56 protein-coding genes and 1 riboswitch (2 of these 57 cut by a window edge) are annotated in these 57062 nt (G+C 59.8%); of the genes, 26 read left to right on the forward strand and 30 right to left on the reverse strand.

The genetic code is table 11. The features are described from left to right. The 3 genes in view from nusA to infB are tightly spaced (at most 23 nt apart) and all read left to right on the forward strand, a layout consistent with a single transcriptional unit that may run on beyond the window. A protein-coding gene (gene nusA, locus VOY09_RS04700; protein WP_322893231.1) for a transcription termination factor NusA crosses the window boundary here: on the forward strand, positions 1-167 show its 3' end. 1435 nt of this gene lie to the left of the window's left edge; the window shows 167 of its 1602 coding nt (coding positions 1436-1602); its start codon lies off the left edge, out of view; it ends in the stop codon at positions 165-167. A gap of 23 nt (positions 168-190) precedes the next feature. Then, positions 191-823 carry an RNA-binding protein gene (locus VOY09_RS04705; protein ID WP_322893232.1) on the forward strand — a complete coding sequence of 211 codons (633 nt, stop codon included), beginning with the start codon at positions 191-193 and terminating at the stop codon, positions 821-823. Beyond that, positions 820-3315, forward strand: a complete 2496-nt coding sequence (gene infB, locus VOY09_RS04710) for a translation initiation factor IF-2 (protein ID WP_322893233.1) — start codon at positions 820-822, stop codon at positions 3313-3315. The genes VOY09_RS04705 and infB overlap by 4 nt, the downstream gene beginning before the upstream one ends. A 50-nt stretch (positions 3316-3365) precedes the next feature. Here the strand turns inward: infB and mutT are convergent, their stop codons facing one another. Genes mutT through VOY09_RS04725 form a run of 3 tightly spaced genes read right to left on the reverse strand, consistent with a single transcriptional unit; the run spans position 3366 to position 5841 of the window. Further along, positions 3366-3764, reverse strand: a complete 399-nt coding sequence (mutT, locus tag VOY09_RS04715; protein ID WP_322893234.1) for an 8-oxo-dGTP diphosphatase MutT — start codon at positions 3762-3764, stop codon at positions 3366-3368. Beyond that, positions 3761-4975: a bifunctional glutamate N-acetyltransferase/amino-acid acetyltransferase ArgJ gene (gene argJ, locus VOY09_RS04720; protein ID WP_322893235.1), complete on the reverse strand. Its 1215-nt coding sequence runs from the start codon at positions 4973-4975 to the stop codon at positions 3761-3763. Before argJ ends, mutT begins: the two co-directional genes overlap by 4 nt. A 2-nt stretch (positions 4976-4977) precedes the next feature. Then, positions 4978-5841 (reverse strand): peptidylprolyl isomerase, encoded by an 864-nt coding sequence (locus VOY09_RS04725; protein WP_322893236.1) that lies wholly within the window; start codon positions 5839-5841, stop codon positions 4978-4980. A 194-nt stretch (positions 5842-6035) separates the two neighbouring features. Between VOY09_RS04725 and secA the strand changes: the two genes are divergently transcribed. The 11 genes from secA to cysG all read left to right on the forward strand — a co-directional run bounded on the left by secA (position 6036) and on the right by cysG (position 21694). Continuing rightward, on the forward strand, positions 6036-8732 hold the full coding sequence (gene secA / locus VOY09_RS04730; protein ID WP_322893237.1) for a preprotein translocase subunit SecA: 2697 nt from the start codon (positions 6036-6038) through the stop codon (positions 8730-8732). Between the two features lie 200 nt (positions 8733-8932). Beyond that, entirely contained in the window at positions 8933-9514 is a 582-nt protein-coding gene (locus tag VOY09_RS04735) for an ANTAR domain-containing response regulator (protein WP_322893238.1), read from the forward strand. Continuing rightward, positions 9511-10686 carry a CmpA/NrtA family ABC transporter substrate-binding protein gene (locus VOY09_RS04740; protein ID WP_322893239.1) on the forward strand — a complete coding sequence of 392 codons (1176 nt, stop codon included), beginning with the start codon at positions 9511-9513 and terminating at the stop codon, positions 10684-10686. The genes VOY09_RS04735 and VOY09_RS04740 overlap by 4 nt, the downstream gene beginning before the upstream one ends. 281 nt (positions 10687-10967) lie before the next feature. Further along, positions 10968-12260, forward strand: coding sequence for a CmpA/NrtA family ABC transporter substrate-binding protein (locus tag VOY09_RS04745; protein ID WP_322893240.1), 1293 nt, complete (start codon positions 10968-10970; stop codon positions 12258-12260). A 12-nt stretch (positions 12261-12272) separates the two neighbouring features. Beyond that, positions 12273-13166, forward strand: coding sequence for a nitrate ABC transporter permease (gene ntrB / locus VOY09_RS04750; protein ID WP_322893241.1), 894 nt, complete (start codon positions 12273-12275; stop codon positions 13164-13166). A gap of 12 nt (positions 13167-13178) precedes the next feature. Further along, positions 13179-13976, forward strand: a complete 798-nt coding sequence (locus tag VOY09_RS04755; protein WP_322893242.1) for an ABC transporter ATP-binding protein — start codon at positions 13179-13181, stop codon at positions 13974-13976. Between the two features lie 5 nt (positions 13977-13981). Continuing rightward, positions 13982-16408 carry a nitrite reductase large subunit NirB gene (gene nirB, locus VOY09_RS04760; protein WP_322893243.1) on the forward strand — a complete coding sequence of 809 codons (2427 nt, stop codon included), beginning with the start codon at positions 13982-13984 and terminating at the stop codon, positions 16406-16408. Beyond that, the gene (gene nirD, locus VOY09_RS04765; protein ID WP_322893244.1) at positions 16405-16740 is read left to right on the forward strand and encodes a nitrite reductase small subunit NirD; all 336 of its coding nucleotides are present in this window, start codon (positions 16405-16407) and stop codon (positions 16738-16740) included. The genes nirB and nirD overlap by 4 nt, the downstream gene beginning before the upstream one ends. After that, on the forward strand, positions 16737-19340 hold the full coding sequence (locus VOY09_RS04770) for a molybdopterin-dependent oxidoreductase (protein ID WP_322893245.1): 2604 nt from the start codon (positions 16737-16739) through the stop codon (positions 19338-19340). Before nirD ends, VOY09_RS04770 begins: the two co-directional genes overlap by 4 nt. Next, on the forward strand, positions 19337-20308 hold the full coding sequence (locus tag VOY09_RS04775) for a glycosyl transferase family protein (RefSeq protein ID WP_322893246.1): 972 nt from the start codon (positions 19337-19339) through the stop codon (positions 20306-20308). The genes VOY09_RS04770 and VOY09_RS04775 overlap by 4 nt, the downstream gene beginning before the upstream one ends. A gap of 12 nt (positions 20309-20320) precedes the next feature. Continuing rightward, complete coding sequence (gene cysG, locus VOY09_RS04780; RefSeq protein ID WP_322893247.1) at positions 20321-21694, forward strand: siroheme synthase CysG; 1374 nt, start codon at positions 20321-20323, stop codon at positions 21692-21694. Between the two features lie 9 nt (positions 21695-21703). On the opposite strand, the gene VOY09_RS04785 is transcribed toward cysG, so the two are convergent. The 14 genes from VOY09_RS04785 to VOY09_RS04850 form a co-directional block, all read right to left on the reverse strand. Then, positions 21704-22441, reverse strand: coding sequence for an ABC transporter permease (locus VOY09_RS04785; protein WP_322893248.1), 738 nt, complete (start codon positions 22439-22441; stop codon positions 21704-21706). Then, the gene (locus VOY09_RS04790; RefSeq protein ID WP_322893249.1) at positions 22429-23163 is read right to left on the reverse strand and encodes an ABC transporter ATP-binding protein; all 735 of its coding nucleotides are present in this window, start codon (positions 23161-23163) and stop codon (positions 22429-22431) included. The genes VOY09_RS04785 and VOY09_RS04790 overlap by 13 nt, the downstream gene beginning before the upstream one ends. Next, positions 23160-23834, reverse strand: a complete 675-nt coding sequence (locus VOY09_RS04795) for a TenA family protein (RefSeq protein WP_322893250.1) — start codon at positions 23832-23834, stop codon at positions 23160-23162. Before VOY09_RS04795 ends, VOY09_RS04790 begins: the two co-directional genes overlap by 4 nt. Continuing rightward, complete coding sequence (locus tag VOY09_RS04800) at positions 23831-24781, reverse strand: ABC transporter substrate-binding protein (protein ID WP_322893251.1); 951 nt, start codon at positions 24779-24781, stop codon at positions 23831-23833. The genes VOY09_RS04795 and VOY09_RS04800 overlap by 4 nt, the downstream gene beginning before the upstream one ends. Positions 24782-24791: 10 nt before the next feature. Then, the gene (locus VOY09_RS04805) at positions 24792-25745 is read right to left on the reverse strand and encodes a HesA/MoeB/ThiF family protein (protein ID WP_322893252.1); all 954 of its coding nucleotides are present in this window, start codon (positions 25743-25745) and stop codon (positions 24792-24794) included. Next, positions 25742-26338, reverse strand: coding sequence for a thiamine phosphate synthase (locus VOY09_RS04810; RefSeq protein WP_322893253.1), 597 nt, complete (start codon positions 26336-26338; stop codon positions 25742-25744). Before VOY09_RS04810 ends, VOY09_RS04805 begins: the two co-directional genes overlap by 4 nt. Next, a complete protein-coding gene (locus tag VOY09_RS04815) occupies positions 26335-27096 on the reverse strand; it encodes a thiazole synthase (protein WP_322893254.1) in 762 nt (253 codons plus the stop codon). Before VOY09_RS04815 ends, VOY09_RS04810 begins: the two co-directional genes overlap by 4 nt. A 4-nt stretch (positions 27097-27100) precedes the next feature. Then, entirely contained in the window at positions 27101-27298 is a 198-nt protein-coding gene (gene thiS / locus VOY09_RS04820) for a sulfur carrier protein ThiS (protein WP_322893255.1), read from the reverse strand. Next, on the reverse strand, positions 27288-28292 hold the full coding sequence (locus VOY09_RS04825; protein WP_322893256.1) for an FAD-dependent oxidoreductase: 1005 nt from the start codon (positions 28290-28292) through the stop codon (positions 27288-27290). The genes thiS and VOY09_RS04825 overlap by 11 nt, the downstream gene beginning before the upstream one ends. Positions 28293-28344: 52 nt before the next feature. Beyond that, positions 28345-28445: riboswitch (TPP riboswitch) on the reverse strand. Between the two features lie 353 nt (positions 28446-28798). Then, positions 28799-28930, reverse strand: coding sequence for a hypothetical protein (locus tag VOY09_RS04830; RefSeq protein WP_322893257.1), 132 nt, complete (start codon positions 28928-28930; stop codon positions 28799-28801). After that, complete coding sequence (gene radC, locus VOY09_RS04835) at positions 28930-29673, reverse strand: RadC family protein (protein WP_322893258.1); 744 nt, start codon at positions 29671-29673, stop codon at positions 28930-28932. The genes VOY09_RS04830 and radC overlap by 1 nt, the downstream gene beginning before the upstream one ends. A gap of 34 nt (positions 29674-29707) precedes the next feature. Beyond that, positions 29708-30856 (reverse strand): molecular chaperone DnaJ, encoded by a 1149-nt coding sequence (dnaJ, locus tag VOY09_RS04840; protein ID WP_322893259.1) that lies wholly within the window; start codon positions 30854-30856, stop codon positions 29708-29710. A 72-nt stretch (positions 30857-30928) separates the two neighbouring features. Further along, complete coding sequence (gene dnaK, locus VOY09_RS04845) at positions 30929-32833, reverse strand: molecular chaperone DnaK (protein WP_322893260.1); 1905 nt, start codon at positions 32831-32833, stop codon at positions 30929-30931. A 234-nt stretch (positions 32834-33067) separates the two neighbouring features. Then, positions 33068-33889 (reverse strand): ABC transporter permease, encoded by an 822-nt coding sequence (locus VOY09_RS04850; protein ID WP_322893261.1) that lies wholly within the window; start codon positions 33887-33889, stop codon positions 33068-33070. A gap of 114 nt (positions 33890-34003) precedes the next feature. Between VOY09_RS04850 and cysQ the strand changes: the two genes are divergently transcribed. From cysQ to VOY09_RS04885, 7 genes are all read left to right on the forward strand, one after another. After that, entirely contained in the window at positions 34004-34801 is a 798-nt protein-coding gene (cysQ, locus tag VOY09_RS04855) for a 3'(2'),5'-bisphosphate nucleotidase CysQ (protein WP_322893262.1), read from the forward strand. Further along, positions 34801-35601, forward strand: a complete 801-nt coding sequence (locus VOY09_RS04860; RefSeq protein ID WP_322893263.1) for a manno-octulosonate cytidylyltransferase — start codon at positions 34801-34803, stop codon at positions 35599-35601. The genes cysQ and VOY09_RS04860 overlap by 1 nt, the downstream gene beginning before the upstream one ends. A 98-nt stretch (positions 35602-35699) precedes the next feature. Further along, entirely contained in the window at positions 35700-36593 is an 894-nt protein-coding gene (gene galU, locus VOY09_RS04865; protein WP_322893264.1) for a UTP--glucose-1-phosphate uridylyltransferase GalU, read from the forward strand. Positions 36594-36616: 23 nt separating this feature from the next. Continuing rightward, a complete protein-coding gene (locus tag VOY09_RS04870) occupies positions 36617-37636 on the forward strand; it encodes a glycosyltransferase family 2 protein (RefSeq protein WP_322893265.1) in 1020 nt (339 codons plus the stop codon). Between the two features lie 39 nt (positions 37637-37675). Then, entirely contained in the window at positions 37676-38686 is a 1011-nt protein-coding gene (locus tag VOY09_RS04875; RefSeq protein WP_322893266.1) for a glycosyltransferase family 2 protein, read from the forward strand. Continuing rightward, positions 38683-40386 (forward strand): beta-1,6-N-acetylglucosaminyltransferase, encoded by a 1704-nt coding sequence (locus VOY09_RS04880; RefSeq protein WP_322893267.1) that lies wholly within the window; start codon positions 38683-38685, stop codon positions 40384-40386. Before VOY09_RS04875 ends, VOY09_RS04880 begins: the two co-directional genes overlap by 4 nt. Beyond that, positions 40383-41807 carry a nodulation protein NodH gene (locus tag VOY09_RS04885; RefSeq protein ID WP_322893268.1) on the forward strand — a complete coding sequence of 475 codons (1425 nt, stop codon included), beginning with the start codon at positions 40383-40385 and terminating at the stop codon, positions 41805-41807. Before VOY09_RS04880 ends, VOY09_RS04885 begins: the two co-directional genes overlap by 4 nt. Here VOY09_RS04885 and VOY09_RS04890 read toward each other — a convergent pair. The 9 genes from VOY09_RS04890 to VOY09_RS04930 form a co-directional block, all read right to left on the reverse strand. After that, a complete protein-coding gene (locus tag VOY09_RS04890; RefSeq protein WP_322893376.1) occupies positions 41804-42268 on the reverse strand; it encodes a PTS sugar transporter subunit IIA in 465 nt (154 codons plus the stop codon). The two genes, VOY09_RS04885 and VOY09_RS04890, sit on opposite strands and share 4 nt — an antisense overlap. Positions 42269-42295: 27 nt before the next feature. Beyond that, a complete protein-coding gene (gene hpf, locus VOY09_RS04895; RefSeq protein WP_322893269.1) occupies positions 42296-42871 on the reverse strand; it encodes a ribosome hibernation-promoting factor, HPF/YfiA family in 576 nt (191 codons plus the stop codon). A 237-nt stretch (positions 42872-43108) separates the two neighbouring features. Continuing rightward, complete coding sequence (lptB, locus tag VOY09_RS04900; protein ID WP_322893270.1) at positions 43109-43867, reverse strand: LPS export ABC transporter ATP-binding protein; 759 nt, start codon at positions 43865-43867, stop codon at positions 43109-43111. Next, entirely contained in the window at positions 43867-44352 is a 486-nt protein-coding gene (gene lptA / locus VOY09_RS04905; protein WP_322893271.1) for a lipopolysaccharide transport periplasmic protein LptA, read from the reverse strand. Before lptA ends, lptB begins: the two co-directional genes overlap by 1 nt. 28 nt (positions 44353-44380) lie before the next feature. Next, on the reverse strand, positions 44381-44980 hold the full coding sequence (lptC, locus tag VOY09_RS04910) for an LPS export ABC transporter periplasmic protein LptC (RefSeq protein WP_322893272.1): 600 nt from the start codon (positions 44978-44980) through the stop codon (positions 44381-44383). A 2-nt stretch (positions 44981-44982) separates the two neighbouring features. Continuing rightward, positions 44983-45951 (reverse strand): KpsF/GutQ family sugar-phosphate isomerase, encoded by a 969-nt coding sequence (locus VOY09_RS04915; protein WP_322893273.1) that lies wholly within the window; start codon positions 45949-45951, stop codon positions 44983-44985. Next, the gene (locus VOY09_RS04920) at positions 45951-46562 is read right to left on the reverse strand and encodes a ribonuclease D (protein WP_322893274.1); all 612 of its coding nucleotides are present in this window, start codon (positions 46560-46562) and stop codon (positions 45951-45953) included. Before VOY09_RS04920 ends, VOY09_RS04915 begins: the two co-directional genes overlap by 1 nt. Before the next feature lie 55 nt (positions 46563-46617). Beyond that, the gene (locus VOY09_RS04925) at positions 46618-48306 is read right to left on the reverse strand and encodes a bifunctional diguanylate cyclase/phosphodiesterase (RefSeq protein WP_322893275.1); all 1689 of its coding nucleotides are present in this window, start codon (positions 48304-48306) and stop codon (positions 46618-46620) included. A gap of 81 nt (positions 48307-48387) precedes the next feature. Then, positions 48388-48978: an HD family hydrolase gene (locus VOY09_RS04930; protein ID WP_322893276.1), complete on the reverse strand. Its 591-nt coding sequence runs from the start codon at positions 48976-48978 to the stop codon at positions 48388-48390. 115 nt (positions 48979-49093) lie between these two features. Between VOY09_RS04930 and ahcY the strand changes: the two genes are divergently transcribed. Then, complete coding sequence (gene ahcY, locus VOY09_RS04935; RefSeq protein ID WP_322893277.1) at positions 49094-50482, forward strand: adenosylhomocysteinase; 1389 nt, start codon at positions 49094-49096, stop codon at positions 50480-50482. A 144-nt stretch (positions 50483-50626) separates the two neighbouring features. Next, positions 50627-50968, forward strand: a complete 342-nt coding sequence (locus VOY09_RS04940) for a DUF2853 family protein (protein WP_322893278.1) — start codon at positions 50627-50629, stop codon at positions 50966-50968. 272 nt (positions 50969-51240) lie between these two features. On the opposite strand, the gene VOY09_RS04945 is transcribed toward VOY09_RS04940, so the two are convergent. From VOY09_RS04945 to tsaD, 4 genes are read right to left on the reverse strand one after another with little or no spacing between them, the layout of a single operon-like run. Beyond that, positions 51241-51660: an EVE domain-containing protein gene (locus tag VOY09_RS04945; protein WP_322893279.1), complete on the reverse strand. Its 420-nt coding sequence runs from the start codon at positions 51658-51660 to the stop codon at positions 51241-51243. Continuing rightward, entirely contained in the window at positions 51660-51932 is a 273-nt protein-coding gene (locus VOY09_RS04950) for a YciI family protein (protein ID WP_322893280.1), read from the reverse strand. The genes VOY09_RS04945 and VOY09_RS04950 overlap by 1 nt, the downstream gene beginning before the upstream one ends. Next, positions 51933-52895 carry an NAD(P)H-dependent glycerol-3-phosphate dehydrogenase gene (locus VOY09_RS04955; RefSeq protein ID WP_322893281.1) on the reverse strand — a complete coding sequence of 321 codons (963 nt, stop codon included), beginning with the start codon at positions 52893-52895 and terminating at the stop codon, positions 51933-51935. It lies immediately after the preceding gene. Beyond that, a complete protein-coding gene (gene tsaD, locus VOY09_RS04960) occupies positions 52892-53974 on the reverse strand; it encodes a tRNA (adenosine(37)-N6)-threonylcarbamoyltransferase complex transferase subunit TsaD (protein ID WP_322893282.1) in 1083 nt (360 codons plus the stop codon). The genes VOY09_RS04955 and tsaD overlap by 4 nt, the downstream gene beginning before the upstream one ends. 69 nt (positions 53975-54043) lie before the next feature. Here tsaD and VOY09_RS04965 point away from each other — a divergent pair, with 69 nt between their 5' ends. The 3 genes from VOY09_RS04965 to VOY09_RS04975 form a co-directional block, all read left to right on the forward strand. Continuing rightward, complete coding sequence (locus VOY09_RS04965; RefSeq protein ID WP_322893283.1) at positions 54044-54760, forward strand: uroporphyrinogen-III synthase; 717 nt, start codon at positions 54044-54046, stop codon at positions 54758-54760. 150 nt (positions 54761-54910) lie between these two features. Continuing rightward, positions 54911-56050: a hypothetical protein gene (locus tag VOY09_RS04970; RefSeq protein ID WP_322893284.1), complete on the forward strand. Its 1140-nt coding sequence runs from the start codon at positions 54911-54913 to the stop codon at positions 56048-56050. 11 nt (positions 56051-56061) lie between these two features. Beyond that, positions 56062-57062: the 5' portion of a heme biosynthesis protein HemY gene (locus VOY09_RS04975; protein WP_322893285.1), read on the forward strand. It continues 442 nt past the right edge of the window; 1001 of the gene's 1443 nt are visible here — the first part of the coding sequence; its start codon is at positions 56062-56064; its stop codon lies off the right edge, out of view.

Consider the following 57062-nt stretch of genomic DNA (forward strand, 5'->3'; position numbering starts at 1 on the left):
CCACAGTGAACGGCGAACGCGTCAAGGACGAAGGTGTCCTCGAACCGTTTGATGTATCGCTGGAAGAAGCCCAGAACATGGTCATGACCGCGCGGGTCATGCTGGGTTGGGTTGATCCTGACGATCTGAAAAGCGACGACGACGAAACAGAGGAAGAAGAGGCCTGATTTCAGGCCTTCGGAGAGAGTATATGACGCGTGGCGGGCATAAAGACGAACAGACAGATGCTGAACGCAAATGCATCGTGACAGGTGAGGTCCAGCCAAAAGCTGGGCTGATCCGCTTTGTTCTGGGACCTGACAACCAGGTCGTGCCTGACATTCTGGGCAAATTGCCCGGACGCGGCATGTATGTGACCGCTGACCGCGCCATTCTGGAACAGGCCCGCAAGGGCCAGTTTTCCAGATCGGCGAAACAGCCGGTGACAGTGCCTGACGGATTGATTGACGAGGTGGAACGCCAGGTGGCGCGCCGCACGGTTGATCTGATCGCATTGACCCGCAAGGCGGGTCGCGCGGTCTGCGGTTTTGAAAAGGTCAAAGGTTGGCTGGCTGGTGGCGAACGTGTCCGCGTGCTGGTGCAAGCCGCTGACGGATCGGAACGTGGAAAGACCAAACTTTGGACACCGGAAGGCGCCAGATACTTTGGTTGCCTGACGTCAGCCGAATTGGGTTTGGCTTTTGGGCGGCAAAGTGTGATACATGGCGCGCTTGCGACTGGCGGACTCAGCGATCGTGTTGTAGAGGAAGCCACAAAGCTACGCGGATTACGCGAAGGGAACGGCGGCGATATGGCCTCCGGGAAGGATAAAGAAGCTAGATGAGCGATAACGACGGAAAAAAACCACTCGGCCTTGGTGGGTCACGTCCAAGCAACGTGAAGCAAAGTTTCAGCCATGGGCGGACCAAAAACGTCGTGGTGGAAACCAAACGTAAACGCGTTGTGGTCCCCAAACCCGGTGCAGCGAAACCTGCCGGGTCGACTGGTGTGCAAATGGGCGGTGATCCGACCAAACGGCCTGCGGGTATTTCGGACGTCGAACTCGAACGCCGGATGAAGGCGCTGGCGATGGCCCGCGCGCGCGAAAGCGAAGAAGCCGCCAAGCGCGAAGCCGAAGAAAAAGAACGTGCCGCCGAACGCGAGGCGCGCCGCGCCGAGATGGAAGCCAAAGAAGCTGAAGACCGCGAACGCGAAGAACGCGCCAAGGCAAAGGCTGACGAAGAAAAGCGCAAGGCGGAACGCGCAGCCGCCAAGGTCAAGGCCGAAGCCGCACCCGTGGGTGCCGACGCCAGTGCCTTGCCCGGCGAAAATGCTGTTGATCGTCCTTCCGCCGCTGGTCCCCGCAAGGTGGACCGCGAACGTGACGCCCGCGAAAAAGCCGCCAAGGCTAAGCCAACCCGTGGTGAAGATGACGGTCGCCGCGCTGGCAAGCTGACATTGAACGATGCCCTGACCGGCCGCGAAGGTGGCCGCCAACGATCAATGGCTGCGATGAAACGAAAACAGGACCGTGCCCGCGCCAAGGCCATGGGTGGTTCGGCTGAGCGTGAAAAAGTGTTCCGGGACGTGGCCCTGCCCCCTGCGATCACGGTTTCCGAACTGGCGAACCGTATGGCCGAACGTGTTGCAGACGTAGTCAAGGCTTTGATGAACAACGGCATCATGGCGACGCAGAACCAGTCGATTGATGCTGACACGGCTGAACTGATTATCGAAGAATTCGGTCACACCGTTGTCCGCGTTTCTGATGCTGACGTTGAAGACGTCATCAAAATGGCACCCGACGACGCCAAGGATTTGATCACACGCCCACCGATTGTCACCATCATGGGTCACGTTGACCACGGTAAAACCTCGCTGCTGGATGCGATCCGCAACGCCAAGGTTGTCGCCGGTGAGGCTGGCGGGATCACCCAGCATATCGGTGCCTATCAGGTGAAAACCGACTCTGGCTCGCTGTTGACCTTCCTTGATACCCCCGGCCACGCGGCCTTCACCTCCATGCGGTCACGTGGCGCACAGGTGACGGATATCGTCGTGCTGGTGGTTGCCGCCGATGACGCCGTGATGCCCCAAACGATCGAGGCGATTGCCCATGCGAAAGCGGCGAAAGTGCCGATGATCGTGGCGATTAACAAGATCGACAAGCCATCTGCCAACCCTGACAAGGTCCGGACTGATCTGCTGATGCATGAAGTCGTGGTCGAAAAGATGTCCGGCGACGTGCAGGATGTCGAAGTCTCTGCCATCACAGGCAAAGGTCTGGATAACCTCTTGGAAGCCATCGCGCTGCAAGCGGAAATTCTTGAATTGAAAGCCAACCCTGATCGCGCTGCCGTCGGTGCCGTGATCGAGGCGCAGCTTGATATTGGACGTGGCCCTGTGGCGACGGTTCTGATCCAGAACGGTACCTTGCGCACTGGCGATATCTTTGTTGTCGGCGAACAATACGGCAAGGTCCGCGCGCTGATCAACGACAAGGGCGAACGCGTGACCGAAGCAGGTCCCGCTGTCCCGGTCGAGGTTCTGGGCCTGAACGGTACGCCAGAAGCAGGCGATGTGCTGAACGTGGTGTCCACTGATGCGCAAGCCCGTGAAATCGCAGAATATCGCGAGAAAGCATCCAAGGAAAAACGTGCGGCGGCTGGCATGGCCACCACGCTGGAACAGCTGATGGCGAATGCCAAGGCGAACGAAAACGTCAGCGAATTGCCCATCGTGGTCAAGGCCGACGTGCAGGGTTCTGCCGAAGCGATTGTTCAGGCGATGGAAAAGATCGGGAATGACGAAGTCCGCGTGCGCGTGCTGCATTCGGGCGTTGGTGCGATCACGGAAACCGATATCGGTCTGGCCGAAGCCTCCGGTGCGCCAGTGTTCGGCTTCAACGTCCGCGCCAATGCAACCGCCCGCGCCTCTGCCAACCAAAAAGGTGTGGAGATCCGGTATTATTCGGTGATCTATGATCTTGTGGATGACGTGAAGAAAGCGGCCTCTGGTCTGCTGTCTGCCGAGATTCGCGAAAAGTTCATCGGCTATGCCAATATCAAGGACGTGTTTAAAGTGTCCAATGTCGGCAAGGTCGCGGGCTGTCTGGTCACCGAAGGTGTGGCACGGCGTTCCGCTGGTGTCCGTCTGCTGCGTGACGATGTCGTGATCCACGAAGGCACGCTGAAGACCCTCAAACGCTTCAAGGATGAAGTGGCAGAGGTGCAGTCAGGTCAGGAATGTGGCATGGCGTTTGAGAACTACGAAGACGTGCGCCCCGGCGACGTGATCGAGATTTTCGAGCGGGAATCGGTCGAACGGAACCTGTGATCGTTGAGATCAGAATGACAAAAGGGCGGCCCATCGGGCCGCCCTTTTTGTTATAGCCAATCCCGCAGGATCGGGATCAGCGGCACATCCGCGGCAGGCATCGGATAATCGCGCAGATCATTGGGCCGCACCCATTTCAGCGCCTGACCTTCGCGCGATTGCGGTGTGCCTTCCCATTTGCGGCAGGCAAAAAGCGGCATCAGCAGATGAAAATCATCATAAGCGTGGCTGGCAAAGGTCAGCGGTGCTAGACATGACGCCCAAGTGCCGATGCCCAATTCCTCGTGCAATTCACGGATCAACGCTGCCTCTGGTGTCTCGCCCGCCTCAACTTTGCCGCCGGGAAATTCCCACAGGCCTGCCATGGATTTGCCTTCCGGGCGCTGCGCCAGCAGCACCCGCCCATCGGCGTCAATCAAGGCAACAGCCGAAACAAGAACCAGTTTCACGACCGGTAATCAGCGTTGATGTCGATATAGCCATGCGTCAGATCGCAGGTCCAGACCGTGCTTTCCCCCGATCCCAGCCCCAAATCGACGCCGATCAGCAGTTCGGCGTTTTTCATATAGGCGCTGGTCGCATCCTCGGAATAATTCGGGGCGCGCCAGCCGTTTTCGGCCACGGTGATATCGCCAAAGCGGATCGACAGTATGTCGCGGTCCGCCTGCGCGCCCGATTTGCCGACTGCCATGACGATCCGGCCCCAATTTGCGTCTTGCCCGGCAATCGCGGTCTTGACGAGCGGGCTGTTGGCAATCGCCATCGCGACCTTGCGCGCATCCGCATCATCAGCGGCACCTGTCACCGCGACTGTGACAAATTTGGTGGCACCTTCGCCATCGCGCACCACCTGATGCGCGAGATCAAGCATCACGCCATGCAGCGCGGCAGAGAAATCATCATTGCCAGTGACATCCACACCCGACGCACCCGTCGCCACAGCGACCAGAGAATCCGAGGTCGATGTATCGCTGTCCACGGTGATGCAGTTGAAGGTCTGGTCACTATGTTGGGAAATCAGCGCTTGCAGCGCCTCCTGCCCGATCTTGGCATCGGTGAAGAGATAGACCAGCATCGTCGCCATATCGGGCGCGATCATGCCGGAACCTTTGGCGATACCTGCGATCTGCACCTGTTTGCCATCCACGGTCACTGTGGCACTGGCCCCTTTAGGGAAGGTGTCTGTCGTCATGATCGCGCGGGCTGCATCCTTTATCGCGGCCTCGGTCTGGCCGTCATGCAGTTCGGCCAGTTTCGCGATGATGCGGTCATGCGGCAATGGTTCACCAATCACCCCCGTTGAGGCGGTGAAGATGCGGTCGACCGGCACACCGGTCTGATCGGCCACGGCTTGCGTCAGCGCGGCGACACTGGCCACGCCATTTTTACCAGTGAACGCATTGGAATTGCCCGAATTCACCAGAATAGCAGCAGGCCCCGACGGATCACCGCCCAGTTTCGCCTGACAATCCAGCACTGGCGCGGATCGTGTCGCTGACCGGGTAAAGACCCCGGCCACCGAAGACCCAGCCGATGCGATGGCGAGCATCACATCGGTCCGGTCCTTGTATTTGACACCCGCCGCTGCGCTGGCAAAGGTCACGCCCGCAATCACGGGCAGGTCGGGAAATTGCGCAGGCGCAAGCGGCGAGGTTTTCATGTTTACTCTTCCAACAATTCGATTTGGTTGATCACGCTTGGATCGAAGGCGCCTTCTTCAGGACGTTCAATCGTGGCAGCCGCGGTCAATTCATCCAGATAAGCGACGACAGCCGCTTCCTGCAATTCACCCGTCAGTTGCGGGGCGACCTCCTCGAATTCCGGGACCGGCTGCATACGTTCATCAACCAAGGTCACGATATGCCAGCCAAATTGTGTCTCGAACGGGTCAGACACATCGCCGACCTCCAGGGCCATCACAGCGGTTTCAAATTCCGGCACCATCGCGCCTTCACCGAACCACCCCAGATCACCGCCATTGGCGCTGGTCGCATCGGTGGAAACTGCCTGCGCGACAGTGGCAAATTCGTCGCCCGCATCAAGCTGCGCTTTGGCGGCATTGGCCTCTTCCTCGGTTTCGACCAGCAGATGCGAGGCGCGGTATTCCGGAATCTCTGGCGCATCGGCGTAGCGGTCATCATAGGCCTGCTGCAGCGCTTCTGGCGTCACAGCGGTCTCGGAGAGTTCATTGACCACGGCGGCGGCCAAAAGCCCGCGACGTTCGTTGGTCAAAGTATATTCGATGCTGGCAGGCACATCTTCCAACTCATCGGCCAGCAATTGCTGCTGGACCAATTGATCGACGAGCCCGCTGAACAGGATCTCGTCGGGGAATTGCGCATATTGTTGCGGCAGCATGGTGCGGGCGATGATGATTTCGCCCAGGGTGATCTCGGTCTCGCCGACTTTGGCGATCACGGTATCGGCGGTGACATCAGTTTCAGCCGCTGCATCCTGCGCGAAAGCGCCGGTCGAGACGGAGACGGACAGCGCAGCCGCCCCCAAAAATGTAACATGTTTCAGCATTAAACGTTCCCTTTATTGGCCGCGCAGCCGCGCGACGTTGACACTCTATACCCGGGACCTTACATCCCTGAGAAGCCTCGAGGAGGCCTGACGTAGAGCAATTTCGGCCCTTTGTATGTGGGCAGCCTCATGCCTACAAGCAACCTCCTCTCAATTAGATGTCAGACAGGCGCGACCGCGCTGGTGGAGTGAATATGCTGGGTATCGGATCGATTGCCAAAAAAGTGTTTGGCTCTGCCAATGATCGCAAGGTCAAAGCGGCCCGGCCTTTGGTCGCCAGGATCAATGCGCTGGAACCTGAATTTCAGGCGCAGAGCGATGAGGGTCTGAAAGCCAAGACTGAGGAATTCAAGGCGCGTGCCAGCAAAGGCGAAAGCCTCGACGATCTGCTGCCCGAAGCCTTTGCCAATTGCCGCGAGGCGGCGCGTCGTGCGCTGGGTCTGCGCGCCTTTGACACGCAGTTGAAAGGCGGGATTTTCCTGCATCAGGGCAATATCGCCGAAATGAAAACCGGTGAGGGCAAGACGCTTGTCGCCACCTTCCCTGCCTATCTTAATGCGCTGACCGGCAAGGGCGTGCATATCGTTACCGTCAACGACTACCTCGCCCGCCGCGACGCGGAATGGATGAGCAAGGTTTATGGCGCGCTGGGTATGACCACCGGAATCGTGGTGCCGCAACAGCCAGAGGCGGAAAAGAAAGACGCCTACGCCTGTGACGTGACCTATGCCACGAACAACGAGTTGGGTTTCGACTATCTGCGCGACAATATGAAATCCGAACTGGGTCAGATGTATCAGCGTTACCACAATTTCGCGATTGTGGATGAGGTGGACTCCATCCTGATTGATGAGGCGCGGACACCGCTGATCATTTCCGGCCCGGCGCAAGACCGCAGCGAAATGTACGCCACAATCGACAAGGTGATCCCCGAAATCACCAAAGACCATTACACCTTGGACGAAAAGACCCGGCAGGCGACTTTTACCGATGAAGGCAACGATTTCCTTGAGGAAAAGCTGACATCACTCGGTCTGATCCCCGAAGGTCAGACGCTTTATGACCCTGAAAGTGCAACCTTGGTGCACCATGTCGGGCAGGCTTTGCGCGCGCATGTGCTGTTCACCAAGGAAAAGGATTACATCGTCCGCGATAATGAGGTCGTATTGATCGACGAATTCACCGGCCGGATGATGACCGGTCGCCGTCTGTCCGACGGTCTGCATCAGGCGATCGAGGCGAAAGAAGGCGTGACGATCAAGCCCGAAAACGTCACCCTCGCCTCTGTCACCTTCCAGAATTACTTCCGCCTTTACGACAAGCTGGGCGGCATGACCGGCACCGCCGCGACCGAGGCCGAGGAATTTCGTGAGATCTATAATCTTGGCGTGGTCGAAGTTCCGACGAACCGGCCCATCGCGCGTGTCGATGAACATGATCAGGTCTATCGCACCGCTAAAGAAAAATTCGATGGCGTTGTGGGCGAAATCAAGACAGCCCATGCCAAGGGTCAGCCGATCCTTGTCGGTACCACGTCGATTGAGAAATCCGAATTTCTGGCCAATCTGCTGCGCGCGGAAGGCATCACTTTCAACGTCCTGAACGCCCGCCAACACGAACAAGAGGCGCAGATTGTCGCTGATGCGGGCAAGCTGAATGCGGTAACCATCGCGACCAACATGGCAGGGCGCGGGACCGATATTCAGCTTGGCGGCAATGTCGAAATGCGCGTCTTTCAGGAACTGGCTACCAATCCTGATGCTGATCCAGAGGCATTGCGCGCCCGGATCGAGGCGGAAGTCGCCGATGAAAAGGAAAAGGTCAAAGCCGCAGGTGGTCTGTTCGTGCTGGCCACCGAACGGCATGAAAGCCGCCGCATCGACAACCAGCTGCGTGGCCGGTCTGGCCGTCAGGGTGATCCGGGGCGGTCGACGTTCTTTTTGTCGCTCGAAGATGATCTGATGCGGATTTTCGGCTCCGAAAGGCTCGAAAAGGTCCTGTCCGGTCTGGGCATGAAAGAAGGCGAAGCCATTGTTCACCCTTGGGTCAACAAATCGCTGGAACGCGCACAGGCCAAGGTCGAGGCGCGCAACTTTGATATCCGCAAGCAATTGCTGAAATTCGACGATGTGATGAATGAACAGCGCAAGGTGGTATTTTCCCAGCGACGCGACATCATGGAAGCAACCGAACTGGCCGATGTGGTCAAGGATATGCGTGATCAGGTCATCGATGATCTGGTGACAACCCACATTCCGCCCCGATCCTATGCTGATCAATGGGATGCTGAAGGTTTGCAAGCTGCGGTCAAGGACCATCTGGGTCTTGATCTGCCTGTTACCGCATGGGCCGAAGAAGAAGGCGTCGATGATGATGTCCTGCGCGAAAGGCTGGAAGAAGCCGCCGACAAATACATGCTGGAAAAGGCCGACGCCTTCGGCACAGAGACGATGCGCAACGTTGAAAAGCAGATCCTGCTAAAGACTATTGATGAAAAATGGCGCGAACATCTGCTGACGCTGGAACATCTGCGATCTGTCGTGGGGATGCGTGGCTATGCCCAGCGTGATCCGCTGAACGAGTATAAAACCGAAGGGTTTCAGCTGTTTGAACGTCTGCTGGACAGTTTGCGCACCGATGTGACCAAGAAATTGTCGCAGATCCGACCGATGTCCAAAGAAGAACAGGAACGGATGATCGCGCAATTCCGCGCCCAGCAAGCCGCTGCCGCAGGGGCCATCGCTGCACCTGCCGCTGCCGCCGCAGAAGGCGCCGCCCGCGACGGATTTGACGAAACAGACCCTGCAACCTGGGGCAATCCGGGCCGCAATGATCTGTGCCCCTGCGGATCGGGTGCGAAGTTCAAACATTGTCATGGACGGCTTGCTTAGACCCCAAGTATTGGATCAAAAGCGACAGGACCCGGGCAAAGGCCCGGGTTCTTTCGTTTTCACTTCGTCTGTTTTGTAGGCGCTTTGCCTCAATATGCCTATTTTTGGGCGTTTGAGGTATTTTCCAGCGACCGATGACACTTGCCGGTTTCCACGCCGCTGATTTGCTGGATGCCTTGCCACAGCAGCAAGGACTTTCCATGACCCGCCTCTCCATTATCGTGGTCGAGCAGGACCGTGATCGCGCATTGAAGATTGTTGATGGTCTGATGGCCTCGGGCGAACATAATGTGGTGGTCATCGCAGAATCTGCCGGGTTGGCCCGCCGGATAGCCGATCATCAGCCTGATATCGTCCTGATTGACGTCGCCAATCCGTCGCGCGACGTATTGGAAGAACTGGCGCTGGCCTCGGGCCCGCTGGACCGTCCCGTGGCGATGTTCGTTGACCGGTCCGATGTGCAGCTGACGCGTGCGGCGATTGAAGCAGGCGTTTCCGCTTATGTGGTGGATGGTTTGCAATCCGACCGGATCAAGCCGATTCTGGATGCCGCCATCGCCCGCTTTCATATGTTCCAAAAGATGCGCGCGGAACTGGCTGCCACCAAGGCGGCGCTGGAGGATCGCAAGATCATCGACCGTGCAAAGGCGATTCTGATGAAGGCGCGCGGCATGGATGAGGAAGCGGCCTATGCCTTGCTACGCAAAACGGCGATGGATCAGAACCGTCGCGTCGCGGATATCGCGCAGCAATTGGTCATGGCGGCGGGGCTGCTGACATGAGTCTGTCCACCTTGCGCCTTGGCTATGTGCCGTTGATTGATGCCGCCCCGTTGATCGTGGCGAAAGAACTGGGCTTCGCCGCCGAAGAAGGGCTGACACTTGACCTGATCCGCCTGCAAAGCTGGGCGCAAAGCCGCGATATGTTGGGCATGGGTCAGGTCGATGCCGCTCATATGCTGGTGCCGATGCCGGTGGCGCAGGCGCTGGGGTTGGGTCCGGCCACGCCACGTTTCGATCTGGCGATGGTGCTGGCGGTCGGCGGGCAGGCGATTGCGATCAGCGCCACTTTGGCTGCGGCGATGCGGGCCAATGGGCATGGATTTGGCTTTGACGATCCGGTCACTGCGCGTGATGCGCTGGCCGCCGTGGTGCAGCACGGGCTGCGGGTCGGCGTGCCGTTTCCATTTTCGACGCAGGCCGAACTGGTCCGGCGCTGGCTGGCCAATACCACGCTGGCGGAAAAGGTCACAATCCACACTGTCCCGCCGCCGCAGATGGCCGATGCGCTGGCCTCGGGCGAGGTGGATGCCTTTTGTGTGGGCGAGCCCTGGGCGTCTTATGCTGTCGAACGCGGTGTCGGCACATTGTTGCTGGCGGGCCGGTCAATCTGGGCAGCACCGCCGGAAAAGGGGCTGGTGCTGACCCATGATTTCACTGTCGCCCATCCCGAAGAAACCGGGCGGCTGATGCGCGCGATCTGGCGCGCCGGACGCTGGCTGGATCAGCCGGGCAACCGGAGCACGGCGGCAGAGATCATGTCGCGCCCCGATTATCTGAACCTGCCGCCTGAATTGTCGGAACGCGGGCTGCTGGGCCGGTTGCATATCTCTGCTGCGGGCGAGGTGCGGCACTTCCCCGATTTCATCCGGTTTCACGACGGGGCCGCCAATTTCCCTTGGCGCAGCCTTGCCGCCTTGTTCGCGCGCCGGATCGCGCTGTTGCACGGGCTGGACCCGGACGCGGCCATTGCTGCCGCGACCGCCTGTTTCCGCACCGATCTTTATCGCCAGCACCTGCGCAGCGCCGGTGCTGATCTGCCCGGAGCATCGGCCCGGATCGAAGGGGCGATGGCGCATCCGACGGCGGTCGCTTCGGAAAAAGGCCAGATGATTTTGGGCCCGGATGCGTTTTTCGACGGTGATATCTTTGATCCATCGTTCGCCGGGCGCTGAAATCATAGGCAAAGACCGCCTTCTCTGCGCAAATGAAATGCTGCACCTGCGAAAAGCCCGGGAATCATTTGACCGGTGCGGCAATACAGCGTCTGGTTGAGACATAGCGAACTGCAACGATGCAGATTGCCGTGAAATTTTCCGCAATGATGCGGCCCCCCACCCGACAGGCAACGTCGCCACCCAATATGTCGTACCGACATGATTGTGGTGGCTTTTTGTCGTTTTGTTCCCAATTGGCCTGCGTCTTTTGGCGTGGCCGCTGTCAAAGGACGATTTTCATGACCCTGATCCACCCGACACGCCGCAAGCTACTGCAATCCTTTTCCGGCATTGCCGCGACAGCTGCCGCGGCGCGCACATTATTGCCCGGCGGGGCCTGGGCCGCGACCGGCACGCCCGAAGTGACAGGTGCCACGCTTGGCTTTATCGCGCTGACCGACAGCGCGCCGCTGATCATCGCGCAGGAAAAAGGGTTCTATGCCAAACATGGCATGACCGAGATGCGGATCGAAAAGCAGGCCAGCTGGGGCGCGACACGCGACAACATGAACCTTGGGTCTAGCGGTGGCGGCATTGATGGCGGTCATATCCTGCGGCCCAAGACCCATCTATATACCACTGGTTCTGTCATGCAGAACAATAACCCGCTGCCGATCTACACGCTGATGGGGCTGAATGAGCAATGTCAGGGTATTTCTGTCACGCAGGATTATGCGGAGAGTGGCGTTGGGCTGGATTCCTCCCCGCTGAAAGACATCTTCGCCGCCAAACGCGCCGCGGGCGAGGAAATTCCCGTCGCCATGACCTTCCCCGGCGGCACCCATGATCTGTGGATCCGCTATTGGCTGGCTGCTGGCGGGATTGACCCGACGACCGAGGTCGATCTGATCGTCGTCCCTCCGGCCCAGATGGTTGCCAATATGAAGGTCGGCAATATGGAAGCCTTTTGCGTCGGCGAGCCATGGAATGAACAATTGGTCAATCAGCGCATCGGCTTTACCGCCTGCACCACTGGAGAGCTTTGGCAGAACCATCCCGAAAAGGTGCTGGGGATGCGCGCTGATTGGGTGGACAGCCACCCAATCGCGACGAAAGCGATCCTGATGGCCGTCATGGAAGCGCAGATGTGGTGCGAAGAGGCCGCGAACAAGGATGAGATGTCCGAAATCCTGTCCAAACGGCAATGGTATAACGTCCCCGTCGCCGATATCGCCGCCCGTATCAAAGGCGAGATCAATTACGGCAATGGCCGCGAAGAAAACCGGCCTGATCTGGCAATGCGGTTCTGGGGTGAAAACGGCTCTGCCTCTTTCCCGTGGAAATCGCTCGACACCTGGTTCGTGACTGAGAATAAGCGCTGGGGCTATCTGCCCGGCGATCTGGATACCGCCGCTTTGGTGAATGAAACCAACCGATCTGACCTGTGGATCGAAGCGGCCACTGACCTAGGCCTTGACACATCCGCGATGGGTGACAGCCGCGGGGTCGAGACTTTCTTTGACGGGGTAAGTTTCGATCCGGCGGACCCGGATGGGTATCTCGACAGCCTTGCCATCAAGACCATGGTTTGAGGGGGCGGCATCATGAATGTGACAGCATTGAAATCCAAAACCGCCCCGGCGACGCAACCGAAACAGGCAGAGACCAAGGTTCTGCCGGTCAATGCAAAAAAGCCGGACAGCCAATGGCCGGGCCGCGTGAAAACTATCTTTCTCGCCAATATCCTGCCGCCGGTGATTGTCGTCGCCAGCCTGCTGGCGCTGTGGCAATTGGTTTTATCAGGCGGCGGGGCATCACTGCCCTCGCCCCTGGAAATCTGGCAGCAAAGCGGCGATCTGATCCTTGAACCTTTCTATGTCGCAGGCACGCAGGATATTGGCCTGGGCTGGCGGGTGCTTACCTCGCTCGAACGGGTCGCTGTCGGCTTTGGCCTTGCGGCCTTCGTCGGGGTCGCGGTTGGTGCGGTGATCGGGCAATCGCAATGGCTGATGCGCGGGGTGGACCCGTTGTTCCAGATCCTGCGCACCGTGCCGCCGTTGGCATGGTTGCCAATCTCTCTGGCCGCTTTCATGGACAGCCGCCCGAGCGCGATTTTCGTGATCTTCATCACGGCGATCTGGCCGATCATCATCAACACCACCGCCGGTGTGCGCGCGATCCCGCAGGATTACCGCAATATTGCCGCCGTGCTGCGGCTGAACCAGTTCGAGTTTTTTACCAAGATCATGGTCCCCTCTGCCGCGCCCTACATCTTTTCCGGCCTGCGCATCGGCGTCGGGCTCGCATGGCTCGCCATTGTCGCGGCGGAAATGCTGACAGGTGGTGTGGGCATCGGGTTCTTCATCTGGGACGCGTGGAATTCATCGAAACTGACCGATATTTTTGTGGCGCTGCTTTACATCGGCGTGACCGGTTTCGTGCTGGACCGTCTGGTGGCTTACATTGGTCAGGTCGTCAGCCGTGGCACCATTACCTGAAAGGTTGCAATCATGAGCTATCTCAAAATCGACCACGTCTCAAAATCCTTTCCGTTGGCCGGTGGGCGCGAAGCCTTGGTGCTGGATGACATCCGCCTGAACATCGACAAGGGTGAATTCATTTCCGTCATCGGCCATTCCGGCTGCGGCAAATCCACCTTGCTGAACCTGATCGGGGGCCTGACCGAGGTCACCAAAGGCGGCATCATCCTGGAAGGACGCGAGGTGAACGCCCCCGGCCCGGACCGCGCCATCGTGTTCCAGAACCATAGCCTGCTGCCGTGGCTGTCGGTCTATGACAACGTCAAGATGGGCGTGCAAAAGGTCTTCGGCAAAACCAAGAACCGCGCCGAACGCCATGACTGGATCATGGAAAACCTTGATCTGGTGCAGATGGCCCATGCCGCCGACAAACGCCCCGGCGAAATATCCGGCGGGATGAAACAGCGCGTCGGCATTGCCCGCGCGCTGGCGATGGAGCCGAAGATTTTGCTGCTGGATGAACCCTTTGGCGCGCTGGATGCGCTGACCCGGGCGCATTTGCAGGATGCGGTGATGGATATTCACGCCCGGCTGAAAAACACCATGATCATGATCACCCATGATGTGGATGAGGCTGTCCTGCTCGCCGACCGCATTGTGATGATGACCAACGGCCCCGCCGCCACGATTGGCGAGGTGTTGGAAATCAACCTCGACCGCCCGCGTGACCGGATCGCGCTGGCCAGCCACCCCGAATATGTCCGCAACCGCGAAGCCTTGCTGCGGTTCCTGTACGAACGTCACCGCTTTGTCGAAGCGGCGGAGTAGATGATATGAAACAAAGACTTGTGATTATCGGGGCCGGTATGGCCTCTGGCCGGATGCTGGAACTGCTGTTTGAGGCGGGGGGCGATTTCGACGTCACCCTGTTCAATGCTGAACCGCGTGGCAATTATAACCGGCTGATGCTGTCGCCTGTTTTGTCGGGTGAAAAGACCTATGAACAAATCGTCACCCATGATGCGGATTGGTATGCAGCCCAAGGCGTCGATTGCCGCTTTGGTGAACCCGTGGTCAGGATCGACCGTGAAAACCGTGTGGTTTATTCCGCCGAAGGCGGCGTGCCCTATGATGCGTTGGTGGTTGCGACCGGGTCTGCGCCATTCATCGTGCCGGTGCCGGGCAAGGACCTGCCCGGTGTCGTGGCCTACCGCGATCTGGAAGACGCCAATGCGATGATCGCCGCCAGCGCGCCGGGGGCCAAGGCCGTGGTCATCGGTGGCGGGTTGCTGGGGCTGGAGGCGGCGGCAGGCATGGCCGCGCGCGGGGCCGAGGTGACAGTGATCCACTTGATGGGTCATCTGATGGAACGGCAGCTGGACCCTGCGGCAGGCTATCTGCTGCAAAAGGACCTCGAAAGCCGGGGCCTGCGCATCCATTGCAACGGCGCGACCAAGGCAATCCTTGGCGATGACAAGGTTGAAGCTGTCCTTCTCGAAGACGGCACTGTCTATCCTGCCGATCTGGTCTGCATGGCTGTCGGTATCCGGCCAGAGGTGCGGCTGGCCAATGACGCGCATCTGACGGTCGGGCGCGGAATCACTGTGGATGACCAGTTGCGTACATCCGATCCCGCGATTTTCGCCCTCGGTGAGTGCGTGGAACATAACCAGCAATTGTTCGGCCTTGTCGCGCCGCTCTATGATCAGGCGCGAGTGCTGGCCGAAACCTTGCTGGGGCAACAGGGGGCGTTCAAACCCGTGCAGACCGCGACCAAGCTGAAGGTCACCGGCGTCGATCTGTTCAGCGCCGGTGATTTTGCCGAGGCACCTGGGCGAGAAGATATCGTGTTCCGCGACCCCGGGCGTGGCGTCTATAAACGGCTGATCATCGAAGGCGACCGCCTGATCGGTGCCGTCATGTATGGGGATACCGCTGATGGCGCGTGGTTCTTTGACAAGATCAAGACCGGCGCACCAATCAGCGACCAGCGCGATACGCTGATCTTTGGTCCCGCCTATCAGGGAGGATCCGGCGCGGACCCGTTGGCAGCCGTTGCAGCATTGCCGCTTGAAGCGGAAATTTGCGGCTGCAACGGCATATGCAAAGGCAAGATCATCACGGCCATCGCGGGTGGCGCAAATACGCTGGATGCGATCCGCACGGTGACCAAGGCGTCTGCCTCTTGCGGGACCTGCACCGGGCTGGTCGAACAGGTCATGGCGCTGACCCTTGGCGATGGATTCACCGCCAATGCCAACCCGCCGATGTGCAAATGCACCGATCACACGCATGAAGACGTGCGCCGGTTGATCAAGTCCATGGCGCTGAAATCCATCCCTGCCGTGATGCAGGAACTGGGATGGCAAACGGTTGGCGGCTGCGCAAGCTGTCGTCCGGCGCTGAATTACTATCTGATTGCCGACTGGCCGCTGGATTATGCCGATGACCGCCAATCGCGCTTCGTCAACGAACGCAACCACGCCAATATCCAGAAAGACGGCACTTATTCGGTGGTGCCGCGCATGTGGGGCGGTGTCACCACCTCTGCCGAATTGCGCGCCATAGCCGATGCCGCCGATAAATACGCTGTGCCGATGATCAAGGTCACGGGCGGTCAGCGCATTGACCTGCTGGGCGTGCAGAAACAGGATTTGCCGGCGATCTGGTCGGATTTCAACGCTGCCGGGATGGTATCAGGCCATGCCTATGCCAAGGGGCTGCGGACGGTGAAAACCTGTGTCGGCAAGGACTTCTGCCGTTTTGGCACGCAGGATTCTACCGGTCTGGGGATCAAGCTGGAAAAGCTGCTTTGGGGGTCGTGGACACCTGCAAAGGTGAAACTGGGTGTCTCCGGCTGCCCGCGCAATTGTGCCGAGGCGACCTGCAAGGATATCGGCGTGATCTGCGTCGACAGCGGTTATCAGATCAGCGTGGCGGGTGCTGCGGGGATGGATGTGAAAGAAACCGAAGCCTTGATCACCGTCGCGACAGAGGAAGAGGTGCTGGAAGTCACCGCCGCCTTTGTCCAGCTGTACCGCGAGAACGCGCGCTATCTGCACCGGATATATAAATGGGTCGCCGCTGTCGGGCTGGACTGGTGCCATGACCAGATCAGCGATCCGGTGATCCGGCGCGCGCTTTATGACCGGTTCATGCTCAGCCAGTCGGTTTATCAGGTTGATCCTTGGGCCGAACTTGCCGCGCGCCCTGCTGATTGGGCGCCGGTGGCTGATTTGACGATAAGGGCGGCAGAATGAGCAATTTCATCGATATCGCCGCCCTTGCAGACATCCCGCGCCAAGGCGCGCGGCTGGTCAAAACCGCGCAAGGCTGCGTCGCGCTGTTCCGCACGGCGGATGATCAGGTCTTCGCGCTGGATGACCGCTGCCCGCACAAAGGCGGCCCTTTGTCCGAAGGGATCGTGCATGGCGCGGCTGTGACCTGCCCGCTGCATGGCTGGGTGTTCGACATGACCACGGGGCAGGCGCAGGGCGCGGATGACGGACAGGTCCAGACCTTCGCCGTGCGGGTTGAGGGCGGTCGAGTGCTGCTGGATGCGGCCAGCCTCGCGCGGCGGTCGGCGGCATGACAGCGCCATTGCGCACGACCTGCCCCTATTGCGGCGTGGGCTGCGGCGTGCTGGTCACGCCGGATGGCAAGGGCGGTGCATCGGTCAAAGGCGACCCTGACCATCCGGCGAATTTCGGGCGGCTTTGTTCCAAGGGCACGGCCTTGGGCGAAACCTTGGGGCTGGATCAGCGTATCCTGACGCCGCTGATCGGGGGACAGCCCGCCAGTTGGGATACCACGCTTGATCTGGTCGCCAGTCGTTTCGCGGATACCATCCGCGACCACGGGCCGGACAGCGTGGCGTTTTACCTCTCCGGCCAGATGCTGACCGAGGATTATTACGCCGCCAACAAGCTGATCAAAGGCTATATCGGCACCGCCAATGTCGATACCAATTCGCGGCTTTGCATGGCGTCATCTGTCGCGGGTCACAAACGTGCCTTTGGCAGCGATACCGTGCCGGGGACTTACGAAGATATTGAAGAGGCCGATCTGGTCGTCCTTGTCGGGTCCAACCTCGCCTGGTGTCATCCGGTGCTGTATCAGCGGCTGGTCGCGGCAAAACACGCGCGCGGCACGAAGGTCATCGTGATTGACCCGCGCCGCACCGCGACCTGCGATGGCGCCGATCTGCACCTGGCATTGGCACCGGGCAGCGATGCGGCGCTGTTCAACGCGGTGCTGGTGGCGCTGGCGGATCGCGGCGCGGTAGATCACAGCTATATCGCGCAGCATGTCAGCGGGTTTGACGATGCTGTGGCTGCCGCCCGCATCTCTGACCCCGCGATCACCGGGCTGGCTGCGGATGATCTGGCCTTGTTTCTGGATTGGTTCGTCACAACCGAACGTGTTGTGACAATCTATTCGCAAGGGATCAACCAATCCTCCAGCGGCACGGACAAGGTCAATGCCATCCTCAATTGCCATCTGGCAACAGGCCGGATCGGCCGTCCCGGCATGGGTCCGTTTTCCGTCACCGGCCAGCCCAATGCCATGGGCGGGCGCGAGGTCGGAGGGATGGCCAATACACTTGCCTGCCATCTGGAGATTGAAAACCCCGCCCATCGGCGCGGCGTGCAGGCGTTCTGGCACAGCCCCGCGATGCCCGAGACAAGCGGCCTGAAAGCCGTCGATCTGTTTCAGGCGGCAGGCGATGGCCGGATCAAGGCGCTGTGGATCATCCACACCAACCCCGCCGTATCAATGCCCGATGCCGATGCCGTGGCCCGCGCGATCAAAGCCTGTGATTTCGTCGTGGTCAGCGATGTCACGCAGACGGATACGACAAGGCTGGCCGATGCGATCCTGCCCGCCACCGTCTGGGGTGAAAAATCCGGCACGGTCACCAATTCCGACCGCACGATCAGCCGCCAGCGCGCGTTTCTGCCCGCGCCGGGGCAGGCGCGCGACGATTGGCGCATGATTGCTGAGGTTGCTGGGCGGATGGGCTGGGGCGAGGCCTTTGACTGGGCCGATCCCGCTGCGGTCTTTGCTGAATATGCGCAACTCTCCGGTGTGGCGGGCGATCTGGGCGGGGATTTCGACATCTCGGGGCTGGCGCAGGTGGATTATGACACGTTGCCGCCGACACGCTGGCCGGTCAACGCGCGCAAGACGGGTGGCAGGTTCTTTGCCAATGGCGGGTTCTATACCCCGGATGCGCGCGCACATATGTTGCCGATCACCCCGCGCCCGCCAGCGACGCGCACCGGGGCGCGCTATCCGTTCCGGCTCAATACCGGCCGGGTGCGTGATCATTGGCATACGATGACCCGCACCGCCCTTGCGCCAAGGCTGAACCAGCATATCGCCGAACCCTATCTGGAAATTCACCCCGTTGATGCCGCCAGCCTCGACCTTGCACCCGCCACGCTCGCCCATGTTAGCAGCCCGACGGGGCAGGCGATCCTGCGGGTTGCAATCACCGACCGGGTGCAGCGCGGCCAGGTCTTCGCCCCGATGCATTGGACCAGCGACACCGCGCCGACCGGGCGCATTGATGCGGTCGTGGCGGCTGTGACCGATCCGGTCTCGGGCCAGCCCGAAAGCAAGGCGGCGGTCGTGGCGATTAAGGCGTTGAACCCTGCATGGTATGGTTTCGCCGTATCAGCCGGGCCGATCACCCCGGATGCCACCTATTGGGCGCGTGCCCGCCATGCTGGTGGCTGGCGCTGCGAACTGGCGGGGCAGACACCGCCCGCAGATTGGGAAAGCTATGCCCGCGCCCTGTTCAACCTGCCCGATGCGACATGCCTGAGCGTCATTGACGCCAAGCGCGGCACCTATCGTCTGGCGCTGATGGCCGAGGGGCGGACCTTGGCGGCTTTGTTCGTTGCGCCCGACCCGGTACAATTGGCGCGCGGCCATGTGGCGGATCAGGTTGGGCAGGCGGGGGCGGCCTTGCTTGCCGGGCGTCCCGGTGCAGGTATGGCCGATCCCGGCCCGACGCTTTGCGCCTGTTTTAACATCGGGTTGCATACGATCACCACAGAGATTGCGGCGCAGAACCTGACGTCAGTTGCGCAGATCGGGACGGCCTTGCAGGCGGGGACCAATTGCGGATCGTGCCGCCCGGAACTGGCCGCCCTGCTGACCAAGCGGTTGGAGGCAGCGGAATGACCCTTGCCCCCTATATCCACGCCATGGGCCGGGGACCGGGCCGCGTGCGCAATCTGACCGGGCCCGAGGCAGAAGACGCCATGCGCCTGATCCTGTCAGAACAGGCCGACCCGCATGCGACCGGTGCCTTGCTGATGCTGATGCGCTACCGGGGTGAGACGCCAGAGGAGATTGCAGGGTTCACCCGTGGCATCCGCGCCACTTTGCCAGCCATGCCGCAGGTCGATCTGGATTGGCCGAGCTATGCCGCCGGTCGGTCGCGCGGGTTACCGTGGTTCCTGCTTTCCGCCCGGCTGGTCGCGCAAAGCGGCGTGCGGGTCCTGCTGCATGGCTGGAATGCCTGGCAATCCGACGGTGCGGATGTGCGGTCAGCTTTGCTGCTTGCCGGGATTACACCGGCAAGCGGTCCGGGCGATGCCGCGCGCCTGCTGGACCGGGATGGCATCACCTATCTGCCGGTCGAATCCTTCGCGCCCCGCGTGTTGGCCCTGTTGCGCCTGCGCGAGGTGTTGGGGCTGAGGTCCTGCATCAACACGGTTTGCCGCGTGATGAACCCGGCGCAGGCTGATGCGGCAGTGCAGGGCGTGTTCCACCCGCCTTATCGCGATCTGCAACAGGCGGCGGGCGCATTGTTGGGTCAGCCCAACCTCTGCATCCTCAAAGGTGGCGGCGGCGAATTTGAACGGCACCCGACCAAGGATGTGACCTTGTTCCGGCTGCAAAGCGGTCAACCCCTTACGACAATCCTGCCCGAAATCTTGCCCGAAACAAGGCGGCTGGCAGATGATCCGCACCCGCCAGAGGCGCTGGCCGCACTCTGGTCTGGTCAGTTGCAGGACCATTTCGCGCAATCTGTCGTCACCGGCACTGCCGCTGCGGCGCTGATCGCACTGGGTCATCCGCCCACCACAGCGCAGAACGCGGCAGAGACGCTTTGGTCCACACGCCCCCATCTTTTGCCCGACTGAAGGAGCCTTGCCATGAAAACTTTCCCGATGTTTCTACAAATGGCTGGTCGCCATGTCGTGATCGTCGGCGGCGGTGAACAAGCTGCGCAAAAGGCGCGGTTGATGCTCAAGACTGAGGCAAGGCTGGTGCTCATCGCCCCGGACCTCGACCCCGAACTGGCCGATCTGGTTGCGCAAGGGCGCGCCGAACAGGTGACGACGCTCAACATTAACCTATTCCGCAACGCCGCCTTGGTCTTTGTTGCAACGGGCTGTGTTGGGTTGGATTATGCCGTGCATGCGCTGGCCAAAGAAGCAGGCGCTTTGGTCAATGTCGTGGACCGGCCCGCGCTTTGCGATGCAGTCACGCCGTCACTGGTGGACCGCGATCCGGTCGTCGTGGCGATTTCCACCGAAGGCACCGCCCCCGTGCTGGCCCGCCAGATCAAATCACAAATGGAAACACTGCTCGAACCCGCCTTGGGCGATCTGGCCGCTTTGGCTGGTCGGCTGCGCCCAGCGGTCGCCCGCGCGATCCCCCGGTCCGAGCGGCGGTTCTTCTGGGATTGGGTGTTCAGCGGCCCACCCCGGCAAGCCATGGCGCGCGGTGCCGCGCGCGAAGCGGCCAATCTGGTGAAGCAAGCGCTGAGCAATGATGGTCCCGCCCCGGTGCAAGGCGCGATCGCGCTGGTGGGTGCCGGGCCGGGTGCGGCAGATCTGTTGACGCTGCGCGCGCTGCGCCTGCTGCAAGAGGCGGATGTGATCTATTACGACCGGCTGGTCGACCACGCTGTGCTAGAACTGGCCCGGCGTGATGCCGAACGGGTGTTTGTCGGCAAAGAGGTCGGCGCTTGCGCCTGGCCGCAGGACAGGATCAACGCTGTGATCGTCGCGGCGGCGAAACAAGGGCGCAAGGTTGTGCGCCTGAAATCCGGCGATCCGGGGATCTTTGGCCGGCTGGAGGAAGAATGCGCCGCCGCCCGCGCCGCTGGCATTCCGGTCGAGATCGTGCCGGGCGTCACCGCTGCCAGCGCTGCGGCGGCAAGCCTTGGGCGCGGGCTGACCGAACGCGGCGCGACCGACCGGGTGATGCTGGCCACCGCGACTTGCAAGCCGGGCGATCCGGACCCCGATTGGGCCGCCATGCTGCAACCCGGTACGACATTGGCGGTCTATATGGGCGTTCAAAAGGCCGCTGCCATGACAGACAGTTTGCGCCGCGCCGGTGTGCCGATGGCGCTGGAAGTCGACATCGTCAGCCATGCCAGCACCAAAGGCGAGACAATGATCGCCTGCACGCTGGACAGCCTAGTTGTGACCTTGACCCAAGCCGGTATCGCAAATCCGGCGATCATCTTCATCCGCTGGCCAAAGAACAGGGTGGCGCAGGCAGTGTGCGCAGCATGATTGCTGTGCTCAGCGCGCGCCTTTTGCAAACCATTCGAGAATGGCAAACAGGATCAGGCTCTGTGCCGCCAGCACGACAAGGGCAGCGAACATCAGATCCGTCTGGCCCCGCCCATTCGCCATCAGCATCAGATAGCCCAGTCCGCGCGACGATCCGACCCATTCGCCGATGATCACAGCAAAAGGCGCATAGACCACCGCCAGCCGCAACCCCGATGTCAGCGCGGGCAGCGCCTGCGGCACCTGCAACAAGAACAGCCGCCGCAGTGGCGTAGCCTGCATCATTTGCGCCAGATCCTGCAAGGCCGGCGGCAGGCGCATCAACCCATCGAAGAATGCCGACGTGATCGGAAAATATATTACCAGCGTCACAATCACGATCTTTGACGCCGCCCCATAGCCCAGCCACAGCGTCAGCACCGGGGCGAGGGCAAAGACCGGCACTGCCTGCGCAAAGATCAGCATCGGCCGCAGCATCAATCGTGCCTGCGGTGACAGCGCCAGGTTCAGCGCGGTCGCAACGCCAAACACAACCCCGGCCGCCAGACCGACCAGCAGATTGAAAGCCGTAAAGCGCGCATGGTCCCATAACACTGGTGCATTGTCCCACAGGCTCACCGCGACGCGGGCCGGGCTGGGCAGGATAAAATGCGGCACGCCGCTGAGCCAGACCACAATCTGCCAAAGCGTCAGCGCAAATCCCAGAGCCAGCAGCGCGCGCGGCGCAGGGGCGCTTAACCAGCGCATCTGGCCGTCGATGAAAGATGCAGCCGGGCCATCAGGTTTGCCTGCGCTGCCAGCGTCGTGGTCGCATGATAATCGCGCGGCGTCTCCGTTTCCGGCAGGTCCAGCCGGTCCGCACCATCCGGCCCCAGAAGCCAGGCGCGATCGGACAGGCGCACCGCCTCCAGCGGGTCATGGGTGATCAGGATCACATTGCGCCCGACAAGCAGCTTGGCCGCCAGATCCTGCATCGCCAGCCGCGTGACCGTATCAAGGGCTGAAAACGGCTCGTCCAGCACCACCACCGGACAATCCTCGATCAGGATACGGGCGAGCGCGACACGCTGACGTTGCCCGCCGGACAGGGCGGCGGGGCGGCGGGACTCCATCCCGGCAAGCCCGACCTGCGCCAAAAGCCTATGGGCGCGGTCCTTGTCTGGGCGTTGACCGCGCAGTCGCGCGCCGATGGTGACATTCTGCACCAGATCGGCCCAAGGCAAAAGCGGCGCATCCTGCGCCAGCATCGCCACGCGGCCTGCCAGCGGCAGACCGTCGCTTGGCTGCAACCGGCCATCAAGCCGATAGGCTCCGGGCAGCCCTGCAATCAGCCGCGCAATCGTGGATTTGCCCACACCTGACCGGCCCAGCAGGCAGGACCAGCCCCGCGCAGGCAGGTCCAGTGCCAGATTGCGGATCAGACAGGCATTGCCCAACCACAGATCCCCTTGCAGGCAAAGCGCTGTCATCCGCCCGCAAGGCCCATCTGCCAGAAATCGGCTTCCAGCCGGGTGGCCATGTCAAAATGCCGGGCCAGCCGGGTAAACCGTGGCAGATCCGCCCAATCCGGCCTCAGCCGATGCACCAGCGAGTCATCGATCAGCGCGCCGACGTCATGGCACAGCGCCTGATATTCCGTCCCGGCATAGGTTTCGATCCATTCGGCATATGGCCCGCCATGGCCTGCCAGACGTGCGCCGATTTCGCCATATCCCAGTACGCAGGGCGCAAGGGCGGCCATCAGATCCAGAAAATCACCGGAATAGCCTGCTTCCAGCACATAGCGGGTATAGGCCAGATTTGCCGGTGCTTCCTGCGTAGCTGCCAATGCGGCGGCATTGATCCCCTCCTTGGCGCAGATCCGCAGATGCAACGGCATTTCATCGCGCACCAAGGCCTGCATAATCGCGGCGGCGGTCTGCATTTCTGCCAAAGTCTCGGCCTTCGTGACGGCCAACGCCCAGGCACGCGCGAAATGGATCAGGAAAATATAATCCTGCCGCAGATAATGCAGGAACTGCGCGCGCGGCAGATCGCCTGTCCGCAGCCCTTCGACAAAGGCGTGATGCGTGTAGGCCTGCCATCCGGGCGTTGCCACGCGCCACAGCCGGAACGCCGCACCATAATCCGGCGCGCTCATTGTCCCGTCACCGCTGTGATGTCGATGGCCAGATCGGCCACGGATAACCCGCCATCGGTTGCGCCATGTGCAGCGAGGAAAGCCTCAAACCGCGCATAGCGCCCGGCATCCAAAGCGGCAGGGCGGGTCGCAAAGCGCGGCCATGTGTCGGCCCAGGCGCGCTGATTCAGGTCGGTCTGCAGTTCCGATGCGGTGGCCGCGAATAGATCCCATGCCTGATCGGGGTTGTTCAGGGTATAGCCCGCCGCACGTTCGGTTGCGTCCAGAAACCGCGTGATGACATCGGCATCCATCCGGTCTGGATTGGCGATATAGATCAGCTCATCATAGGCAGGCACGCCTTCGGATTCAGGGTAAAAACAGCGGCCTTCGGTGCCTTCGATCTGCAATTGGTTCAATTCGAAATTGCGGAAAGCACCGATCACACCATCCACTTGTCCCGCCATTAGCGCGGGCGAGATTGACCAGCCGATATTAATCTGTTCGACATCGCCGGGTGCCATATCGTGATGCGCCAGCATCGCATTGAGCATCACCTCTTGCACACCCGCGACGGCAAAACCGACTTTGCGTCCACGCAGATCGGCAATGCTCTGCACCGGGCTGTCGGCCAGCACGACAAGGCAGGTCAGCGGTGTGGAAATCAACGTGCCGACCCGGCGCAGCGGCAAATCACTGTGGCGGCTCAGATGCAATTGCGGCTGATAGCTGACCGCCAGATCGACACGACCGGCAGCGACCATGCGCGGCGGATCATTGGGGTCAGATGGGGTGATAATATCGACGGCCAGCCCGGCTTGATCGAAATATCCCAGTTCCTGCGCCAGAATGATCGGCCCGTGATCGGGGTTCACGAACCAGTCCAGCATGATTGACAGCCGGTCCTGCGCCGCTGCCGGCAGTGCAAAGATCGCCGTTACGGCCAAGGTTGCGATGAAACGTTTCATGATTGTCCTTTCAGTCATGAAGGGCCAGCAAGGCGATATCGCCTGTCCAGCGGGTTTGCAGGGTTTGTCCCACGTTCTGCGCGCGCAGACCTGTGGTGCAGGCCAGCACGACGCGGCCAGCCGCAGGCGGGGTAAAATGACCCATGTCTGCGGGTGCGATATGCCGGGCCTGCGGGCTGAACGGTGCGGTCTCATGGCGCAGGTCGATTAGCAGGTCATCAGCCCGGATCTGGCTACGGGCGATGAAAGGCAAAGGCTGGTCCGGTTCGGGTGCCGCGTCGAAACGAAAGCCCGACATCCGCCAAGTCGCGGCATCAAGGCTGATCAACTGGCCCAGCGGCGATGTTGCCAGCCCGAGCAACACCGACAAAGCCATCTGCGCCTGCAAAGCACCTATTGCTCCCACAACCGGCCCCATCACCCCGGCAGTGGCGCAGGTCGCGCCCCGCGTGGGCAGATCGGGAAAGACCGCGCGCAAGCTAGGTGCCGGTCCGCAGCAGCCTGCAACATACCCCGACAGCGCCAGAGCTGATGCGGTGATCAGCGGCTTGTCCATAGCATGGCAGATATCCGACAGGGTCAGACTGGCCGCAAATGTATCGGCACAATCCAGCACCAGATCAGCTGCCGCCACCAGCGCAGGCGCATTCGCGGGGTCAAGCATCTGCACGACGGGGCGAATCCTGACCTCGGGGTTCATGGCGGTCAGCATATCCGCCGCGGCCTGCGCCTTAGGCTCGCCGATCTGGTCCATCCGGTAGAGCGGCTGGCGGTGCAGATTATGCTCTGCAATGACATCGCCATCCACCAGCGTGATCTGACCGACACCCGCGCCGGTAAGATATTGCAGCACCGGCACGCCCAGACCGCCCGCGCCGACTACGAGGATATGGGCGGCAGCCAACCGGGCCTGACCGGTATCGCCGATCTGTGGCAGGATCATCTGGCGGGCATAGCGGCTCATGCGCAGACCTTCAGCCATTCGCCAATCTGCGCCTCGGGTGCAGGGTGCAATGTGATGTCGGTCACTGCCGCAACGATATCCGCGCCTGCCTCAAATGCTCCCTGCGCGCGCGCCACGCTCATGCCGCCGATGGCGCATAACGGGAGGTCGCCGATCAGCCGCTTCCATTCCGTAACGCGGTCCAATCCCTGCTGCTGCCATTTCATCTGTTTCAGGATCGTCGGATAGACCGGTCCAAGCGCGATATAATCCGGAGCCAGCGCCAAGGCGCGGTCCAGTTCCGCATGATCATGCGTTGAAATCCCCAGCCGCAGCCCGGCACGACGGATCGCCGTCAGATCAGCGGTATCAAGGTCCTCTTGCCCCAGATGCAGCCAATCAGCGCCTGCGTCGATGGCCAATTGCCAATGATCATTGACCACCAGCGTCGCCCCATAGCGACGCGACAGCGCCAAAGCGGCGCTGATCTCGTGGCGCAATACATCTTGTGGCGCATCCTTGATGCGCAATTGCACCAGCTTGACGCCCAGCGGCAGCGCGCTTTCCAGCCAAGCAAGTGAATCGAAGATCGGGTAGAACCGGGGCAGGATCATAGCCACGCCTTTCCAATAACCGGTGTTGAAGGGGCGGCCATATCGCGCGGGGCCATCGGATCGGCGCCATGCGCCATCTGACCTGCCTGCGCCGCCAGCGCAAAGGCGCGCGCCATCGCCACCGGATCACCAGCTTGCGCCACGGCGGTGTTCAAAAGAACTGCGTCATAGCCCAGTTCCATCGCATCCGCCGCATGGCTGGGCAGGCCGAGACCCGCATCGATCACCATCGGCACATCGGGGAAAGCGGCGCGCAGCGCCCGCAGCCCATAACGGTTATTCAGCCCAAGGCCAGACCCGATGGGTGCCCCCCAGGGCATCAGCACCTGCGCCCCGGCATCCAGCAGGCGCGCGGCCAGCACCTGATCCTCGGTTGTATAGGGAAACACCGCGAACCCGTCAGCAACCAAGGCCTGCGTCGCCTCCAGCAGACCAAACGGATCGGGTTGCAGCGTGTCGGCATGGCCGATCACCTCCAGCTTGATCCAGTTCGTCTCGAACAATTCGCGCGCCATCTGCGCGGTGGTGATCGCTTCGCGCGCGCTGTAGCAGCCTGCCGTATTGGGCAGAATATGCACGCCAAAGCCGCGAATGATGTCCCAAAACGCCTGACCCTGCCCGCCTTCACGCCGCAAGGAGACCGTCGCTACCGATGCGCCAGACCTGCGGAATGCCTCTGCCATGATTGCGGGTGATGGATATTGCGCCGTGCCCAGCATCAGCGGGGTGTCCAATGTCACGCCATAGAAGCTGCGCATGTCTTCAGCCCCCCTGCATCGGTGCCAGCACTTCGAGCCGGTCACCTGCGCTCAGCGGGGTTGCATCGCGCGCCGCCTTGGGAACGAACTGGCCGTTCAGCGCCGTCGCCACGCGCGCATCGTGCCAGCCCAGATCATCCAACGCGGCAGCAACCGTCGTGCCGGTGATCTCGCGCGCTTCACCATTCACCTCAATCCGCATGGACCAGATCCCCCTTGCTTCCATTGATCAGATAATCTGTCGCCTGCGCCGCCAGTGCCGGGGCCATCAGATAGCCATGGCGGAACAGCCCGTTCAGATGCAGCACCCGGCCTTTGGCAGTGACGCGCGGCACATTGTCAGGATAGGCCGGACGCAGATCGGCGCCGGTTTCCAGCAATTCCGCCTCAGCAAACCGCGGGTCAAGCGCATAGGCCGCCCCCAGCAACTCCAGCACCGCACGCGCTGTCACGCCGCGCCGGTCCGCGCTTTCGACCTGCGTGGCACCGAGCATGAACACCCCCTCTGCGCGCGGGACGATATACAGCGGATGGCGTGGATGCAGCAGGCGCAACGGGCGCGACAGTGTGATATCCGGGGCACGCAGCAACAGCATTTCGCCTCGCACAGCACGCAGATCCGGCAGCCCGGCCGCCATGCCGCGCGCGTCAATCACAGGGCCGCTGATCTCTTCCGGCACAACTGCGGACTTGGTGATCACCACACCCATCGTGGTCAGCGCGCGGGTCAGATCGGCCAAGGCACGGCGCGGGTCAAGATGGGATTCCTGCGCGAAGAACAGCGCTGTTTGATGTGCGGCAAGATCTGGTTCCAACGCGGACAGATCGTCGACGCGCACATGCCCCGTGGTGCGACGTGCAAAACGCGCCAGTTCACCCTGATCACGTTGCAATGCGATGACAAGCGAGCCGCGCTGCGTCACCTCCGTCACCTCCGCCCAAAAGGCGGCCGCCTTTGTACCATGGGCCACGATTGCCGGTTCGGCCACGGCCCCTTCACAGAAGGGGGCCAGCATGCCCCCGGCCCACCATGAACAGCCATGCGCGCCCGGTGCGCCATGCCGGTCAATTAATCGCGGAGTAAGCCCGGCCTTGCACAAGCTGTAAGCCGCGCAAAGCCCTGCCACACCCGCGCCGATCACCGTGACATCGGCCAACGGCGCGGGTTTCGCGCGTCTGATCTTGCTCTGAGCCACTGCCGCCCCCTTGTTGTGATACCAACACAGGAAGACGGATCGCTTGCGTCATGCGCAGCTGGTCACCGTTTCCTACGCCGGTATGATCCGGATCAGGTTCGATGGGTTAGCTTTCGCCTCTCAGCCCCAAACGGGGCACCCCAACGGTTGTGGGAAGGAGCCTAGGTCAATCAATTCGCGCTGGCAAGCGCCTTGATTGCACGACAGATTTGGTATGTGCGGATGGCAGCAGGCAATGGCCCAAGGCTGGGTTTATGCAACGGCATGTTTTCAATGCGAAGACGCGGATCGGCGATCCGGGCATATCTGGTCAGCCTCTACGCCGGATTGAACCGGCCAGCGCGGGTTTGTGCAGCGTCTGGTGACAGGCAAGCTGATGATCCTTACCTCATTGAAATATATACCTTTCCGAACATATCCTCGCCTGCGCGTGATGATCAGAGCTTGCAGATCGGCGTCACACCGACGGCCCGACACTTGCGGGCGGGGCCGTCCACGCACGTTTCTTACAGATCACCCGCCGCGTCAGGCCTGTCCTGCATGAATTGTCCGTGCCATTGTCGGGCTGCGCCGATATCGGCAGCATCGTGATGGTCGACGCGCCTGTTGCACACATCATCGCGGCGATGCGCTGACATCAGAACAGCCCTTGCGCGCGAAAGCTGATTTCACAGGATTTGCCGATGATCAGGTGATCATGCACGTTCATCCCCAATGCCTGCGCCGCGTCAGAGATCTGCCGCGTCATGCTGATATCCGCCTGCGATGGTGTCGGGTCACCGGAGGGGTGATTATGCACCAGAATCATCGAGGCGGCATTCAGTTCCAGCGCACGTTTCACCACCTCGCGCGGATAGACCGGCACGTGATCCAGCGTGCCTTTGGCCTGTTCTTCATCGGCGATCAGCACATTCTTGGTGTCCAGAAACAGGATGCGGAATTGTTCGGTGTCGCGATGCGCCATGACAGTATGGCAATAATTCAGCAAAGCATCCCAGCTGGACACGACATGGCGCTGCATCACCTTTGCACGGGCGAGCCTATGTGCTGCCGCCTCGACAACCTTCAATTCGAGCGCGACGGCGGGTCCGGCCCCCGGCACCTTGCTGATTTGGGTGACACTGGCCGACAGCACCCGGTTGAAATCGCCAAAATGGTCGATCAAGGCGCGCGCAAGCGGTTTCACATCCTGTCGTGGGATCGCGCGGAACAGCACCAGTTCCAGCAATTCGTAATCTGGCACCGCCGCCTGTCCGCCCGCCAGAAACCTGTCGCGCAGCCGTTTGCGGTGATCGCGCAGATAGGATGGCAGTTTCGTCGCCATCGGTGGCACGAGATCTGTGTCAGGAAACAAGGAGCGTGATTCGGCAAAATGGGTCATAGCCCATCATGCCGGATCACAGGTTACCGCAGGGTTAACTCTTCATAGAATCCCAGAAGGATTTGACGCTGTCAAAGAAACTGGACCCCTGCGGGTTGTTTTCCTCGCTCAGCCGGTCGAATTCTTTCAGGATTTCGCGCTGCCGCGCTGTCAGTTTGACAGGGGTTTCGACGGCCAGTTCGATCATCATATCGCCGCTGCCACCACCGCGCAGCGCGGGCATGCCTTTGCCGCGCAGGCGCATCTGACGGCCTGATTGCGACCCTTCGGGCACTTTCACGCGGCTACGGCCACCGTCGATGGTTGGCACTTCGATTTCGCCACCCAAGGCCGCCTTCGCAATCGACACTGGCACGCGGCAAAACAGGTTCACACCTTCGCGTTCAAACAGCGCGTGGCTGTTCACCTCGATAAAGATATAAAGATCGCCCGCCGGGCCACCGCGCACGCCGGCTTCACCCTCACCGCTCAACCGGATACGGGTGCCGGTTTCGACGCCTGCGGGGATATTCACCGACAGCGACTTTTCCTTTTCGACGCGTCCCGCGCCGTGGCAGGTCTTGCAGGGGTTCTTGACGATCTGGCCCATGCCATTGCAGGTCGGGCAGGTGCGTTCGACGGTAAAGAAACCCTGCTGCGCGCGGACCTTGCCCATGCCGCTGCAGGTCGGGCAGGTCTGCGGTTCAGAGCCGCCTTCGGCACCGCTGCCCTGACAGGACCCGCAGGCGACAGCGGTGGTCACCGTGATCGTCTTTTGCAGCCCGGCAAAGGCATCTTCCAGATTGATGCGCAGGTTATAGCGCAGGTCGCTGCCGCGCTGTGGGCCGCTCCGCCGCCCGCCGCCGCGCCCGCCCATGAAATCCCCGAACAGATCGTCGAAGACATCGGAAAAGGCGCTAGCAAAGTCACCCTGCCCACCGGCACCGGGGCGCGGACCGCCACCACCACCCATGCCATTCTCAAACGCGGCATGACCGTAACGGTCATAAGCGGCTTTTTTATTGGGGTCTTTCAGAACTTCATACGCTTCGTTGGCTTCTTTGAACTGCGCTTCCGCCTTGGGATTGTCGGCGTTGCGGTCGGGGTGCAGTTCTTTGGCCTTTTGCCGATAGGCCTTTTTGATGGCATCTGCATCCGCCCCTTTGGCGATACCCAGCACATCGTAATAATCGCGTTTTGCCATGGTCAGTTTTCCCTTTGGGAACGGAAAAGACCGGCCCGGTATGGGGCCGGTCCATTTCCTGCGGACGTGCCGTTACTTGCGGCGCTTGTCGTCATCCAGATCTTCGAAATCTGCATCCAGAATATCGTCATCGGCGGCGGGCGCATCACGCTCGGCCTCACCTGATTCTTCCTGGCTGGCCTTGTAGATGGCTTCACCCAGTTTCATCGCGGATTCGGTGACGTTCTGAATGCCGGATTTGATCTTGTCGGGATTGTCACCCTCAAGCTCGTCTTTCAACGCGGCAATGGCCAGTTCGATCGCTTCGATTGTGGTTGGATCGACCTTATCGGCATGTTCTTCCATCGATTTTTCGGTCGAGTGGATCAAGCTTTCAGCCTGGTTTTTCGCTTCCACCAATTCGCGGCGGGCTTTGTCAGCCTCGGCATTGGCCTCAGCGTCTTTGACCATCGCTTCGATATCATCATCCGACAGACCGCCAGAGGCCTGGATCGTGATTTTCTGTTCTTTGCCGGTGCCTTTGTCCTTGGCGCCGACTTCAACGATGCCGTTGGCGTCGATGTCGAAGGTCACCTCGATCTGCGGCATGCCGCGCGGTGCGGGCGGGATGTTTTCAAGGTTGAACTGGCCCAACATTTTGTTGTCGGCGGCCATTTCACGTTCGCCCTGGAACACACGCAAAGTCACGGCATTCTGGTTGTCTTCGGCGGTCGAAAAGACCTGAGACTTCTTCGTCGGGATCGTCGTGTTGCGGTCGATCAGGCGGGTGAAGACACCACCCAGAGTCTCGATGCCCAAAGACAGCGGTGTGACGTCGAGCAGGACCACATCCTTCACATCGCCTTGCAGAACACCGGCCTGAATGGCGGCACCCATGGCAACGACCTCATCGGGGTTCACGCCCTGATGTGGTTCTTTGCCAAAGAATTTGGCAACTTCTTCTTTCACTTTTGGCATGCGGGTCATACCACCGACCAACACGACTTCGTCGATGTCGGATGTGGACAGGCCAGCATCCTTGATCGCAGCCTGACAAGGCTTCAGCGAGGCCTTGATCAGATCGCCAACAAGGCTTTCCAGCTTGGCGCGGGTCAGTTTCATGACCATGTGCAAAGGCTGGCCGTTCGAGCCCATCGAGATGAAGGGCTGGTTGATTTCGGTGCTGGAGGACGAGGACAATTCGATCTTGGCCTTTTCAGCCGCTTCTTTCAGCCGCTGCAGCGCCATCTTGTCCTTGGTCAGATCGACCGAGTTTTCCTTTTTGAACTCATCCGCCAGATAATTGACGATCCGCATGTCGAAATCTTCACCGCCAAGGAATGTATCCCCGTTGGTGGATTTTACTTCGAACAGGCCATCATCGATTTCCAGAATGGTCACGTCGAAAGTACCGCCACCAAGGTCATAGACCGCGATGGTTTTGCTTTCTTTCTTGTCGAGACCATAGGCCAGCGCCGCAGCTGTCGGTTCGTTGATGATGCGCAGCACTTCCAACCCGGCGATCTTGCCCGCGTCTTTGGTGGCCTGACGCTGGGCGTCATTGAAATAGGCAGGCACGGTGATGACGGCTTGCGTCACTTCTTCGCCAAGATAGCTTTCGGCGGTTTCTTTCATCTTGCCAAGAATGAAGGCAGAGATCTGGCTGGGCGAATATTTCTCACCACGTGCCTGCACCCATGCATCGCCATTGCCGCCATCGACAACGGTGAACGGCATGTTCTTTTTGTCTTTGGCAAGGTCGCTGTCGTCAAAACGACGCCCGATCAGGCGCTTGACGGCGAAAATTGTGTTTTCCGGGTTGGTTACGGCCTGACGCTTGGCGGGCTGGCCGACAAGACGTTCGTCATCCGTGAATGCAACGATAGACGGCGTTGTGCGCGCGCCTTCGGCGTTTTCGATCACGCGGGGTTTAGACCCGTCCATGATCGCAATACAAGAGTTGGTCGTCCCAAGGTCGATACCAATCACTTTGGCCATTTTTCAAATCCCTCTACTTTAGGCGGTTTGAGCAGCGCGAACCCGTTTCGGCACCCGCGCCAGGTTACATGGTGCTGACAAGACATGCAGTCTGGCCAACGATCCACGAGTATATAGGGGCAGCAAATGCGGGCTGCAACCGCCTGCACCGGCGCGGAACAAAGAAATCAGGCAGATTTTTTCGCCTGCGTCATGCAATCTCACCGGACCGCGCAAGGCAGAACCACGCGGATGCTACCTGCTGGCGAACCAACTGACCGAAACGCTTTTGCGGGTGTAGAACTCTCCCATCAGCCCAATCATGATAAGCGTCAGCGACAGATAGATCGGATAGCTGATCGATGTGACATGCGGGTTATAGTTCAGAAATACGAACCCCCGCGTTTGGTCGATGATGTGAAACAGGGGGTTCCAGTCGAAGATCGACACCATGGTCGCGGGCAGCGTATTGACCACGAACATCTTGCCCGAGGCGATCATGTTGATCCGGATGTACATGGAACGGATCAGCCCGGCCAGATCGGGAATCCACGGATTCAGCGCCAGAAACAACATGCCCACCGCGACACCGGAAAACCATGAAAGCAGCAGCATGCCGAAAGCACCGACCGGATTATGGATGGTGATCGGTGTGATCGCGATGTGATAGACTGACAAAATGATCATCATCGTCAGCACCTGCTGATACAGCGTCGATACCGCGGCTGAAATGATGCCGATGATCGTATTCATCGGCGCGTGCTGCATCATGGCGGCGACCGGGCTGCCGCCACCCGCCACGGATGAGACGGTTTTGATATGGGTCATGAACATGAAGATGCCGGACATGACAAAGAGCAGAAAATCACCCCGGATCGGCGATGATTTGACACCCAACAGCATGAACATCACCAGAAAGGCGATGATCATGACAAGGCTTTGGACCATTGTCAGAACCAGACCGATCACCGCATTGCGATGACTGCTGCGCAGATTCCGCACGATGGAGTGATAAATCACCTCCGCCATGGCAAAGAGCGTGCGGGCCTTGGTTTTGGTATCGGGGGCGCGAAACATGCAGGACCTATCAAAAACGAAGCTTGATCACCTTTATCGGATCAAAACCTTGCCGGACGCTTAACAGCAAATCATAACGCAGTGAACATGTCACTTTTTACATAAGGCTGGCCGATGAATTTTGAACGATTAACCCTTGTTATGCGCGAAACGGCCCTGCTGGCCGGGGATGCGATCATGCAGATCTATGCTGCGGATGATTTTGACGTGCGCGCCAAAAGCGACAACAGCCCGGTCACCGCCGCGGATGAGGCGGCTGATGCCTTGATCTCCGCCGCCCTGCGCACAGCCTTTCCCGACATCGCCCTTGTCACCGAAGAACAGGCCGCGTCGCATGACATACAGGCCAGCACGTTTTTTATCGTCGACCCGCTTGATGGCACCAAGGAATTCGTCCAGCGGCGTGGTGATTTCACGGTGAATATCGCCTATGTCGTGGACGGTATGCCGGTGCGTGGCATCGTTTACGCGCCAGCGCGCGACCGCTTGTTCTACACTGATGCCTCTGGCCAGTCGGTGGAAGAGGCGGGACCTTTCGCAAAAGACAAGGTCGGTGCGCTGACGGCCATTTCCGTCTCTGAGCCGGATAATCAAGCGCTGATGGTGGTGGCCTCCAAATCCCACCGCGATCAGGCAACTGATGATTACATCAGCAAATATCAGGTCCGCGACATGACCAGCGCCGGGTCATCGTTGAAATTTTGTCTGGTCGCGACCGGCGAGGCGGATCTTTACCCCCGTCTTGGGCGCACGATGGAATGGGATACTGCAGCGGGCCATGCCGTGCTGACTGGGGCCGGTGGGCGGGTGGTGCGGTTCGACAACCATGCGCCGTTAACCTACGGGAAACCGGGCTATGATAATCCGTTCTTTATTGCCGCGGCACCCGGCGTTGTTTTGGAATCCGCCTGATGTCTGTCATTATCGTTATTCCCGCGCGCTATGCTTCGACCCGCTATCCGGGTAAACCGCTGGTCCAGCTGACCGGCGCGACAGGCGTCAGGAAAAGCCTGATCCGGCGATCCTGGGATGCTGCCTTGGCGGTCGAAGGTGTCGACCGGGTTGTGGTGGCCACCGATGATATACGGATTTCCGATGCTGCCACTGCCTTTGGGGCAGAGGTGGTGATGACATCCCCCACCTGCGCCAATGGCACCGAACGCTGTGCCGAAGCCGTAGATAACCTGAATGGCGACTATGACATCATCGTCAATCTGCAAGGCGATGCGCCGCTGACCCCGGCCTGGTTCATCAGCGATCTGGTGGCGGGGCTGCGTGCCAATCCGCAAGCCGATGTCGCAACGCCGGTGTTGCGCACCGAAGGGCGGATGTTATCCGCCCTGTTGCAAGATCGACGCGAAGGGAGGGTCGGCGGCACGACTGCGGTATTCGGCGCCGATCACAACGCGCTGTATTTCTCGAAAGAGGTGATTCCTTTCACCGGCCGCAGCTATGACGCCACGGATATGACCCCGGTTTTCCATCATGTCGGCGTCTATGCCTACCGGCCCGCCGCCCTGCGCGCCTATGCCGGTTGGCCGCAAGGCGTGCTGGAAACCCTTGAAGGTCTGGAACAATTGCGTTTTCTTGAACGGGCGGTGCCCATGCTCTGCGTTGAAGTGGCTGCGCAGGGCCGTGAATTCTGGGAACTGAACAACCCCGAAGATGTTAATCGTATCGAAGCCATGCTATCTGCGATGGGGCAGGAATAAGGGTTTCGGCATCGGATTGCTGGCCTTTTGACTTAATCTGGCCTTCTTGGCGAAATAGAGCATATTGCGGCAAACGCATATAAAGGTTGAACAGACAGATGAAACGTAAAGTCACAAAGGCGATTTTCCCGGTTGCGGGCATGGGCACACGGTTTTTGCCTGCCACAAAATCTGTCCCCAAAGAGATCATGACTTTGGTTGACCGACCCCTGATCCAATATGCGATCGACGAAGCCCGTGCCGCCGGGATCGAGGACTTCATTTTCGTGACCTCACGCGGGAAATCCGCGTTGGAAGATTACTTTGATCTCGCCCCTGATCTCGAAAACGCCCTGCGCAAATCCGGCAAGACAGAGCTTTTGCAGGTTCTGCGCGACACCAATATGGACAGCGGCGCGATTGCCTATGTCCGCCAACACAAGGCGCTGGGCCTCGGCCATGCCGTGGCCTGTGCGGCCAAGCTGATTCATGACGAACCCTTTGCCGTGATCCTGCCGGACGATCTGGTCGCTGCGGAAAAACCCTGCCTGCAACAGATGGTTGAGGCCTATCAGGACACCGGCGGTTGCATGGTCGCCACAATGGAAGTGACGCCCGCGCAAACAGCTTCTTATGGTGTTCTGGACGTTCTGAATGAAAACGGAAAAATCGTTCAGGTCAAAGGCATGGTCGAAAAACCCGCCGCAGGAACCGCCCCGTCCAATCTTGCCGTGATCGGGCGCTATATCCTGACACCGCGCATCTTGCAGAACCTTGATAAGGTCCAACGCGGCGCCGGGGGCGAGATTCAGCTGACCGATGCCATCGCCTATGAAATGACCGAAGGGCGCGATGTCTTCGGCTATCGGTTCGATGGGCAACGCTATGATTGCGGCTCCAAGGCTGGGTTCCTGCAGGCGACTGTCGCCTTTGCCTTGGCGCGCGATGATCTACGGGACGAATTGTCGGCCTTTCTGGAAGATCTGCACACCAAGCGACAGGCGATGCAGTAACGCATCACCCAAGGTTCTGACCAATGGCCTTTGGCGATTTGTGGATGGCGTATCGCATGCGCTGGAAACGGCGGCGGTTCCTGTATCGGGTCTGGCGCAAACGGCGGCAGATCACGCCGTTGCACGACCGGACCAGGCAGATCACTGACGATATGGTGCTGTGCTTCGCGACGATCCGCAATGAAATGGCACGTCTGCCATTCTTTCTGCACCATTATCGCAAGCTCGGCATCGGCCATTTCCTGATTGTGGACAATGCCAGCGACGATGGAACCACCGATTATCTGGCCGCGCAGCCTGATGTTTCACTCTGGACGACGCGGCACAGCTATCGGTTGTCGCGCTTCGGGATGGACTGGCTCGGTTGGTTGCACTGGCAATATGGTCATGGCCACTGGTGCCTGACCGTCGATGCTGACGAATTGCTGACCTATCCCTATGCCGACAGCCGCAGCCTGAGCGATCTGACCCAGCATCTGGATCAACAGAATGTGGCCTCCTTCGGGGCCATCATGCTGGACATGTATCCCAAAGGCCCGATTTCGCAGGCGCGCCATGATCCGGCGACCGATCCTTTGCAGGTGCTGTGCTGGTTCGATCCGGCCAATTACCGCGAAAAGATTCATCCGGTCTACCAGAACCTCTGGGTGCAGGGCGGCGTGCGCGACCGGGTATTCTTTGCCGATCAACCACAGCGCGCACCCACGTTAAGCAAAGTGCCACTGGTCCGCTGGCACTGGCGCTATGTCTACGTCAGTTCAACCCATCAGATGCTGCCGCGCAAGCTGAACCACGTCTTTGACCGCGCACAGGACAAGCGCGTGACCGGCGTTCTACTGCACACCAAATTTCTACCCGATATCATGCCCAAATCGGCCGAGGAAATCACACGTCGCCAGCATTTCGAAAACAGCGATCTTTACACCACCTACCATCAGAAATTGTCCGACGGGCCGGATCTCTGGTGCGACACATCCTGCCGCTATGACGGGTGGAAGCAATTGACGGCGCTGGGCTTGATGTCCAAAAGTGACTGGGTGTGATGCGAGTAGAACGATGGGTTTCGGTGAGGCAGTTATAGTTTGGGGTTTTTGACGTCATACCAGCTACGCTGGCAACGCAAACAATGGAAACTGCGCGCGCTCGCCAAGGGGCGCGAGCTGAAGGCCGTGCAGGACCGGACGCAGCAGATTGACCCGGATGCGATCCTGCTGTTCTGCACTCTGCGCAACGAAGACCAGCGCCTGCCCTATTTCCTCAAATATTACCGCGATCTGGGCATCGATCATTTCCTGATGGTCGATAATAACAGCGACGATGGCGGTGCTGAATTTCTTGCTGCCCAGCCGGATGTCTCCCTCTGGCACACAAAGGCAGGCTATGCTGCATCCCGCTTTGGCGTCGATTGGCTGACCTATCTGCAACATAAACACGCGCATGGGCATTGGGCGCTGACCGTGGATGTGGATGAATTTCTGGTTTACCCGTTCTGCGACACCCGCCCGATCCGTGCGCTGGCCGATTGGCTGGATGCGTCAGAGGTCCGGTCCTTCGGCGCGATGCTGTTGGATATGTATCCCAAAGGCCCGGTCGGCGCGCAACCTTACCGCCGCGGCGATGACCCATTCCAGATCGCAAGCTGGTTTGACGCGGGCAATTACATCATGACCCGCAATGACCAGCTGCGAAACCTGTGGATTCAGGGCGGCCCGCGCGCGCGGATGTTCTTTGCCAACAAACCCCGGCAGGCCCCGGCATTGAACAAGATCCCTTTCGTGAAATGGCAGCGCCCTTATGTCTATGTCAGCTCGACCCATATGATGCTGCCGCGCGGGCTGAACCTTGTCTATGATCAGCAGGGCGGGGAAAAAACCTCGGGCGTGTTGCTGCATGCCAAATTCATCGACACGTTCAGCGCCCGCGCCTCGGAAGAGGCGGCGCGGGCCGAACATTTCGCCAAAGGGATCGAATATAAATCCTATGCCGCCCATCACGACGATGACCCCGATTTTTGGTGCCGATGGAGCGAGCAATATATCAATTGGCGCCAGCTTGAAGTCTTGGGTCTGATGTCAAAAGGCAACTGGGCATGACGCTGGGTGTGGTCATGCTGGTGCATACCGCGCTCGACCGGGCCGAGCAGGTGATCCGGCACTGGGCCGGTGCGGGCTGTCCGGTTGTGGTCCATATCGACAAAAATGTCGGGCAGGCGGCGCATGACCGCTTTGTCGCTGGGCTTGCCGATCTGGACAGTGTCAGCTTCAGCCCACGATTCCGCTGCGAATGGGGCATGTGGGGGCTGATTGCCGCGTCGCAGGCAGCCGCGGCGCAATTGCTTGTGCGCCATCCCGATGTCGCGCATGCCTATCTTGCCTCTGGCGCTTGTCTGCCGTTGCGCCCGATTGCGGAATTGCAAACCTATCTGGATGGACACCCCGACACCGATTTCATCGAAAGCGTGACCACCAGCGATGTGCCCTGGACGATCGGCGGGCTCGACAGTGAACGGTTCACGCTGCGGTTTCCGTTCTCATGGAAACGCCAGCGCCGCCTGTTCGATGCGTTTGTGGAGATGCAGCGGCTGACCGGGCGGCAACGGCGGGTGCCTGACGGTATTGTCCCGCATCTTGGGTCGCAATGGTGGTGCCTGACACGGCTGACGCTGACAGCGATCCTCGAAGACCCGCGCAGGCCGGAATTCGATACTTATTTCCGCCGGGTCTGGATTCCCGATGAATGCTATTACCAGACGCTGGCCCGCCGCCATGCGCGGCGGATCGAAAGCCGGTCCCTGACGCTGTCGAAATTCGACTACCAAGGCAAACCGCATATTTTCTATGATGATCATGCAGAGCTTTTGGCGCGGTCGGGCTGCTTTGTCGCGCGCAAGATCTGGCCCAAGGCCGATGCGCTGTATCGGCGATTTCCACAGCCTGCCACAATCTTTGACGCGCAGCAGGACCCTGAGACCAGCATTATTGACCGCATTTTTGCACAAGCCGTTGACCGACGTTCCAACGGGCGGCGCGGGCTTTACATGCAAAGCCGGTTTCCGTTCATGGATCGCGAAAACGGATTTACCGCTGCGCGCTATACCGCGTTGCAAGGGTTTGACGCTGTGATCCCCGATTTTACCGATTGGCTGACGCGGCAAACCGGGGTGGTCGTGCATGGGCATCTGTTCGGCCCCGACAAGGCGCATTTCGCGGATGGCGCGGCGGTCTATCGGGGCGGCCTGTCTGCCCATCCGCGCCTGCGCGATTACAATTGCCGGATGTTCCTGACCAATCTGATCTGGAACGGGCGAGATCAGCAACAATGTTTCCAGTTCGGACCCGCTGATAATCAACAGATCAAATGGATGCTGACAAAAGACACGCAGGCCAGCGTCTGGGTGGTCACCGGGGCCTGGGCCTTGTCGCTTTTTCTGTCGGGACAATCCGCAAGCGAGGTTCGGGCCGAGGCTGCGCGCCTGCAACAGGTCGAAAACAAATTGCTCAAAACATTGCGCGCACCTGATGCACGGTCCCGCAGGTGCATCATGACGCTGGCAGAATTTCTGGACGATCCGGTCGATATCTTGCAGAATATCGTCGATGATATGGCTGGGCACCGGGCCGCGACATTGACCAAACTGCCGAAAATGGTTGATCTGACCGGCTTTGCACAATTTTTGCAGGACCTCAGAAATCAAGGCATGAACCCCTATCTGGCGGGTGACTTTGCCGTGGGTGACCGCAGCCCGAACCGCAGGCCCAATCTGCGCAAACCCTATATGATCGGCAGCAAATGACCCGGTTTGATTATTTCATCGTGCTCGCCGATATGCGCACCGGATCGAATTTTCTTGAATCAAACCTCAACGCGCTCGACGGCGTCACCTGCCATGGCGAGGCGTTCAACCCCGCTTTTGTCGGCTTTCCCAAGGTTGATCCTTTATTTGGCATCACATTGGAGGCGCGTGAAAAAGACCCCGCCAGCCTGATCACTGCGATCAAGACCGCCCCCGGTCTGGGTGGCTTCCGGTTCTTTCACGACCACGACAGCCGTGTGCTGGATATCTGCCTGCCCGATCCGCGCTGTGCCAAGGTGATCCTGACGCGCAATCCGCTGGACGCCTATGTCAGTCTGAAAATCGCCCGCGCGACAGGCCAATGGAAACTGACCAACGCGACCCATGCCAAGACGCAGCAGATCACCTTTGACGCGGATGAATTCGGGGTGCATCTGAAACAGACGCAGGATTTTCAACTGATGGTTCTGCGCCATCTGCAAACTACCGGACAATCGGCGTTCTACATCGGCTATGATGATCTTCAGGATCTGGATGTGCTGAACGGCCTGGCGACGTTTCTGGGGTCATCCGCGCGGCTGGCCAATCTGGACAAAAAGCTGAAGAAACAGAACCCCGAACCCATCACCAGCAAGGTCAGCAATCTGGACCAGATGGAAAATGCCTTGCGCGGGCTGGATCGTTTCGATCTGTCCCGGACCCCGAATTTTGAACCGCGCAAGGGGCCGGGCGTCCCTGGCTTCGTGGCCGCAGCGAAGACTGGTCTGCTTTATATGCCGCTGCGGTCAGGGCCGGAGCAGGCAGTGGCCGATTGGTTCACTGCATTGGATGGGGCCGCACCGGTCGGTGATTTTTCGCAAAAGTCGCTGCGGCAATGGCAGATTGACCATCCGATCAACCGGCGCTTTACCGTGTTGCGCCATCCTGTGGCACGCGCCCATGCTGCGTTCTGCGACCGCATATTGACGAGCGGTCCGGGCAGCTTTCCCCGGCTGCGCGACTCGCTGCGCAAGGTGCATAAACTGCCGATTCCGGCGGTGCCGCCCGATCTTGATCAGCCATCCAGCTATGATGCAGCCGCACATCGCACCGCATTTCTGGCGTTTCTCGCCTTCCTGCGCAACAATCTGGCGGGTCAGACCAGCATCCGGGTCGATGCTGCCTGGGCCAGCCAGTTGACCCTGTTGCAAGGCATGGCGCAATTCGCCCTGCCGGATGCGGTGCTGCGCGAAGAGGATCTGGCGCGCGATCTGCCGGGTCTGGCCGCTCAAGTCGGCAGACAGACCTCACCAATGCCACAGGTCACGCCGCATCGGCATCAGCCTTGGCTGACCGCGATTTATGATCCGATGATCGAGGCGGCAGCGTGCGACGCCTATGCGCGCGATTATGACAGTTTCGGGTTTTCCGACTGGCGTTAGGCCGCTTGCGACGATTCCAGCGCGGTCAGGATGGTGAACAAGGTGACCGGGTCACTGTTCGCACGCAATTTGGCGCAGACTGCGGGGTTGCGGAAGGTCCGCGACACCAGCGCCAGCGCCTTGAGGTGTTCGACACCGGCACTTTCCGGGGCGATCAGCGCGAAAACCAGATCAACAGGTTGGCGGTCCACCGCATCGAAATTCAGCGGCTTTTCGAGGCGCAGGAAAATCCCCTTGACCCCATCCACGCCAGCAAGGCGCGCATGGGGCAGGGCAACGCCCATCCCGACCCCGGTCGGGCCAAGATTTTCGCGTTCGTTCAACGCCTCGATCACCGAGGATGGTTTCAGGCCATAACAGTTTTCGGCCATTTCACCGACATCGTGAAAAAGACGCTTTTTGCTGGTGCAGGAGGCAATCGTCTTGACGGCGTCGGGCTGCAAGATCTGACTAAGCTGCATCATGCGTCTTTCTTCTACTTTCCCGGGTCACCCCGCAGCGCGCGGGTCGATCCAACCGATGTTGCCGTCATCCCGGCGATACACGACATTCACGCCGCTGTGCTTTTCGTTCCTGAAAACCAAAACCGGCGCATTCGCGATTTCCATCTGCATCACGGCTTCGCCCACGGAAAGCGATGGGATTTTGGTTTCCATCTCGGCAATGATCATTGCGTTGACGGTATCCTGTTCCGCTTCTTCAGACTCGTCCTTCGGTTCGAGGATATAGGACCCGGCATCCGAAAGTTCAACCGGGTGTGATCGCCCGGCATGGTGGTCCTTCAGGCGGCGTTTGTAGCGGCGCAATTGCTTGTCCATCTTTTCGCCGCTGCTGTCAAAAGCGGCATAGATTTCAGTTGCCTTGCCCGTGGCCTGGGCGGTCAGACCGGTGGAGAGATGCACGACCGCTTCGCAGACAAATTCATGTGCGGATTTGGAAAAGACAATATACGCCTCGGTCGGGCGACCGGCGTATTTGCTCAGGATGGCATCCATTTCCGTGCGGACATGGGTTTGCAGGGCTTCACCAATATCGATCTGTTTACCGCTGATTTGATACCGCATCATTTCTCCTAGGGTCTGGGGGCTCTATGTGGACCAGCAGCTGCGCCAGGGCCACAAAGGCCGCATCTTACAAGGTCAGTGAGATATGGCAGGTCATTGTATTCAATAAGATTTCCCCAGCAGGATGACCGCTGTATCAGCATCTCTGCGGGGAGTGAACAATGGTCCGCCATGTCTTGAGTTGGCGACAAAACCGGGCAGGTTGTCAATGATCCTGTCATAAGACTGTCAAAAGAATCAGTTCACGCGAAAGTTGTTGCCCAGATAAACCCGGCGGACATTTTCGTCCTTTATCACGTCCTGTGTCGTCCCGCTCATCAACACTTTGCCATCGTGTAAAATATAAGCCCGGTCGACGATTTGCAGCGTTTCCTGCACATTGTGATCCGTGATCAGCACGCCGATGCCACGGTTCTTCAGATCCGCGACAAGGTGGCGGATTTCCGCCACAGCAATCGGGTCCACCCCGGCAAAAGGTTCGTCCAGCAGCACGTATTTCGGTCCGGCAGCAAGACAGCGGGCAATTTCAACCCGGCGTCTTTCGCCGCCCGACAGCGCCATGGCCGAGGCGCGACGCAGATGTTCGATGGAAAATTCCGCCAGCAGCGTTTCCAGCCGTTCGCGCCGGTGATGCCGGTCCTTTTCGGTGATTTCCAGAATCGACATGATATTGTCTTCGACATTCATGCCCCGAAAAATCGACATTTCTTGCGGAAGATAGCCGATGCCGAGCTGCGCGCGCCGATACATCGGCAAGGTTGTCACATCGCGCCCGTCGATAATGACCTTGCCGCCTTCGGGCGTAACCAGACCGGCGATGGCGTAAAAACAGGTGGTCTTGCCTGACCCGTTCGGACCCAGCAGCGCCACAACCTCGCCTCGGCCCAAGCTGATGCTGACATCGCGGATCACCGGGCGTTTGCGATAGCTTTTGCGCAGGCTGATGATCTGCAGCCCGGCATCGCCTGCTTGAACGGTCAGATTGGGAGGCGTCATCAGTTTTCGCCCTGTTGCAGCACGGTGCGTACGCGGCCTTGCATGGTCGCTGTACCGTCGGTGACATTAACCAACATGCTTTGCGCGGAAATCGCGCTATCGCCTTGGGTCAGCAGCACATCGCCATCCAATCTCAGCATCCCTGTCGCGACATTGTAATCGGCAGTCTCTGCCTCTGCCGCATCGGCGGCGGTCACGATTGTTACCCCGCCCGTTGCGACCAGCCGGTCAATCTGGCTGGTGTCAGCGCCATAAACCACTTCGACCCGCGGGGCCGACAGGCGCATGTCGCCCTGGCTGATCACAACCTCGCCTTCAAAGACGGCAGTGCCATTGTCCTGATCAACCGACAGCGCGTCTGCCGTCACTTCTATGGCAGCATCTGTATCAACGGCCATGCCGCCAAGATTCACATTGGTCTGCGCGCTGGTTGTCGTAGCAAGCGCAACAAAAAAGGCTGTGCAAATGGCGATTGATCGGAACATCTTGCGGCAATCCTTTGTGGCGACCCGGTTAATCTTGTGGTTGGTATATCAGCCGGACGCCCCCGGTGAACAGCATCTGTTGACCTCTATTGCTGCCATCTGCCCGAAATGTCACCTGCCCGGCGGTCAGATTCCCCATTGGTGCGCGGATTTCCACAAATCCGTCCGACATCGCCGTGCCATTATCGATCATGACCGTCATCGCACTGGTTTCCATGACATATCCGGTCGATGTATTGAGCCGCACAAGACCGGTAAACCGCGCGCTGCGCACCCGTCCGTCAAGCTCGCCTGTCACGCCTGTCATCTCCAGCCTGCTGCCGTCTGGATTATCCATGCGGACCCGCAAATCGGTGACGCTGGCCGCGTCTGGCCGTTCTTCTGCCGGCCGCGCGCTGCGGGCAGAGACGACCACCACAGCCCCGGTGTCGGTGATGCCCGAAAATTCCGGTGCTGTCATCTGTTGGTCACGCGCGAGATCTGCAACCTGCGCCATGGGGATATCGGTGGCATCTGACGGGTTGCGCGCAAATAAGAACAGCGTCGATAGCAGCGCGATAGCGCAAAGCGGCAGCAGGATCTTGGCCCAGCCCACCCATTGCGAATAAAGATTGTCAGCGCCGAACATGGCTAGACGATACCGGCGCGCAGGCAGTCGTGGATATGCAAAATGCCGGTGACCTGCCCCGGATTGGCAGGGTCTAGCGCAAACAGACAGGTAATCTTGCGGGTATTCATGACAGCGACAGCCTCTTCTGCCAGCGCATGGGGTGAGATCGTTGTGGGGTGCGGTGTCATCACCTCGCCCGCTGTGTGATCCAGCAACCCCTGCATGTGGCGGCGCAAATCGCCATCGGTGACGATCCCTGCCAAAGCATTATTGTGGTCAAGGACCGCTGCAACGCCAAAGCCCTTTTGGCTGATGATCAACAGCACATCCGACATCGGCGTGTCCAGATGCACGATCGGGATAGCGTCCCCGCGGTGCATGAGATCGGCGACCTTTGACAGGCGCGCGCCCAGCTTGCCACCGGGGTGAAAGTCGCGGAAGTTTTCGGGTGTAAAGGCGCGGTGTTCCATCAGCGCGATGGCCAGCGCATCACCCAAGGCCAAGGTCATCGTGGTCGAAACGGTCGGAACAACGCCGGTGCCACAAGCCTCGCCCAGTTGTGGCAGGATGATGCCGACATCGGCCTGCTGGATCAGCGTGCTGTCGGCGCGGCTGGCCACCCCGATCATCGGAATGGCAAAACGTCGGGTATAGGCAACGAGATCGGCCAGTTCCGGGGTTTCGCCGGAGTTGGACAGGACCAGCACCGCATCGCCACGCCGCATCATCCCCAGATCGCCATGGCTGGCCTCTGCCGGATGAACAAAATGCGCCGGCGTGCCGGTGCTGGCAAAGGTGGCGGCGATCTTACGCGCGATATGGCCGGATTTGCCCATGCCGGAAACGATCACCCGGCCCTTGGCCGCCAGTAACAGTTCGACCGCATCGGCAAAGCTTTGATCCAGCGTTTGTGCAAGTTGCTGTAACGCCGCGGCCTCTTGTCCGATGACGCGGCGGGCGATGGCAAGGAAGGGGACAGGATCAGCCATCAATGCGCAAAAATATCATTATCGGGCCAACCGTTAAGGTCCAGCGCCGCCCGTGTGGGCAGAAAGTCAAAGCAGCGTTGTGCCAATTCTGTCCTATCCTCGCGCGCCAGAAGCACATCAAACGCTGATTTCAGCTGGTGCAGATACAGGACATCCGAGGCGGCATAATCCAGCTGTGCCTTACTCAGTTTCGGCGCGCCCCAATCGCTTTGCTGCTGGTGTTTGGAGATATCGACGCCCAGCATATCCTGCACCAACACCTTCAGCCCATGCCGGTCAGTATAGGTCCGCACGAGCTTTGAGACGATTTTAGTACAATAGACCGGCCTGGTGACAACCCCAAAGGCGTTCAGCAAAGCGGCAATATCGAACCGGCCAAAGTGGAACAATTTAAGCACATCGGGATCGGTCAACATCGCGCAGAGGTTCGGCGCACCTGCCTGACCTTTGCTGACCTGCACCAGATGGCAATCACCATCGCCGCCTGACATCTGGATCAGGCACAGCCGGTCCCGGTGCGGGTTCAGGCCCATGGTCTCACAATCGATCGCGACGATTGGCCCAAGGTCCAGCCCATCGGGCAGGTCGTTGTGATACAGATGATTGGCCATTTACAGTCCTATCGGATCATTTCACCTCTTCAGATACGGGTTACCATTGCGATGCTCAAGCCTGCTTGACCAAAGGCAGCGGCGCACCTCCCATCGTCACCGGGCGATTGGCATGACGTCGCAGCCATATTTCAAATTCATTGGGGGGCATCGGGCGGGCAAACCCATAGCCTTGGCCGATGATGCAGCCTCTGTCGGACAGGTGCTGTGCCTGACCTTTTTCTTCAATGCCTTCGGCAATAACGTGCAGGCCAAGTTCGGCGGCCAGCGCAAGGATGGCACGGACCACACTGTCGGCACCGTGGTCGGGTAAAGGGGCCACCAGCGATCGGTCAAGTTTGATACCTGACAGCGGCAATTGTGTCAGCCTGCACAACGACGCATAGCCTGTGCCAAAATCATCCAGTTCCAGCGCAATGCCACATTCGGCCAGCGTATCGATATTGATCGCGGTCATGTCATCGGCACCGGCGATCAATGTCGTTTCAAGAACCTCAATAATCACCTGATCCGCCGCAAGCCCCGACCGGCGCAGCCCCAGCAGAAATCGTTCGATCAGATGCGGGTCCGCTATCGTGTCAGGTGCGGCATTGAGCGAAATAAGCGGATGCCAGATTTGCGAGCGTTGCCATCCCTTTGCGTAGGTCATTGCGGATGACCAGATCGCATGATCCATCTCGATCATCATGCCGGCGCGTTCCGCCACAGGCAGAAATCTGTCAGGGGTCAGCAAACCGCGGGTCGGATGGCGCCATCTGGCCAGCACTTCAACTCCGTGCAGGGCGCCGTCGGTCAGCCGCACCTGTGGCTGAAACCATGGTTCCAATTCACCGTTGCGGATCGCCGCAGGCAGATCCAGTTGCAGCCGCTGCAATTGGCCTGCGTTTTCGCGCAAGGCGGGGGTAAAGTGTCGGGCTCTGTTGCCCCCATCGGTTTTTGCGACCTGCATGGCCATGGCTGCGTCCGCCAGAATGGCCAAAGGATCGCTTTGGTCATTGTCGAGCACGAGATAACCGATACTGGCCGTGACTTTCATATCTCTGCCCAGCACGCTGATCCCGCCGGACAGAGACGATTTCACCCGCTGTACGATATCTGCGGGTGGTTCATCGGTCAGCATTGCAAATTCGTCGCCATCGATCCGGGCAACAATCTGGCCCTCATCGACGCAGGCGCTCAGGGCCCGGCTAACCGCCACCAGCACATGATCGCCCAGTTCATGCCCGGCGGAATCGTTGATCGATTTGAATCCGTCCAGGCCGATGAACAGCAAGCACTGGCCGGTCAGTTTTCTCTGTGCCACCTGATCTCTCATCAAGCTTACCAGATGCCGGCGGTTTGGTAGCCCGGTTAGAGCATCATGGTTCGACAGATGGGAAAGCTGCTTGCTCAAATGTTCCAGTTCTTGCTTTGCATCCAGCAGGCTGGTCGCCTGATTGCGCAAGGCCTGCATCTGCCTTCGCAAGCCAAGATGGGTGGGCAGAAAAATCATTGCCGCCTGAACCAGCAGGACCAGACCCGCAATCAGCAGATCCGCCCATTGCAGTTTGCGTAGAAAGGCAATGTCCTCGGCGCTATGCGCCGCGCTGCTGCTGGCGATGATTTGCTGGTTGATCGCATGCATCGCGACAAACAGGGCAAGTACGAAAGCCAACACGGCGACATGGAAAAGCCAAAGCCTGTCGGGGTTGATCCGGCTCAGACTCGCCTTTACGCGCCATGAAATCTGTCGAAGAAGCAACATGCAGCGATTCTCACAATTCATCTGCATCACACTGCACGCGATAGATTAAGACAGCGTTTAGCGCGTTGGCTGGTCGTCAAATCACATCGCTTGCATCAGGTCCCCGCATCTGCGGGTGAATTCATCGCGCACCTGCTTTGGCGCGCGCAGCCGGATGGGCAACGTCTCGAGCAGGGCAGTGTCTTGTTTGCCGAAAAACCTGTCGGCTTCTGGCCGGGTGAAACCAGCGATCTGCACCGCCTCCAGCCAGGCAGATAGTTTATCGGCCTTTTTGATCTGACGCTTGATCTGAACCGGCAATTGCGCAGGCAGCCCGAACCGCAGATGGATCGCTGCCGTCAATCGGTCATCCAACGCGCCATAGCTGGGGCCGATTGCAGATTTGACCGGGCTGATCATGTCGCCGATCACATATTCGGGCGCGTCATGCAGCAAAGCGGCCAGATGCCATTTCACCGGTGCTTTGGGATTCTGGCGGATGAAAATATCAGTCACCAACAGCGAATGTTCCGCGACGGAATAGGCAAAATCGCCCTTGGTCTGCCCGTTCCATCGCGCGACAAAGGCCAAACCATGCGCGATATCGCTGATTTCGATATCCATCGGCGTGGGGTCAAGCAGGTCAAGCCTGCGGCCCGACAACATTCGCTGCCATGCTCTTGGTTGCTTCATTGCCAACACGCCTTAACTGTTTGTTCAGTGTTCTGCATAATACGTGGCTTTGGATTGTGGCAAGCCGGTCGCGATGGTAAGGAACGCCAACCTGTTTTAGATAGAGAGAACCTGCATGTCGCTGGATTACATCGTTAAGGATATCGCCCTCGCCGCCTATGGCCGCAAGGAGCTGGATATTGCCGAAACCGAAATGCCGGGCCTGATGGCGCTGCGCGAAGAATATGGCGCGGCCAAGCCTTTGGCGGGGGCACGGATCGTTGGATCGCTGCATATGACGATTCAGACCGCCGTGCTGATCGAGACGCTGAATGCTTTGGGTGCCGATGTGCGCTGGGCGTCGTGCAATATCTTTTCGACCCAAGACCATGCGGCCGCGGCGATTGCCGAAGGTGGTACGCCAGTTTTCGCGATCAAAGGGCAAAGCCTTGAAGAACATTGGGATTATCTGGACCGGTCATTCCAGTTCCCCGAAGGTGCGAACATGATCCTCGACGATGGTGGCGATGCGACGCTTTACGTCCTGCTGGGCGCACGCGCCGAAGCGGGCGAAGACATCATCCCGGTGCCTGAATCCGAGGAAGAAGTTGTCATCAAAGCCCAGATCAAGAAACGCATGGCGCAAAGCCCCGGCTGGTTCACCAAGACCCGCGATGCGATCAAAGGCGTGTCAGAGGAAACCACCACCGGCGTGCATCGCCTTTATGATCTGCACAAGAAAGGCCTGCTGCCTTTCCCTGCGATCAACGTGAACGATTCTGTCACCAAGTCGAAGTTTGACAACAAATATGGCTGCAAGGAATCTTTGGTCGACGGTATTCGCCGTGCGACTGACACGATGATGGCGGGCAAGGTCGCCGTGGTCTGCGGTTACGGCGATGTGGGCAAAGGCTCGGCTGCGTCGCTGCAAGGTGCCGGTGCGCGCGTCAAAGTGACCGAGGTTGATCCGATCTGCGCATTGCAGGCCGCGATGGACGGGTTCGAGGTGGTGCTGCTGGAAGACGTGCTGGACAGCGCCGACATTTTCATCACCACCACCGGCAACCGCGATGTCATCCGGATCGAGCATATGCGCGAGATGAAGGATATGGCAATTGTGGGCAATATCGGCCATTTCGACAACGAAATTCAGGTTGCCGCGTTGAAAAACCACAAATGGACCAATATCAAAGAACAGGTCGATATGATCGAGATGCCATCTGGCAACCGCCTGATCCTGTTGTCCGAAGGGCGTCTGCTGAACCTTGGCAATGCGACCGGCCACCCGTCTTTCGTGATGTCGGCCTCCTTCACCAATCAGGTGCTGGCGCAGATCGAATTGTGGACCAAGGGCGAAGACTACCAGCCCGGCGTTTACATTCTGCCCAAGGCGTTGGACGAAAAAGTCGCACGTCTGCATCTGAAACGGATCGGCGTGAAACTGACAGAATTGCGCAAGGATCAGGCGGATTACATCGGCGTCACCGTCGATGGTCCCTTCAAGCCGGAACATTACCGCTACTGATATTGCCTGCAACAGGTTGCAGGTCACAGGGCCGCTATCCGCAAGGATGGCGGCTTTTTTCTTTGCGGATATACTTTGCTGGCATAACCTTGAACGAGCGCATGATGTGAAGCGCTGAGTGCAACATGAATCAGGAACGATGTGATGGGTAAAAGAGACGATTTGATCGCGCGCTACGCCGATGACCTCAGGACCAAATGTGGCATGACGCCTGATATGGACCTGCTGACCAAAGTGACGATCGGCTGCGGCCCGTCCATCTATAACGCCGATTCTGCGACCATCGCAGCAACCCAACCTGGTGAGGTTGAAACGGTCAAAAACAACTTTCTGATCAAGAAACTGGGTCTGAAAGACAGCCCGGAACTGGATGCCGCGATCAAGGCCGTGATGACCACCTATGGCCAATCAGAGCGGAACAAATACCGCGCGGTGGTCTATTACATGCTGACAAAGCATTTCGGAAAAGATGCCGTTTACGCCTGAACGCATGTATTTGCATCAAATTGCGGGCAGTTCGGATTTGGTCCGGGCGGTCCGACGTGATACTTTCAGGGCAAGGCCAGTATGGCCCGGACCTGATATTTCGATTGCGTGTGGTGGCTTGGGGACACGCGGGGTGAAAGAGGGTTCGGCGCTTGCCGGGCCCTCTTTTGCAGGTTGTCATCGTAAGAACAGTGCCCGTGGCAGAGTCGGAGCCTCCGGCGGGGATACTCAAGCTCGGAAGATGATGCAGGTCATGCCAAATGGCAGGCCGATCAGCTTTCTGTTTCGCCCAAGACGCAGACGAACTGCCATTCCTCTGCCGTCACTGGCTGGACCGAAAGCCGCGCGCTTTTGACCAGCGCCATCTCTTGCAGGCGGGGATCAGCCTTGATCTGCGCCAAGGTAACGGGTTTCACGAAAGGGCGCACGGCCTTCACATCGACGCAATCCCAGCGCGGGTCATCTGTTGTGCTGTCGGGGTGGCTCTCGGCGCAAACCTCGACGATGCCCACAATCTCCAGCCCGCTACGGGAATGGTAAAAGAACCCCAGATCACCTTTTTTCATCGCCCGCATGTTGTTGCGGGCCTGATAATTGCGCACGCCATGCCATTCTTCACCCGCCTCGCCTTTGACGACCTGATCATCCCAGCCCCAGACATCGGGTTCGGATTTGAACAGCCAATAGGCCATCAGCCGATCACCTTTTTCCACGCGCTGAGCGTGACGTCACCAAACAGCCCGGCCTTGGCATAAGGATCATTGGCCGCCCAATCCTCCGCTGCGGCCAGATCGGCAACCTCTAGCACGATCAGCGACCCGCACATCTGCCCGTCTTCATTGATCAGCGGTCCTGCGATTTCCACAACGCCGGTATCGGCAACATAGGCCAGATGTGCCTCGCGGTTGTCCATACGGACCTGCAGGGCATCGGGTTTGTCTTTGGCGATCAGGGCAAAACGCATCTATTCTTCTTTCAATGGGCGCGACAGCAGGGCATGCAGCGCGGTTTTCACATCATTCTGGCCCGTCGCCAGATCCGCCACAACGGTACATATCGGCAGGTCGATGTCCAGATCCCGCGCCAATTGCCGCAGCGCGCGGGCGGTTGCGGCACCTTCAACTGTGGTGCTGGTGTCAAATGGCTGGCCAGCCCCCAGAGCAAAGCCATAGCGGTAATTGCGCGACAGGTCGGATGTGCAGGTCAGGACCAGATCGCCCAAGCCGGAGAGGCCCGCCAATGTATCCGCCCGCCCGCCAAGCAGGGTCACCAGCCGCTGCATCTCGGTAAATCCGCGCGCGATCAGGGCGGCGCGCGCGCTGTCGCCAAGGCCCGCACCAATCGTCACACCTGCCGCAATCGCCATGACGTTTTTCAGCGCGCCACCCAGTTCCGCCCCGATGACATCGGTCGTGCGGTAAAGCCGCAGTACCGGCGTCGACAGGATTTGTTGCAGCATTGCGCCATAAAGATCATCCGCGCAGGCCAGCGTCAGCGCTGTCGGCAAACCGCGCGCGATATCGCCGGCAAAGCTCGGCCCGGTCAGGATCGCTGCTTGGGCATTGGGTACCATCCTGCTGATCGTGCTGGCAGGCCCCGTCATCTGATGCAGGTCGATCCCTTTGCAACAGGCGACCAGCGCCTTGCCCCCCAACCGCGCGCCATGTTCGGTCAAAAACGGAGCAAGCGCTTGGGCCGGGATCGTCAGCAGCACGGTGTCGCAGGCGAAAACAGGGTCTAAACTGGCGGATACTGCAATTTTTCCGGGCAAGCTCACCCCCGGCAGGCGCGGGTTTGTCCGCTGTTCCTGCATCTGTGCCACGGCTGCGGGATCGCGCGCCCAAAGCTGCACCTGCCTGCCATCCATCGCCAAGGCAACGCCCAAGGCTGTACCGAAAGCGCCGCCGCCAATGATGCCGATCTTCATGCCTTGGCCCCTTTTTTGCCCGACCCCAACATGGGCGCTGCGGATCTATCCAACGGCCAGCGGGGCCGGGCCGACAGGGTCAGATCATCGTGCTGGCCATGTGCCAGCAATTCCGACCCGGCATAGGCGATCATCGCCGCATTATCGGTGCAAAGGGCCAAGGGTGGCGCGATGAAATCAATCTCTAACGCGGCACAAAGCTGCATCAAACGCCCCCGGATCAGCTGGTTGGCCGCAACGCCGCCTGCGATGGCAAAGCTGGGTTTTGCGGGATTCATCGCCAGATAAATCGCCAGCGCACGCCGGGTCTTTTCGACCAGCACATCGGCGACAGCGGCTTGGAACGATGCGCTCAAATCCGCCTGATCCTGCTTGGTCAGCCCGCCCTTGGTCGCGACGACCGCATCCCGCGCGCGCAGCATCGCGGTTTTCAGCCCGGAAAAGGACATATCGCAACCCGGCTGGTTCAGCAAAGGACGCGGCAGATCGAAGGCTTTCGGATCGCCCGCCGTCCCTGCGGTTTCAACCGCAGGCCCGCCCGGTTGTGCCAGACCCAGAATGCGGGCTGTCTTGTCAAAGGCTTCGCCGGGGGCATCATCAATCGTGCCGCCCAAACGCTGATAGTCATCCGGCTCTGACACAATCAGAAACTGGCAATGCCCGCCGGACACCAACAGCATGAGATAGGGATAGGCCACCTGATCGGTCAGCCGCGGGGTCAGCGCATGACCGGCCAGATGGTTGACCCCGATGAGGGGCAGCCCGGTGGCCGCCGCCAACCCTTTAGCGCACATCACGCCCGACAACACACCGCCGATCAGCCCCGGCCCGGCAGTCACGGCGATGGCGTCAACCTGCACAAGGTCGAGCCCCGCCGTCGCCAAAGCCTCTTCCACGCAATGATCCAGCTTTTCGGCATGGGCGCGGGCCGCGACCTCTGGCACGACACCGCCGAAATCGGCGTGCAATGCGGTCTGGCCATAAACAATGGACGACAGCACATCATGCCCGCGCACCAGTGCGGCGGCGGTATCATCGCAGCTGCTTTCGATGCCAAGAATGGTCAGCGCGCGCGCCATGCATTGATCCTGTTGCGTGTTCGTCAAACGCAGGTAACACTGCACCAGCCTGCAAACAATGGGATGCCAATGACGCCTGTCCTGATCCTGACACGTCCCGCCCCACAGGCCGAGGCTTTCGCGACCCAGATTGCCGCCCGTTGGGCCGGTCCCGTGCAGGTCATCCTCTCGCCTTTGTTGCGCATAGCCCCGGTGCCGGTCATCGCTGATCTGTCACAGGTGACAGGCGTTATTTTCACCTCTGCCCATGGCGTCGCGGCGGCCCAGTACACCAATCTTGCCCGTGGTCTGCCGGCCTGGTGTGTTGGCGACAAGACAGCGCAATTGGCAGCTGACGCTGGCTTTGACGCGATCGCAGGTCCGGGCGATGCCATACGTCTGGTGGAAAAAATCATGTCCCGCCGCCCGCAGGGACCGATGGCCCATCTGCGGGGAAATCACACGCGTGGCGGCGTGGCAGAAAAACTGATCAGTGCGGGCATCGCCTGCATCGACGTTGTCGCCTACGACCAGCTTGCCCAATCGCTGAGCGATGATGCGCTGGATGCGCTGCATGGTGCAGCACCGGTGATCCTGCCCTTGTTTTCCCCGCGGACAGCGACCATTCTGGCGGAACAAGGTCCGTTTACGGCTGCCGTGCAATTGATCGTGATCAGCACGGCGGTACAAACTGCGGCGGCCGCCATGCGTGTCAAAAGCGTCTCTGTCGCTGCGACACCGGATGCGGAGGCGATGATTGTCGCGACCCTCAAGCGGCTGGGCGCGGCGGCTGAACGGATGGCATGAGCCGGCCTGTGCTTGAGGACGGGTGGAAGGCAGGGTAACTTGCCTTACATCCTTGCGTGACAGGTGATTAAGGAAAAGGGGCGAACATTGGCGAAACAACCTCCCAAAAGGCCCCGCGCCGCTGCCAAGACCACAAAGAAAGGCTCAGAAATGCCGTCAACTGACGAATCGTCTGGTGTTTTGACGCCTGTTGCCGATGTGGTGCCGCCAGAGTTTCATGCGAAGCCAGCCGCAGCGGTCGAACCAATCCAACCTACGCCCCGGGTTGAGGCTGTCGAATCCGTGCCAAAACCCGAAACCTCCCAACCCGCTGAACAGCCCAAACCTGCGCCGCAGTCGCGCAACAGCTTCGTGCCTTTGCTTTTGGGCGGCGTCGTGGCCGGGGCTATCGGATTCGCCGTGGCGACCCTGACAAACCCGGCGGGACAAGGCGATCTTGACGCTCTGCTAGCCGCCCAGGACGCCAGAATAGAGACGCTGCAGCAGGACATTGCTGCCATTGAAACCGTGGATCTTGCGCCTGTGACGGCCGCGCAAGATGAACTCGCTGCGCAACTCACCAGCTTGCAGGACGATGTGACAGCGCTGCGCATTGATCTGGAAGATCGGATCGCCGCAATCGAAGCCGCGCCGCGCGGCGGTGCCGATGGGCAGATGCCCGATACCGCTGTCTTTGAAGCAGAGATCGACGCCTTGCGGGCACAGCTGACCGAAATGACCGATATCGCCCAGACGGAACTTGATGCCGCCCGTGCAGAAGCCGCCGCAATCGAAGAAAACGCCGCCGCCGCAGCGCGCAATGCCGCCGCCCGCTCGGCCTTGGCCCGGTTACAGACCAGCGTCGAAACCGGCGCGCCTTTGGGGGCCGCGCTGAACGACCTAGAAGATGTGCTGGCTAACCCCGCGCCCGACGCTTTGCTGGCTGCACAGGACGGCGTGCCGACCTTGTCCGCATTGCAGGAAAGCTTCCCCGACTATGCCCGTGCCGCCCTGACGACCGCACGTGCCGAAGGTGTGGCGGGCGAGGAGACCTCTGGCATTGGGGCGTTTTTGCGCAATCAGTTCGATGTCCGTTCCGTCAACGCGCGCGACGGAGACACGGCTGATGCAATTCTGTCGCGCGCGCAGACGGCTCTGCGCAACGGGCAACTGGCTGAAACCCTGACTGAAATCAATGCCTTGCCTGATGTCGCCCGTGCGGAAATGTCCGATTGGCTGGCCTTGGCCGAACGGCGGGCCGATGCCATCGCCGCGATTGACACCCTTGCCGCATCTTTGCGTGATAATTGAAAGCGATAGAAATGCTCTGGTCCTTGATAAAAATCACTGCTTTCATTCTGGTCGTCACCGGCCTGACCTATGGCGCAACGCTGCTTTACGATGTGGACGGCGGCGCAACGATCACCGTTGCGGGCATCGAATTCACCCTGACGACGCTGGAAATGGTGTTCATGTTCGCCGCCCTGATCGTCGCGGTCTGGCTTGGCCTGAAATTACTGGCGTTGGTGGTCGCCACCTATCATTTCCTGAACGGGGATGAGACGGCGATATCGCGCTATTTCGACCGCAACCGCGAACGCAAAGGCTATGAAGCTTTGTCCGAAGGCATGATGGCGCTGGCATCGGGCGAAGGGCATCTGGCCCTGACCAAGGCGGCGCGGGCAGAGAATTATCTGCGCCAGCCGCAATTGACCAATCTGCTGACCGCACAGGCCGCTGAAATGACCGGCGACCGCCGCAAGGCGGAAGCGACCTATAAGAAGCTGCTGGCTGATGATCGCACCCGCTTTGTCGGGGTACGCGGCATCATGAAGCAGAAACTGGCGGATGGTGACACGGATACCGCGCTGAAGCTGGCGCAAAAAGCCTTTGCGTTGAAACCCAAGCACGTCGAAACGCAGGATGTGCTGTTGCAATTGCAGGCCGAAAAGGCCGATTGGAAAGGCGCCCGCGAAACTTTGGGCGCCAAGCTGAAATCCGGCAGCCTGCCGCGCGATGTCTATAAGCGGCGTGATGCGGTCCTGGCCTTGTCCGAAGCGCGCGATATCCTTGACGAAGGCACCACGATCGAGGCACGCGAAGCGGCGATCGAGGCTAACAAGCTATCGCCCGATCTGATCCCCGCCGCCGTCATGGCCGCGCGTGGCTATATCGCGCAAGGCAATGCCCGCTATGCGACGCGCGTCCTGACCAAGACGTGGAGCGCCCATCCGCATCCTGATCTGGCCGCGGTCTTCGCTGAAATTGCGCCGGATGAGACGCCAGAGGCGCGTCTGAAACGCTTCAAGACCCTGACCAAAGC

This window comes from Yoonia sp. 67-2 (genome assembly GCF_035117555.1).
In the GTDB taxonomy this organism is placed as follows: domain Bacteria; phylum Pseudomonadota; class Alphaproteobacteria; order Rhodobacterales; family Rhodobacteraceae; genus Yoonia.

What these genes read in the sequence shown, in the direction of transcription:
- VOY09_RS04860 (WP_322893263.1), top strand. Translation starts at nt 34,801, where the DNA reads ATGTCTGTCATTATCGTTATTCCCGCGCGCTATGCTTCGACCCGCTAT.
- VOY09_RS04915 (WP_322893273.1), bottom strand. Translation starts at nt 45,951, where the DNA reads ATGGCTGATCCTGTCCCCTTCCTTGCCATCGCCCGCCGCGTCATCGGA.
- VOY09_RS04740 (WP_322893239.1), top strand. Translation starts at nt 9,511, where the DNA reads ATGAGTCTGTCCACCTTGCGCCTTGGCTATGTGCCGTTGATTGATGCC.
- VOY09_RS04925 (WP_322893275.1), bottom strand. Translation starts at nt 48,306, where the DNA reads ATGTTGCTTCTTCGACAGATTTCATGGCGCGTAAAGGCGAGTCTGAGC.
- argJ (WP_322893235.1), bottom strand. Translation starts at nt 4,975, where the DNA reads ATGAAAACCTCGCCGCTTGCGCCTGCGCAATTTCCCGACCTGCCCGTG.
- dnaK (WP_322893260.1), bottom strand. Translation starts at nt 32,833, where the DNA reads ATGGCCAAAGTGATTGGTATCGACCTTGGGACGACCAACTCTTGTATT.
- dnaJ (WP_322893259.1), bottom strand. Translation starts at nt 30,856, where the DNA reads ATGGCAAAACGCGATTATTACGATGTGCTGGGTATCGCCAAAGGGGCG.
- VOY09_RS04745 (WP_322893240.1), top strand. Translation starts at nt 10,968, where the DNA reads ATGACCCTGATCCACCCGACACGCCGCAAGCTACTGCAATCCTTTTCC.
- VOY09_RS04930 (WP_322893276.1), bottom strand. Translation starts at nt 48,978, where the DNA reads ATGAAGCAACCAAGAGCATGGCAGCGAATGTTGTCGGGCCGCAGGCTT.
- nirD (WP_322893244.1), top strand. Translation starts at nt 16,405, where the DNA reads ATGAGCAATTTCATCGATATCGCCGCCCTTGCAGACATCCCGCGCCAA.
- thiS (WP_322893255.1), bottom strand. Translation starts at nt 27,298, where the DNA reads ATGCGGATTGAGGTGAATGGTGAAGCGCGCGAGATCACCGGCACGACG.
- VOY09_RS04725 (WP_322893236.1), bottom strand. Translation starts at nt 5,841, where the DNA reads ATGCTGAAACATGTTACATTTTTGGGGGCGGCTGCGCTGTCCGTCTCC.
- tsaD (WP_322893282.1), bottom strand. Translation starts at nt 53,974, where the DNA reads ATGGCGCGCGCGCTGACCATTCTTGGCATCGAAAGCAGCTGCGATGAT.
- hpf (WP_322893269.1), bottom strand. Translation starts at nt 42,871, where the DNA reads ATGCGGTATCAAATCAGCGGTAAACAGATCGATATTGGTGAAGCCCTG.
- VOY09_RS04770 (WP_322893245.1), top strand. Translation starts at nt 16,737, where the DNA reads ATGACAGCGCCATTGCGCACGACCTGCCCCTATTGCGGCGTGGGCTGC.
- VOY09_RS04805 (WP_322893252.1), bottom strand. Translation starts at nt 25,745, where the DNA reads ATGAGCCGCTATGCCCGCCAGATGATCCTGCCACAGATCGGCGATACC.
- VOY09_RS04950 (WP_322893280.1), bottom strand. Translation starts at nt 51,932, where the DNA reads ATGCGTTTTGCCCTGATCGCCAAAGACAAACCCGATGCCCTGCAGGTC.
- VOY09_RS04970 (WP_322893284.1), top strand. Translation starts at nt 54,911, where the DNA reads ATGCCGTCAACTGACGAATCGTCTGGTGTTTTGACGCCTGTTGCCGAT.
- lptA (WP_322893271.1), bottom strand. Translation starts at nt 44,352, where the DNA reads ATGTTCCGATCAATCGCCATTTGCACAGCCTTTTTTGTTGCGCTTGCT.
- VOY09_RS04955 (WP_322893281.1), bottom strand. Translation starts at nt 52,895, where the DNA reads ATGAAGATCGGCATCATTGGCGGCGGCGCTTTCGGTACAGCCTTGGGC.
- secA (WP_322893237.1), top strand. Translation starts at nt 6,036, where the DNA reads ATGCTGGGTATCGGATCGATTGCCAAAAAAGTGTTTGGCTCTGCCAAT.
- radC (WP_322893258.1), bottom strand. Translation starts at nt 29,673, where the DNA reads ATGACCCATTTTGCCGAATCACGCTCCTTGTTTCCTGACACAGATCTC.
- VOY09_RS04885 (WP_322893268.1), top strand. Translation starts at nt 40,383, where the DNA reads ATGACCCGGTTTGATTATTTCATCGTGCTCGCCGATATGCGCACCGGA.
- VOY09_RS04945 (WP_322893279.1), bottom strand. Translation starts at nt 51,660, where the DNA reads ATGGCCTATTGGCTGTTCAAATCCGAACCCGATGTCTGGGGCTGGGAT.
- VOY09_RS04870 (WP_322893265.1), top strand. Translation starts at nt 36,617, where the DNA reads ATGGCCTTTGGCGATTTGTGGATGGCGTATCGCATGCGCTGGAAACGG.
- VOY09_RS04790 (WP_322893249.1), bottom strand. Translation starts at nt 23,163, where the DNA reads ATGACAGCGCTTTGCCTGCAAGGGGATCTGTGGTTGGGCAATGCCTGT.
- ahcY (WP_322893277.1), top strand. Translation starts at nt 49,094, where the DNA reads ATGTCGCTGGATTACATCGTTAAGGATATCGCCCTCGCCGCCTATGGC.
- infB (WP_322893233.1), top strand. Translation starts at nt 820, where the DNA reads ATGAGCGATAACGACGGAAAAAAACCACTCGGCCTTGGTGGGTCACGT.
- VOY09_RS04920 (WP_322893274.1), bottom strand. Translation starts at nt 46,562, where the DNA reads ATGGCCAATCATCTGTATCACAACGACCTGCCCGATGGGCTGGACCTT.
- cysG (WP_322893247.1), top strand. Translation starts at nt 20,321, where the DNA reads ATGAAAACTTTCCCGATGTTTCTACAAATGGCTGGTCGCCATGTCGTG.
- lptB (WP_322893270.1), bottom strand. Translation starts at nt 43,867, where the DNA reads ATGACGCCTCCCAATCTGACCGTTCAAGCAGGCGATGCCGGGCTGCAG.
- VOY09_RS04800 (WP_322893251.1), bottom strand. Translation starts at nt 24,781, where the DNA reads ATGAAACGTTTCATCGCAACCTTGGCCGTAACGGCGATCTTTGCACTG.
- VOY09_RS04735 (WP_322893238.1), top strand. Translation starts at nt 8,933, where the DNA reads ATGACCCGCCTCTCCATTATCGTGGTCGAGCAGGACCGTGATCGCGCA.
- VOY09_RS04850 (WP_322893261.1), bottom strand. Translation starts at nt 33,889, where the DNA reads ATGTTTCGCGCCCCCGATACCAAAACCAAGGCCCGCACGCTCTTTGCC.
- VOY09_RS04810 (WP_322893253.1), bottom strand. Translation starts at nt 26,338, where the DNA reads ATGATCCTGCCCCGGTTCTACCCGATCTTCGATTCACTTGCTTGGCTG.
- VOY09_RS04815 (WP_322893254.1), bottom strand. Translation starts at nt 27,096, where the DNA reads ATGCGCAGCTTCTATGGCGTGACATTGGACACCCCGCTGATGCTGGGC.
- VOY09_RS04775 (WP_322893246.1), top strand. Translation starts at nt 19,337, where the DNA reads ATGACCCTTGCCCCCTATATCCACGCCATGGGCCGGGGACCGGGCCGC.
- lptC (WP_322893272.1), bottom strand. Translation starts at nt 44,980, where the DNA reads ATGTTCGGCGCTGACAATCTTTATTCGCAATGGGTGGGCTGGGCCAAG.
- VOY09_RS04795 (WP_322893250.1), bottom strand. Translation starts at nt 23,834, where the DNA reads ATGAGCGCGCCGGATTATGGTGCGGCGTTCCGGCTGTGGCGCGTGGCA.
- VOY09_RS04785 (WP_322893248.1), bottom strand. Translation starts at nt 22,441, where the DNA reads ATGCGCTGGTTAAGCGCCCCTGCGCCGCGCGCGCTGCTGGCTCTGGGA.
- VOY09_RS04940 (WP_322893278.1), top strand. Translation starts at nt 50,627, where the DNA reads ATGGGTAAAAGAGACGATTTGATCGCGCGCTACGCCGATGACCTCAGG.
- cysQ (WP_322893262.1), top strand. Translation starts at nt 34,004, where the DNA reads ATGAATTTTGAACGATTAACCCTTGTTATGCGCGAAACGGCCCTGCTG.
- VOY09_RS04965 (WP_322893283.1), top strand. Translation starts at nt 54,044, where the DNA reads ATGACGCCTGTCCTGATCCTGACACGTCCCGCCCCACAGGCCGAGGCT.
- VOY09_RS04705 (WP_322893232.1), top strand. Translation starts at nt 191, where the DNA reads ATGACGCGTGGCGGGCATAAAGACGAACAGACAGATGCTGAACGCAAA.
- VOY09_RS04880 (WP_322893267.1), top strand. Translation starts at nt 38,683, where the DNA reads ATGACGCTGGGTGTGGTCATGCTGGTGCATACCGCGCTCGACCGGGCC.
- VOY09_RS04890 (WP_322893376.1), bottom strand. Translation starts at nt 42,268, where the DNA reads ATGCAGCTTAGTCAGATCTTGCAGCCCGACGCCGTCAAGACGATTGCC.
- VOY09_RS04755 (WP_322893242.1), top strand. Translation starts at nt 13,179, where the DNA reads ATGAGCTATCTCAAAATCGACCACGTCTCAAAATCCTTTCCGTTGGCC.
- ntrB (WP_322893241.1), top strand. Translation starts at nt 12,273, where the DNA reads ATGAATGTGACAGCATTGAAATCCAAAACCGCCCCGGCGACGCAACCG.
- VOY09_RS04830 (WP_322893257.1), bottom strand. Translation starts at nt 28,930, where the DNA reads ATGTCAGCGCATCGCCGCGATGATGTGTGCAACAGGCGCGTCGACCAT.
- nirB (WP_322893243.1), top strand. Translation starts at nt 13,982, where the DNA reads ATGAAACAAAGACTTGTGATTATCGGGGCCGGTATGGCCTCTGGCCGG.
- galU (WP_322893264.1), top strand. Translation starts at nt 35,700, where the DNA reads ATGAAACGTAAAGTCACAAAGGCGATTTTCCCGGTTGCGGGCATGGGC.